This window comes from Streptomyces zhaozhouensis, from assembly GCF_900230195.1.
GTDB classification, from domain to species: Bacteria; Actinomycetota; Actinomycetes; order Streptomycetales; family Streptomycetaceae; genus Streptomyces; species Streptomyces zhaozhouensis.
This window is the reverse complement of the sequence record NZ_OCNE01000014.1, coordinates 115,344-173,014: the sequence shown is the minus strand read 5'-3', so window position 1 is coordinate 173,014 and position 57,671 is coordinate 115,344. Positions and strand designations below refer to the sequence as shown.

At 74.9% G+C, this 57,671-nt stretch carries 40 protein-coding genes (2 of these 40 cut by a window edge); 21 read left to right on the top strand and 19 right to left on the bottom strand.

Translation table 11 applies throughout. From position 1 onward, the window contains the following. From CRP51_RS19655 to CRP51_RS19645, 3 genes are all read right to left on the bottom strand, one after another. Positions 1–3,294: the beginning of a non-ribosomal peptide synthetase gene (locus tag CRP51_RS19655; RefSeq protein WP_097232583.1), read on the bottom strand. Its footprint begins 6,393 nt before the window's first position; 3,294 of the gene's 9,687 nt are visible here — the first part of the coding sequence; it begins with the start codon at positions 3,292–3,294; its stop codon lies beyond the left edge, outside the window. 139 nt (positions 3,295–3,433) lie between these two features. Further along, positions 3,434–4,450 (bottom strand): TauD/TfdA family dioxygenase, encoded by a 1,017-nt coding sequence (locus CRP51_RS19650; protein ID WP_097232582.1) that lies wholly within the window; start codon positions 4,448–4,450, stop codon positions 3,434–3,436. After that, positions 4,450–11,793: a non-ribosomal peptide synthetase gene (locus CRP51_RS19645; protein ID WP_097232581.1), complete on the bottom strand. Its 7,344-nt coding sequence runs from the start codon at positions 11,791–11,793 to the stop codon at positions 4,450–4,452. Before CRP51_RS19645 ends, CRP51_RS19650 begins: the two co-directional genes overlap by 1 nt. Positions 11,794–12,000: 207 nt before the next feature. On the opposite strand from CRP51_RS19645, the gene CRP51_RS19640 reads away from it, so the two are divergent. From CRP51_RS19640 to CRP51_RS19615, 6 genes are all read left to right on the top strand, one after another. After that, on the top strand, positions 12,001–13,245 hold the full coding sequence (locus tag CRP51_RS19640) for an MFS transporter (protein WP_097232580.1): 1,245 nt from the start codon (positions 12,001–12,003) through the stop codon (positions 13,243–13,245). A 275-nt stretch (positions 13,246–13,520) separates the two neighbouring features. Continuing rightward, a complete protein-coding gene (locus tag CRP51_RS19635; protein WP_139646722.1) occupies positions 13,521–13,739 on the top strand; it encodes an MbtH family protein in 219 nt (72 codons plus the stop codon). 56 nt (positions 13,740–13,795) lie between these two features. After that, positions 13,796–14,833, top strand: a complete 1,038-nt coding sequence (gene sbnA / locus CRP51_RS19630) for a 2,3-diaminopropionate biosynthesis protein SbnA (RefSeq protein ID WP_097232578.1) — start codon at positions 13,796–13,798, stop codon at positions 14,831–14,833. After that, the gene (gene sbnB / locus CRP51_RS19625; RefSeq protein WP_097232577.1) at positions 14,827–15,855 is read left to right on the top strand and encodes a 2,3-diaminopropionate biosynthesis protein SbnB; all 1,029 of its coding nucleotides are present in this window, start codon (positions 14,827–14,829) and stop codon (positions 15,853–15,855) included. Before sbnA ends, sbnB begins: the two co-directional genes overlap by 7 nt. A 312-nt stretch (positions 15,856–16,167) precedes the next feature. Next, on the top strand, positions 16,168–16,797 hold the full coding sequence (locus tag CRP51_RS19620) for a helix-turn-helix transcriptional regulator (RefSeq protein WP_097232576.1): 630 nt from the start codon (positions 16,168–16,170) through the stop codon (positions 16,795–16,797). Beyond that, the gene (locus CRP51_RS19615) at positions 16,794–17,384 is read left to right on the top strand and encodes a helix-turn-helix transcriptional regulator (RefSeq protein ID WP_097232575.1); all 591 of its coding nucleotides are present in this window, start codon (positions 16,794–16,796) and stop codon (positions 17,382–17,384) included. The genes CRP51_RS19620 and CRP51_RS19615 overlap by 4 nt, the downstream gene beginning before the upstream one ends. A 21-nt stretch (positions 17,385–17,405) precedes the next feature. Here the strand turns inward: CRP51_RS19615 and CRP51_RS19610 are convergent, their stop codons facing one another. After that, a complete protein-coding gene (locus CRP51_RS19610; RefSeq protein WP_342749075.1) occupies positions 17,406–18,584 on the bottom strand; it encodes an acyltransferase family protein in 1,179 nt (392 codons plus the stop codon). A gap of 327 nt (positions 18,585–18,911) precedes the next feature. Here CRP51_RS19610 and CRP51_RS19605 point away from each other — a divergent pair, with 327 nt between their 5' ends. Together CRP51_RS19605 and CRP51_RS19600 are read left to right on the top strand one after the other, a co-directional pair. Beyond that, complete coding sequence (locus CRP51_RS19605; RefSeq protein WP_170970611.1) at positions 18,912–20,495, top strand: alpha/beta hydrolase; 1,584 nt, start codon at positions 18,912–18,914, stop codon at positions 20,493–20,495. A 79-nt stretch (positions 20,496–20,574) separates the two neighbouring features. Further along, positions 20,575–23,082, top strand: a complete 2,508-nt coding sequence (locus CRP51_RS19600) for an excinuclease ABC subunit UvrA (protein WP_097232573.1) — start codon at positions 20,575–20,577, stop codon at positions 23,080–23,082. Between the two features lie 7 nt (positions 23,083–23,089). On the opposite strand, the gene CRP51_RS30015 is transcribed toward CRP51_RS19600, so the two are convergent. The 5 genes from CRP51_RS30015 to CRP51_RS19575 all read right to left on the bottom strand — a co-directional run bounded on the left by CRP51_RS30015 (position 23,090) and on the right by CRP51_RS19575 (position 30,238). Continuing rightward, entirely contained in the window at positions 23,090–25,987 is a 2,898-nt protein-coding gene (locus tag CRP51_RS30015) for a SpoIIE family protein phosphatase (RefSeq protein ID WP_097232572.1), read from the bottom strand. Between the two features lie 348 nt (positions 25,988–26,335). Beyond that, a complete protein-coding gene (locus CRP51_RS19590) occupies positions 26,336–26,827 on the bottom strand; it encodes a glutathione peroxidase (protein WP_170970610.1) in 492 nt (163 codons plus the stop codon). 268 nt (positions 26,828–27,095) lie between these two features. After that, positions 27,096–27,986, bottom strand: coding sequence for a carbohydrate ABC transporter permease (locus CRP51_RS19585; protein ID WP_097232571.1), 891 nt, complete (start codon positions 27,984–27,986; stop codon positions 27,096–27,098). Beyond that, complete coding sequence (locus CRP51_RS19580; protein WP_097232570.1) at positions 27,983–28,873, bottom strand: carbohydrate ABC transporter permease; 891 nt, start codon at positions 28,871–28,873, stop codon at positions 27,983–27,985. Before CRP51_RS19580 ends, CRP51_RS19585 begins: the two co-directional genes overlap by 4 nt. 72 nt (positions 28,874–28,945) lie before the next feature. Next, positions 28,946–30,238 (bottom strand): ABC transporter substrate-binding protein, encoded by a 1,293-nt coding sequence (locus CRP51_RS19575; RefSeq protein ID WP_097232569.1) that lies wholly within the window; start codon positions 30,236–30,238, stop codon positions 28,946–28,948. Positions 30,239–31,049: 811 nt separating this feature from the next. Between CRP51_RS19575 and CRP51_RS19570 the strand changes: the two genes are divergently transcribed. Together CRP51_RS19570 and CRP51_RS19565 are read left to right on the top strand one after the other, a co-directional pair. Next, complete coding sequence (locus CRP51_RS19570; RefSeq protein WP_097232568.1) at positions 31,050–32,087, top strand: LacI family DNA-binding transcriptional regulator; 1,038 nt, start codon at positions 31,050–31,052, stop codon at positions 32,085–32,087. A 378-nt stretch (positions 32,088–32,465) separates the two neighbouring features. Then, positions 32,466–34,049: an alanine/glycine:cation symporter family protein gene (locus CRP51_RS19565; RefSeq protein ID WP_097232567.1), complete on the top strand. Its 1,584-nt coding sequence runs from the start codon at positions 32,466–32,468 to the stop codon at positions 34,047–34,049. Between the two features lie 180 nt (positions 34,050–34,229). On the opposite strand, the gene CRP51_RS19560 is transcribed toward CRP51_RS19565, so the two are convergent. Both CRP51_RS19560 and CRP51_RS19555 read right to left on the bottom strand, forming a co-directional pair. Then, positions 34,230–34,784, bottom strand: a complete 555-nt coding sequence (locus tag CRP51_RS19560) for a P-loop nucleotide/nucleoside kinase family protein (protein WP_097232566.1) — start codon at positions 34,782–34,784, stop codon at positions 34,230–34,232. Between the two features lie 112 nt (positions 34,785–34,896). Continuing rightward, positions 34,897–36,465 (bottom strand): family 43 glycosylhydrolase, encoded by a 1,569-nt coding sequence (locus CRP51_RS19555; RefSeq protein WP_097232565.1) that lies wholly within the window; start codon positions 36,463–36,465, stop codon positions 34,897–34,899. 282 nt (positions 36,466–36,747) lie between these two features. Here CRP51_RS19555 and CRP51_RS19550 point away from each other — a divergent pair, with 282 nt between their 5' ends. Both CRP51_RS19550 and CRP51_RS19545 read left to right on the top strand, forming a co-directional pair. After that, positions 36,748–37,830: an enoyl-CoA hydratase/isomerase family protein gene (locus tag CRP51_RS19550; protein ID WP_170970609.1), complete on the top strand. Its 1,083-nt coding sequence runs from the start codon at positions 36,748–36,750 to the stop codon at positions 37,828–37,830. A gap of 188 nt (positions 37,831–38,018) precedes the next feature. Further along, positions 38,019–38,639, top strand: a complete 621-nt coding sequence (locus tag CRP51_RS19545; protein ID WP_097232564.1) for an L-threonylcarbamoyladenylate synthase — start codon at positions 38,019–38,021, stop codon at positions 38,637–38,639. Between the two features lie 10 nt (positions 38,640–38,649). Here CRP51_RS19545 and CRP51_RS19540 read toward each other — a convergent pair whose 3' ends face one another. Then, positions 38,650–39,405: a GNAT family N-acetyltransferase gene (locus CRP51_RS19540; protein ID WP_097232563.1), complete on the bottom strand. Its 756-nt coding sequence runs from the start codon at positions 39,403–39,405 to the stop codon at positions 38,650–38,652. A gap of 190 nt (positions 39,406–39,595) precedes the next feature. On the opposite strand from CRP51_RS19540, the gene CRP51_RS19535 reads away from it, so the two are divergent. Further along, positions 39,596–40,114 (top strand): cupin domain-containing protein, encoded by a 519-nt coding sequence (locus CRP51_RS19535; RefSeq protein WP_097232562.1) that lies wholly within the window; start codon positions 39,596–39,598, stop codon positions 40,112–40,114. 170 nt (positions 40,115–40,284) lie between these two features. Continuing rightward, positions 40,285–41,469, top strand: a complete 1,185-nt coding sequence (locus CRP51_RS19530; protein WP_097232593.1) for an acyl-CoA dehydrogenase family protein — start codon at positions 40,285–40,287, stop codon at positions 41,467–41,469. Positions 41,470–41,473: 4 nt separating this feature from the next. Here the strand turns inward: CRP51_RS19530 and CRP51_RS19525 are convergent, their stop codons facing one another. Beyond that, on the bottom strand, positions 41,474–41,863 hold the full coding sequence (locus tag CRP51_RS19525; protein ID WP_097232561.1) for a hypothetical protein: 390 nt from the start codon (positions 41,861–41,863) through the stop codon (positions 41,474–41,476). A gap of 233 nt (positions 41,864–42,096) precedes the next feature. Here CRP51_RS19525 and CRP51_RS19520 point away from each other — a divergent pair, with 233 nt between their 5' ends. The 5 genes from CRP51_RS19520 (at position 42,097) to fxsA (ending at position 47,953) form a co-directional block, all read left to right on the top strand. Further along, entirely contained in the window at positions 42,097–42,549 is a 453-nt protein-coding gene (locus CRP51_RS19520) for an Lrp/AsnC family transcriptional regulator (RefSeq protein WP_281259684.1), read from the top strand. Positions 42,550–42,595: 46 nt separating this feature from the next. Beyond that, positions 42,596–44,236 (top strand): amidohydrolase, encoded by a 1,641-nt coding sequence (locus CRP51_RS19515; protein ID WP_097232560.1) that lies wholly within the window; start codon positions 42,596–42,598, stop codon positions 44,234–44,236. 613 nt (positions 44,237–44,849) lie between these two features. After that, the gene (lnt, locus tag CRP51_RS19510) at positions 44,850–46,604 is read left to right on the top strand and encodes an apolipoprotein N-acyltransferase (protein ID WP_439333195.1); all 1,755 of its coding nucleotides are present in this window, start codon (positions 44,850–44,852) and stop codon (positions 46,602–46,604) included. Positions 46,605–46,608: 4 nt separating this feature from the next. Beyond that, positions 46,609–47,397, top strand: coding sequence for a polyprenol monophosphomannose synthase (locus CRP51_RS19505; protein WP_097232558.1), 789 nt, complete (start codon positions 46,609–46,611; stop codon positions 47,395–47,397). Beyond that, a complete protein-coding gene (fxsA, locus tag CRP51_RS19500) occupies positions 47,378–47,953 on the top strand; it encodes an FxsA family membrane protein (protein WP_097232557.1) in 576 nt (191 codons plus the stop codon). The genes CRP51_RS19505 and fxsA overlap by 20 nt, the downstream gene beginning before the upstream one ends. A 109-nt stretch (positions 47,954–48,062) precedes the next feature. On the opposite strand, the gene CRP51_RS19495 is transcribed toward fxsA, so the two are convergent. Further along, positions 48,063–48,437: an RNA polymerase-binding protein RbpA gene (locus tag CRP51_RS19495; RefSeq protein WP_097232556.1), complete on the bottom strand. Its 375-nt coding sequence runs from the start codon at positions 48,435–48,437 to the stop codon at positions 48,063–48,065. 169 nt (positions 48,438–48,606) lie between these two features. Next, positions 48,607–49,308, bottom strand: coding sequence for a membrane protein YczE (gene yczE / locus CRP51_RS19490; RefSeq protein ID WP_170970608.1), 702 nt, complete (start codon positions 49,306–49,308; stop codon positions 48,607–48,609). Between the two features lie 101 nt (positions 49,309–49,409). Between yczE and yczR the strand changes: the two genes are divergently transcribed. Further along, entirely contained in the window at positions 49,410–50,915 is a 1,506-nt protein-coding gene (yczR, locus tag CRP51_RS19485) for a MocR-like transcription factor YczR (protein WP_097232555.1), read from the top strand. Between the two features lie 10 nt (positions 50,916–50,925). On the opposite strand, the gene CRP51_RS19480 is transcribed toward yczR, so the two are convergent. The 3 genes from CRP51_RS19480 to CRP51_RS19470 form a co-directional block, all read right to left on the bottom strand. Then, on the bottom strand, positions 50,926–51,297 hold the full coding sequence (locus CRP51_RS19480) for a VOC family protein (protein ID WP_097232554.1): 372 nt from the start codon (positions 51,295–51,297) through the stop codon (positions 50,926–50,928). 238 nt (positions 51,298–51,535) lie between these two features. Continuing rightward, positions 51,536–53,179: a bifunctional 3'-5' exonuclease/DNA polymerase gene (locus CRP51_RS19475; RefSeq protein WP_245880682.1), complete on the bottom strand. Its 1,644-nt coding sequence runs from the start codon at positions 53,177–53,179 to the stop codon at positions 51,536–51,538. A 67-nt stretch (positions 53,180–53,246) separates the two neighbouring features. Next, a complete protein-coding gene (locus tag CRP51_RS19470; RefSeq protein ID WP_097232552.1) occupies positions 53,247–54,095 on the bottom strand; it encodes a DeoR/GlpR family DNA-binding transcription regulator in 849 nt (282 codons plus the stop codon). A 203-nt stretch (positions 54,096–54,298) separates the two neighbouring features. On the opposite strand from CRP51_RS19470, the gene CRP51_RS19465 reads away from it, so the two are divergent. Continuing rightward, positions 54,299–56,578: a hypothetical protein gene (locus CRP51_RS19465; protein WP_245880681.1), complete on the top strand. Its 2,280-nt coding sequence runs from the start codon at positions 54,299–54,301 to the stop codon at positions 56,576–56,578. 147 nt (positions 56,579–56,725) lie between these two features. On the opposite strand, the gene CRP51_RS19460 is transcribed toward CRP51_RS19465, so the two are convergent. Further along, positions 56,726–57,671, bottom strand: the 3' end of a protein-coding gene (locus CRP51_RS19460) for a right-handed parallel beta-helix repeat-containing protein (RefSeq protein WP_097232550.1). 1,478 nt of this gene lie beyond the right edge of the window; 946 of the gene's 2,424 nt are visible here — the last part of the coding sequence; the start codon falls outside the window, past its right edge; it ends in the stop codon at positions 56,726–56,728.

Sequence of the window (57,671 nt, the reverse complement as noted above, 5' to 3'; positions counted from 1 at the left end):
GGTCAGCCGCAGCGCCACCGGCACCAGGTAGTCGGTGGCGCCCGGCGTCAGCCGGTCGAGGAACCACAGCCGCCGCTGCGCGAACGACAGCGGCAGCGGCCGGTCGTAGGAGGTCGGCGGGATCGGCTCCGGCGCCGCCCGGTCCGCGCGCGCGAGGGTCGCGGCCAGCTCCGCGACGGTGCGCGCGGTGAACACCTCGGCCAGCGGCAGCTCCACGGACAGCAGCGCGCGCAGCCGGAACGCGACGCGCATCGCGGTCAGCGAGTTGCCGCCCAGCGCGAAGAAGTCGTCGTGCGCCCCGATTCGCCCGGCGTCCACGTCCAGCAGCCGCGACCAGACCGAGGCCACCAGCCGCTCCGTGCGGGTGCGGGGCGCCACCCGGTCGGCGGGGGCCGGCTCGGCGGCGGGCGCCGGCAGCGCGCGGCGGTCCACCTTGCCGCTGGCCGTGTAGGGGATCGCGGCCAGCACCACCAGCCGCGCCGGCACCAGGTGCGCCGGCAGCACGGCGGCCAACTCCTCCCGCAGCGCGCCCGGTTCCGGCCGCTGTCCGACCGCCGGCGTCACATAGCCGACCAGCGTCGCGTCCTCGCCCGCGCCGTGCACCAGCACGGCGGCCTCCGCGACCGTCGCCGAGGCGGCCAGCGCGGCCGCCACCTCGGCCGGCTCGACCCGGTGACCGAGCACCTTCACCTGGTCGTCGACCCGGCCGACGAACTCCAGCGCGCCGTCGGCCCGGTGCCGCACCAGGTCCCCGCTGCGGTAGCAGCGCGCGCCCGGCGCGCCGGCGTACGGGTCGGGCACGAAGCGCTCCGCGGTGAGGTCGCCGCGCCCGTGGTAGCCGCGCGCGACCTGCGCGCCGCCGATGTACAGCTCGCCGACCGCGCCCGGCAGCACCGGCAGCAGCTCCTCGTCCAGCACGTACATCCGGGTGTTGTCGCCCGGCCGCCCCAGCGGCAGCGCGCCCGGCTCCAACTCCCCGGCGCGGCCCACCAGTACGGAGCAGCCGACGGTGGTCTCGGTCGGCCCGTACTCGTTGCAGACCAGCGTCTTCGGCGCGTGCCGGCGCCAGGGCTCGAACGCGACGCCGGTCAGCGTCTCACCGCCGGCCACCAGGCGCGGCGTAGCGGAACGCAGCGCCTCGGGCGGCAACTCGCGCCCCAACGCGGCCAGTTGCGTCGGGGTGACCTTCACCAGATCGAACCGGCCGCCGCGCAGCGCCGCCGCGAGACCGGTGAACGCCGGCGCCTCGGTCTCCGGGGTGAGGGTGACGGGCGCGCCGGTCAGCAGCGCCGGGAGGAGGGAGGTGACGGGCAGGTCGAAGGCGAGCGAGGAGTACAGCACGGTGCCGGCCCCGGCCGGCTGGTACGTGCGGGCTGCCCAGAGGGCGTAGTTGACCAGATTGCGGTGGGTCACCGCGACGCCCTTGGGGCGGCCGGTCGAGCCCGAGGTGAAGACGGTGTAGGCCAGGTTCTCCGGGTGGACCAGGACCGTCGGCGGGCCGGCGGCGCCGACCGCCACCTCGCCCGGCGTGACCACGGTGCCGGACCAGCCGGTCAGCCCGGCCGCCGTCCCGTCGGTGGCGACCAGCGTGGCGACACCGGCCCGGCGCAGCAACTCCGCGCGGCGCGGCGCCGGATGGGCCGGGTCCAGCGGCAGGTAGGCGCCGCCGGCGCGCCACACGCCGAGCAGCGCGGCGACCAGCTCCGGGCCGCGCGGCAGCGCGAGGCCCACCAGCGTCTCGGGCCCCACGCCGCGCGCGGCGAGCGCCCCGGCCCAGGCGTCGGCGCGTTCCGCCAGCTCCCGGTAGCTCAGCTCGCCGAACTCCCCGCGCAGCGCCGTCGCCCCGGGCGTCGCCGCGACCCGCGCGGCGAACAGCTCGTGCGCGCAGGCGTCCGGCACGGGCGCGTCCGTCGCGTTGTACTCCTCGACCAGCGTCCGGCGGTCCTCGGCGGAGATCAGCTCCGCCCGGGTGAACGGCTCCTCGGGCGCCGCCAGCAGCGCCGGCAGCAGCGTCGAGAAGCCGTCGGCCAGCCGCCGCGCGGTGGCCGGCTCGAAGAGCGCGGTGGCGTACTGGAGCCGGGCCGCGAGCCCGCCGCCGGGCACCGCGTTGACGTCGAGCACCAGGTCGAACGGGGTGCCCACCAGCGGCGTCGGCACCAGCTCGGTCGCCAGACCGGGCAGCGAGGGCGGCGCGGAGACCGCGTTCCGCAGCGAGAACGAGACCTGGAACAGCGGGTTGCGCGACAGGTCCCGCGCGGGCGCCAGCTCGTCGACGATCCGCTCGAACGGCGTGTCCGCGTGCCCGAACGCCTCCAGCGCCTCGTGCCGGGTCCGCCGCAGCAGCTCGGTGAACGAGGGCCGTCCCGACAGGTCGCCGCGGATCACCAGCGTGTTGACGAAGAGCCCGATCATCTCCCGCGCCCCCGGCGCGCCACGGTCGGCGACCGGCGTGCCGACGGCGAGGTCGCGCTGCCCGGTGTAGCGGGACAGCAGCGCCTGGAACGCGGCGAGCAGCACCATGAAGCGGGTCGCCCGGTGGCGGCGCGCGAACGCGTCGACCTTCGCGACCAGCGCGGGCGGCAGCGCGAACCGCACCACGTCGCCCTCGCCCGTCCACACCGAGGGGCGCGGCCGGTCGGTGGGCAGCTCCAGGGGCGGCAGGCCGGCGAGCCGGTCCCGCCAGTGCGCGAGCCCGCGCGCCAGCCGCCCGGCGGCCAGCCGCTCCCGCTGTGCGGCGGCGAAGTCCAGGTAGCTCCCCGCGGGGGGCCCCGGCGGAACGGCGGGCGCGCCGCCGGTCAGCGCCGTGTAGCCGGCGGCCAGTTCGGCGGTGAACAGGTCCCAGGACCAGCCGTCGAACGCGATGTGGTGCGCCAGCACCAGCAGCACGTGGTGGTCCTCGCCCAGCCGCGCCAGGGTCACCCGCAGCGGCGCCTCGTTCCGCAGGTCGAACGGGCGGCGCGCGGCGGCGGCCAGCAGCTCGGCGAGGGCGGCCTCGCCCCGCCCGCCGCCCGCGAGATCCACCCGCTCCAGCGGGAGCGGCCCCGGCGGCTCGACCCACTGCACCGGGCGCTCCCCGCGTACGGCGTAGCGGGTGCGCAGCACGTCGTGCCGCGTCACCACCGCCTCCAGCGCCCCGCGCAGCGCCGCCGTGTCCAGCGGGCCGCGCAGCCGCAGCGCCATCGGCAGCACGTACTCGGGCGACCCCGGCCGCAGCCGGTCGAGGAACCACAGCCGCGCCTGCGCGAACGAGGTCGCCACGGCGGCACCGGTCCGCGCGTCGCCTTCGACGTCCATAGCCCACCTCCTGGGGGTCACGCGTGAGGAGTCTGTCGCGGGCCGCGCGCCCCTCACCAGGGAAGGAAGGGCAACGGTCGCCCGTCAGCGCGGCTGCTTCTTTGTCTCTGCGGGGCGCCGCGCGCCGCCGAGGGGGAACTCAGGGGGTGAGGTCGGCCAGCACCTGGCCGTCGCCCGCCCGGCGCGCGCGGGAGGCGCGCAGGTCCCGGGCGACGAAGGCGCGTTGCAGCCACCGGTCCAGCCCGTCGTAGCGCGGCACGAACGCGGTCCTGCCGTGGACCGTCAGCCGGTTGTCGACGATCGCCAGGTCGCCGGGGACCAGCAGATGGGTGTCGGCGTGCGCGGCGAACAGCTCCTGGAGCGCCCGCATCGCCTCGGTGCCCCGGGGCGTCACCGCCGAGGTGGCGGCGAAGTCCACCAGCAGGTCCGGGTCGTCCCACGCGCCGCTGAGCACCGCGTGCCGCAGCGACCTGCCCCGCCCGGCGCCGAACGAGGGCGGCGGCGCCGTCACGAAGTCCGCGCGGAACAGCGCCTCGCGGTGCCGCTCGTCGAGCAGCCCCCGCACCTGCCGGATGGAGGCGGTCCGCAGCCCCGCCACCCGCTCGTGGTCGGCCCGCAGACAGAACAGCAGCACGTAGTCGGGGCGGTGCGGATCGAACGCGTTCTCGTTGTGGAAGGTCAGCAGCACCGAGCCCTCGTTGCCCTGGAACTCCTCGCTGCCCGGCACCGGCACCACGTCGTGCACCAGCGCGCCCGACTTCTCCGAGCGGTAGGCGATCTGGTCGCCCAACGCGTGGGCGACCAGGGCCAGCACCGAAGCCGGCAGGGTCGCGCGCCGCTGCACGGAGCCGCTGACCGAGGGGGTCGCCGGCACACCCGCCTCGTGCACCGGCAGCCCGCGCAGCAGCAGCGCGCCCCCCGGGCCCGGGTCGCGGCGGAAGTCGGCCAGCGCGCGGCGCAGCGCCGTCGGCAGCTCGTGCCACAGCCGCCGGGCCGCGGCCGACCACCCGGGGGCGTCGACCTCGCCGTCGGCCACCGGCAGCAGGGCCCGCGCCACCGTGTCCACGGCGGCCGCCGTCGCGTCGTCCAGGGCGAGCACCCCGGGGGATCTCCCGGTCTCCCGGGGGGATCCGGTGTCGAGCAGGGATGAGGACATCAGTGCGCTTCCTTCGGTTCGTTCGACGGGGAGCCGGATCGGCCCTCGTGGGCGAGCAGCCCGGTCAACGTCCGGGCCACCTCGGCGACATGGGGCGCCCGCAGCACCCCCAGATGGGTCCCGGCCACCCGGTGGACCGTCAGCCCGCCGGTGGCCAGCTCGGACCAGCGGCCGGTGTAGTCGTCGAAGCTCTGCCCGAACGCCACCTCGTGGTCGCCGGCGGCCAGTTCGTCGCCCGCGATCAGGTGCAGCGGGCCGGGGCAGGGGCGGTGGCGGTAGTCGAGCCGGGTCTGGAGCAGCTCCCGCCACACCCGCACCCGCGACGGCCAGAACGGGTCGCCCGGCACCGGCGGGTCCACGGTGCCGTCGTCGACGATGACCTCCAGCACCTCGGCGGCCCGCCGCCGCAGCGCGGGGACCCGTTCCTCCCCGGCCTCGGCCAGCTCGGCCAGCAGCGCCTCGGCCTCGCGGAAGCGGGCCATGAACTCCCGCATGTTCTCCCGCTCGTAGCTGTCCAGCGCCGGATCGAGCAGCACGAACGTGACGTCCTCGCCCGCCTCCCGCAGCCGCCGCACCATCTCGCTGGTGATCTGGCTGCCGCCGCACCAACCCAGCAGCCGGTAGGGGCCGTTCGGCGCGATCCTGCGCAACTGCGCCAGGTTGAGCTCGGCGATGGCCCCGACGCTCTCGGGTGCCGGGCACTCCCGGGTCAGCCCCGGCCACTCGAACGCGGCCACCGGCTGCTCCTCGTCCAGGTGCGCCGCCAGCTGGGCGAACCAGTGGGCGCTGCCCGGATGCACACAGAACAGCGGCGGCCGGCTCCCCTCCCGGCGCAGCCACACCACGGCGTCCGCCGCGTGCCCGGCCGAGCCGACCCCGTCCCCGCCGGCGCCGGTCACCGCGCGCGCCAACTCGGCGACGGTGCGGTGCTCGTAGAAGCTGCGGAACGTCAACGACAGCCCGTGCTCCTCGCGGAGCGCGACGATCACCCGCATCACCGTCATCGAGTTGCCGCCGAGCGCGGCGAACTCGTCGTCCACGCCGACCCGCGGCACCCCGAGCACCCGCGCCCAGGCGCGCGCCAGCACGTTCTCCACCGCCGTGCGCGGCGCCCGGTAGGCGGTCGTCACCGTCGCGCCGGTCGGCTCCGGCAGCGCCCTGGTGTCGATCTTGCCGCTGGGCGTCATCGGCAGCGCGTCGAGCACCATGTGCCCGGCCGGGATCAGGGGGGCGGGCAGCTCGGTGGCCAGCCGGGCGTCCAGCTCCACCGGGTCGAGGACGACACCGTCGGCCGGTACCAGATAGGAGACCAGTTCCCGTTCGCCGCTGGGCATGGTCACCAGTCGGACCACGGCGTCCCGCAGCTCCGCGTGCCGGTGCAGCGCCGCCTCCACCTCGCCGATCTCCACCCGGTGGCCGCGCACCTTCACCTGGTCGTCGACCCGGCCGGCGAACTCCAGCACCCCGTCCTCGCGGTGGCGCGCCAGGTCGCCGCTGCGGTAGAGGCGCTGGCCCGGCCGCGTCGCGTACGGGTCGGGCACGTAGCGCTCGGCCGTCAGCTCCGGACGCCCCACGTAGCCGCGCGTCAGCTGGGCGCCGCCCAGGTACAACTCCCCGACCACGCCCACCGGCACGGGCGCCAGGTCGGCGTCCAGGACCCGCATCACGGTGTTGCTGACGGGGCGTCCGATCGGCAGCACACCGGACTCCAACTCCCCGGCGGCCGCCTCGACATGGGAGCAGCCGACGGTCGTCTCGGTCGGACCGTACTCGTTGTCCACCACCGTCTCGGGCGAGTGCCGGGCCCACCGCGAGACCATGTCGCGCACCAACTCGTCGCCACCGGCGATCAGTCGGCCGGTGGCGCGCCGCACCCCCTCGGGGCTGAGCGACCTGTTGAGCAGCGCCAGGTGCGCAGGGCTCAGCTTGAGCAGCCCGAACCCGCCCTTCTCCAGCGCCTGGACCAGCGCGTCGACGCCCGGCGTCCCGTCGTCCTCGGTGAGGGTGACCGGCTGGCCGGACAGCAGCGCGGGGAAGAGCGAGGTGACCGGGAGGTCGAAGGCCATCGAGGAGTACAGCGGCGACCCGGTGCCGCGCAGCGGACGGTAGGCGTCCAGGCACCAGCAGATGTAGTTGACCAGGTTCCGGTGCTCGACCATCACGCCCTTGGGGGTGCCGGTGGAGCCCGAGGTGTAGACGAGATAGGCCAGGGCCTCCGGTGAGGCGGTGGCGCCCAGGTTCGCCCCCGACTCGCCGTCGGCCTCCACGGACAGCGGGCGTGCCGGGGAGCCGGCCAGCCGGTCGGTCAACCCCGGTTCGGTCAGCACCAGTCGGGCGTCCGCCTCGCGCAGCAGCGTCGCGAGCCTGGCGGCCGGATGGGCCGGGTCGAGCGGCAGGTACGCGGCTCCCGCCTTGAGCACCGCCAGCAGCGCCACCACCAGGTCCGGGCCGCGCCGCAGCAGGACCCCGACGCGCGACTCGACGCCGACGCCCCGCGCGCGCAGCCGCCGCGCCAGCCGGTTGGCGCGCGCGTTCAGCTCCGCGTAGGAGACGGTCGAGCCGTCGGCGGCCCGCAGCGCCACCGCGTCCGGGGTGCGCGCGACCTGCCGTTCGAACAGCTCGTGGACGCACAGCTCCGGGTAGTCCACGGACCGGCCCCACGCGTGGCCGGCGAGCCGCCGCTCCTCCTCCGGGTCCAGCAGGCTGCCGCGCGCGTCGCCCGCCGGGTCGGCGGCCATCGCCTCCAGCACCCGCCGGTAGAGGGCCAGCAGCCGCCGCCCGTGCGCGCGGCCGAGCCGCTCGGGCCGGGCCGACACGTACAGCCGGCCGGGGAACGTCCACACGTCGAGCCCGAACTCGTTGGGGCTGACGTCCACCACGCCGGCCGACTCGATCCGCCGGTCGTCCAGCACGTGGAAGTCGAGATAGGTGAAGGCGACGTCCACCAGCGGCGTCCCCGCGCCCCAGGCGCGCTGCATCTCCGGCAGCGGGAACCTGCGGTGCGGCCAGAGCGCCGCCTCCTCGGCCAGCACCCGCCGCACCAGCGTCCGCCAGTCCGCGCCCGTCAACTCCACCGCGAACGGCAAGGTGTTGAGGTGCATCCCCCGGACCAGCTCGCCGCCCTCGGTCTCCAGCCGGCCGTTGCAGACCAGTCCGGTGCGCGGCGCCCGGGTGCCGCCGACGACGGAGAGCACCTTCAGATGCGCGGTCAGCAGCACGCTCTTCAGCGAGGCGCTGGCCGCCGAGGCCAGCCGCCGCAGCCCCGGTTCCAGGTCGGCGAAGTCGACGCTGAGCTGGTAGGGCTCCTCGCCGGCCGCCGGGTCGGCCGCCCAGGAGGGCGGCAGCTCCACCCGGTCGAAGCGCTCCAGCCGGTCCCGCCAGAACTCCCGGTCCTCCGCCGAGGCCAGCGAACGCCGCTCCCGCGCCACGTAGTCGGCGAACCGCACGGTGTGCGCCGGCCGCTCCCCGGGCGCCCGCCCCTCGCGCAACGCGCGGTAGTCGGTGAGCAGTTCGTCGATCAGGGAGTGGTGGCTCCAGCCGTCGAGCACCGCGTGGCACTCGACGAACGCGAACGTCCACCGGTCCTCGCCCGTGCGCAGCGCGTGGAAGCGGACCATCGGCGCCCGGGTCACGTCGAACGGGTCGTTCCTGGTGTCGGCGACGAACCGCCGCAGCTCCTTTCGGACCTCCTCCTCGGAGAGCCCGCGCAGATCGGTGTGGCCGACCTCCACGGCGCCCTCGGCACCGACCAGTTGCACCGGCTCCCGGAAGGTGGTCAGGTCGAATCGGGTGCGCAGGATCTCGTGCCGCTCGGCCAGCAGCGCCGCCGCCGCGCGCAGCGCCGCCAGGTCGAACGGGGCGTCGTCGGCCATCGGGAAGAGCGTCACGTTGTGGTAGGGGCTGTCCTCGCCGTCCGCGAGCATCTGGTAGACCATCGCCGCCTGCACCATGGACAGCGGGTAGGCGTCCACCACGCCGGGCGGCAGCGCGGCCCGCTCCTCGGGGGCGAGCAGCGCGAACGGCGCGACCCTGCGCTCCTCCTCGCTGTCGCCCGCGGCCGGCGCCGCGCCCCGGCGGGCCGCCGTGATCCCGCCGACCGTCTGGTGCGACAGCAGCTCCTGGACGGTGAGTTCGACGCCGGCGCGCCGCAGCGCGCCGACCACGCGGATGGCGCGGATCGAGTCGCCGCCGAGGGCGAAGAAGTTGTCGTGCACCCCCACCTCGGGAAGGTCCAGCGCCTCGGCGAAGCCGCGCGCCATCGCCTCCTCCACGGCGTCGCGCGGCGCCGTCCGCCCGCCCGCCGGCAGGGCGCGGTGGTCCTCGGGGGACGGCAGCGCGGCCCGGTCGGTCTTGCCGTTGCCGGTCAGCGGGATCCCGGCCACCGGGACGAAGACGGCAGGTACCAGATAGGCCGGCAGCCACCGCCCGAGGTGGGCGCGCAACTCCGCGACGTCCGGCACCCGTTCGGTGGTCGGTACCACGTAGGCGACCAGTCGTGCCTCCCGTTCGCCCGCGGGCGTGTGGGCGAGCACCACGGCGCGCTCCAGCTCCGGATGGGAGGCCAGGGCGGCCTCGATCTCGCCGGGCTCCACCCGGTGGCCGCGGATCTTGACCTGCTCGTCGACGCGCCCCAGGTACTCCAGCTCGCCGTCCGCCCGGAACCTGGCCAGGTCGCCGGTCCGGTACATCCGCGCGCCTGGCGCGGTGGCGCGGGGGTCGGGCGGGAAGCGGTCGGCGGTCAGCGCCGGCCGGTGGAGATAGCCCCTGGCCAGCCCGGGGCCCGAGACATACAGCTCGCCGGGGACGCCGATCGGCACCTCGCGCAGCGCCTCGTCCAGCAGCCGCACCCGCAGGTCGGCCAGCGGCCGGCCGATCGGGCTGTGCCGGCGGCCGGTCCGCGCGGCCTCGACGGCCTCGGCCGGCAGCAGCGGCCGGCGGGTGACATGCACGGTGGTCTCGGTGATCCCGTACATGTTGACCAGTTCGGGGCCCGGGACGCCGGCCCGTTGCCACCAGTCGTACCAGGGCGCCAGCTCCGCCATGTCCAGTGCCTCACCACCGAAGACCACCGTCCGCAGGGCGAGCCGGTCGGGGGAGACCGTGCCGTCGACGGCCGCCTCGGTCAGCCAACGGAACGCGGAGGGCGTCTGGTTGAGCACCGTGACCCGCTCCTCGGCCAGCAGCCGCAGCAGGTCGCGCGGCGAGCGGGAGACGTCGAACGGCACCACGACGACCCGGCCGCCGGTCAGCAGCGGGCCCCACAGTTCCCAGACGGAGAAGTCGAACGCGTAGGAGTGGAAGAGCGTCCAGACGTCGTCCGCGCCGAAGCCGAAGTCCTCCTGGCAGGAGAGCAGCAGGCGCAGCACGTTGGCGTGGGTGACGGCGACCCCCTTGGGCCGCCCGGTGGAGCCCGAGGTGTAGATGACATAGGCGACCTCGTCGGGACCCGGCGGCGGGGGAGGGGCCGCCGACGGGGCCCACCCGTCGTCCGAGTCGTCCTCCTCGTCCATCAGCAGCGGCTCGCGCCCGTCCGCCGGCAGCACGCCCAGAAGGCGACGTTCCGTCACCACGGCCGCCAGCCCGGCGTCCTGGTGGACGAAGGCGAGCCGCCCGGCCGGCAGACCGGGGTCCAGGGGCACATAGCCGGCCCCGGACTTGAGCACCCCCAGCAGCGCCACCACCAGGTGCGCGCCGCGCGGCAGGCAGACCCCCACCAGGTCGCCCCCGCCGACGCCCCCGGCGCGCAGCCGGCCGGCCAACGCGTCCGACCTGGCGTCCAGTTCGGCGTAGCTCAGCGACTCGCCCGCGCAGCGCACCGCGACCGCGTCCGGCGCCATCGCGGCGCGGGCCCGGAAGACCTCGGGCAGGGAACGCTCCGCCGGGAAGCTCGCCCCGGCGCCGCTCCACTCCCGCAGCAGCCGCCGTTCCTCCTCGCCGAGCATCGGCAGGGCGTCCACCGGCGCCAGCGGGTCGTCGGCGACCCCGGACAGCAGCCGCCGGTAGTGGCCGACCAGCCGGCGCACCGTCGGGGCGTCGAAGAGCGCGGTGGCGTACTCCAGTTGACCGACGAGCGAGCCGTCGGGGCGTGCGGCGAGCGCGAGGCCCAGATCGAACTTGGCGGTGCGCGAGGCCACCGGCAGCTGTGTCCCGCCCAGCCGGGGCAGCGGTGTCTCGCCGGCCGCCGCGTACTGGAAGACGACCTGGAAGAGCGGGTTGCGCGAGGGGTCGCGCTCCGGGGCGAGCGTCTCCACCAGCCGCTCGAACGGCGTCTCCTGGTGGGTGAACGCGCCCAGCGCCGTCTCCCGCACCCGTTCCAGCAGGTCGGGAAAGGTCGTCGCCCCCGCCAGGTCGGTGCGCAGCACCACCGTGTTGGTGAACAGTCCGGGCATCGTCTGGGTCTCCGCCCGCTCCCGGCCGGCGACCGGGCTGCCCACCACGACGTCGCGCTGGCCGCAGTGCCGGGACAGCAGCAGCTTGAAGACGGCGAGCAGCACCATGAACGGGGTCGCGCCGCGCTCCCCGCCGGCCTCGGCCAGCCGCGTCGCCACCGTCGCCGGCACCTCGAAGACCTCGGTGGCCCCCGCGCCGTCCCGCAGCGGGGCCCGGGGCCGGTCCAGCGGCAGGGCCAACGGCGTCAGCCCGACCAGCTTCGCGCCCCAGTAGTCCAGTTGCCGATCCAGCACCGGGCCCTCAAGCCGCCCGCGCTGCCACAGCGCGAAGTCCGCGTACTGCACCGGCGGCGGCTCCAAAGGCGAAGGCTCCCCTGCGGCGAACGCGCCGTAGAGCGCGTCGAGTTCGCCGAGCAGCAGCCCCTCGGACCAGCCGTCGGAGGCGATGTGGTGGCACGTCAGCAACAGCGTCCAGGCGTCGGGTTCCCGGACCAGCAGCGCGCGCACCGGCCACTCGGCCGCCAGGTCGAAGGGCCGGTCGCCGTCCTCGGCCACCAGCGCGTCCACCCGGGCGCGCGCCTCGTCGGCCGGCAGCCTCCCGACGTCCACCCGGGTCAGCGGCAGCGGGCCCGGCGCGTCGACCCACTGCACGGGCTCGCCGTCGACTTCCCGGTACCGGGTGCGCAACACCTCGTGCCGGGCGGGCAGTTCGTCCAGCGCCCGACGCAGCGCCGCCTCGTCCAGCGTCCCGGGCAGCCGCAGCCGCAGCGGCATCAGATACTGGGTGTCGCCCGGCGTCAGCCGGTCCAGCACCCACAGCCGGCGCTGCGCGAACGACAGCGGCGGCGGCCCGGTCCTCGCCACCGCGCTGATACCGGTCTCCGGCGCGGCCGGCCGCAGACCGCGCAGCCGCTGGCGCAGCAACTCCGCGCGAGGGGTCGAGCTGGTGCCCATCGTTCGCCTTCCTTCGCGTCTCCCCGGACCGACCCCCGGCTCGGAGGGTCCCGACGGCCCGCCCGGGGCCGACCACGGGCCACGGTGCCGGGCGGGGTGGGGGAGCGGGCAGGGCCGGCGCGGCGCCGTCGCGCGCAGCCAGGTCGGCGGGCGTCACCGCCGGTTCTTCTCTACGGCCGGGCCGGGGCGCTGCCGACGATCGGGGCCATGCCCCGAGACGTGCTCCCGTTGCGGCGCAACCGCGACTTCCTGCTGCTGTGGTCCGGTTCCGCCGTGTCGATGCTCGGCTCGAACGCCTCAGGTGTCGCCTACCCGCTGCTGGTGCTGGCGCTGACCGGGGCGCCGGGCGACGCCGGCCTCGCCGGCTTCGTCGCGCTGCTGCCGCAACTGCTCTTCCAGGTGCCGGCCGGCGTCGTGGTGGACCGCGTCGACCGAAGGCGGCTGATGATCGCGTGCGACCTGCTGTGCGTGGCGGCCATCGGCAGCCTCGCCGCCGCGCTGCTCGCCGGCCGGCTGACACTGCCCCACATCCTGGTCGTCGGCTTCGTCGAGGGTGTGCTCGCCGTCACCTACCGGCTGGCGGCGGCCTCCGCCGTGCCGCACCTGGTGCATCCCTCGCAGGTGACGTTCGCCCTCTCCCGCAACGAGGCGCGCGCCAGGGGGGCGGCGATGCTGGGACAGCCGCTGGGCGGCACGCTCTTCGGCCTGGGGCGCGCGGTGCCGTTCCTCTTCGACCTGGGGACCTATCTGGTGTCGCTGGTCGCGCTGCTGCTGATCAAGGGCGACTTCCAGCGCGCCCGCGCGCCGCGCGCGGCCCGGTCGGCGCCGGGCCGCCGGGAGTTCGTCGAGGGCGCGGTGTGGCTGTGGGGGCAGCCGTTCCTGCGGGCCACCACGCTGCTGGTCGCCGGCAGCAACTTCCTCTTCCGCGCGCTGTTCCTGGTGGTCATCGTGCTCGCCGCCGACCGCGGCGCGGGGCCGGCGACCGTGGGCGTGATGCTGGGCGTCGCCGCCGTCGGCGGGCTGGCCGGCTCGCTGGCGGCGCCGGCCGTGGTGGCGCGGATCTCGCTGAAGGCGGTGGTGGTCGGCGCCAACTGGGCCTGGGCGGTGCTCGTCCCGCTGCTGCTCGTCGCGGGCGACCCGCTGGCGCTGGGCGCGGTCTACGCGCTGATGTGCTTCGTCGGCCCGCTGTGGAACGTCGCCACCTCCGCCTACCAACTCGCCGTCACGCCCGACCGGTTGCGCGGCCGGGTGCTGGGCGCCGCCGGCATGGTCGCCTTCGGCGCCGTGCCGCTGGGCTCCGTCGTGGGCGGCTACCTGCTGAGCTGGGTCGGCGCCGAGGCCACCATCGGGCTGCTCAGCGGCTGGATGCTGCTGTGCGCGCTCTTCGCCACGCTCAGCCCCTCGGTGCGCGCGGCGCCGGCAGACGCCGACGCCGGCGCGGCGGTGCGGTGACGGCGCCCTCGCCCCGGTGGGTGGCGCCCGCGCCCTTCTCCGTGCCGCTTCTGTGCCGGTGGGCGGACTTTTCGGGGGCGCGGGGAACCGCGCGAATGCCGGGTGGCGGGGGTGGGGCGACGGCGGTGCCGAGGTGGCGAGGTGGGTGGTCGCCCCCGCCCCCACCCCCGGCGGACGCCGAGACCGCTGCCCGTTTGTCTCTATGGCCGCGCCCGCCCGGCGGGCACGCTCAGCGGGTGAGCGAGAAAGCCGACCGCGACATGGGAGGACGGACGATGGGCGACGGCGAAGACGAGCACCGTTACCTCGTGGTGCGCAACGACGAGGAGCAGTACTCCCTCTGGCGCGCCGACCGGGAGCTGCCACTGGGCTGGTACGCGGAGGGGACCGAGGGCACCAGGGAGCAGTGCCTCGCGCACGTCGGGGAGATCTGGACGGACATGCGCCCGGCGTCGCTGCGCCGCCGGATGGCCGAGACCGAGTCGGCCGGCTGACCGCCGGCGTTCGGGCGATCCGGGAGACCGGGGAAGGGGAGAGGGGACGTCAGGCGATGAACCGCGCCACGTTCGATGCCACGCCACCGCCGGGCGGCTACGCCTCGGGGGTGCTGTCCACCGTGGGCGGCACCCCGCTGGTGGAGCTGACGAAGCTGCTGCCGGGCAGCGGGTTCCGCACGTTCGCCAAGTTGGAGGCGGCCAACCCCGGCGGCAGCATCAAGGACCGCTCGGCCGGCGCGATGGTCGCCGAGGCGGTCCGCACCGGCGCCGTCGTGCCGGGGCGCACGGTGGTGGTGGAGTCCAGCTCGGGCAACCTGGGCATCGGTCTCGCCCAGGCGTGCCGCTATCTCGGCCTCCGCTTCGTCTGCGTCGTCGACCCGAGGACCAATCCGCAGAACGTCGCGATCATGCGGGCGCTCGGCGCCGAGGTGCGCACCGTGGAGAGCGTCGACCCGGCCACCGGCGAGTACCTGCCGGCGCGCAAGCGGTACGTGCGCGACCTGGTCGACTCCCTGCCCGACGCCTACTGCCCCGACCAGTACGCCAACCCGCGCAACGCCTGGGCGCACCGCACCACCATGCGGGAGATCGTCGAGGCGCTCGAAGGGCGGCTCGACTACCTGCTGGTGACGGTCAGTTCGGCGGGGACGCTGCGGGGCTGCGCCGAGTACGCCAGGGAGGCGGGGCTGCCGGTGCGGATCGTGGCGGTGGACGCGGAGGCCAGCGCGATCTTCCGGCCGCCCGTCGGCCGCCGGCTGATCCCCGGGCACGGCGCCGCCGAGGCGCCCCGGCTCTATCGGCCGGGGCTCGCCGACGAGGTGGTCCACGTCAGCGACCTGGACTGCCTGGTCGGCTGCCGGCGGCTGGTCGGCCGCGAGGCGATCCTGGCCGGCGGCTCTTCCGGCGCGGTGGTCAGCGCCCTCACCCGGCTGAGCGCCCGTATCCCCGAGGGGGCGCGCTGCGCGCTGGTCTTCCCGGACAGCGGCGAGCGCTATCTCGACACCATCTACGACGACGCCTGGGTCACCGCCCACTTCGGCGACGTCGGCCAACTCTGGAAGGAAGACACCGTGGAGGTGGCCTCGTGCTGATCATCGGACACCGGGACGTCGAGCGGGTGCTCGACGGTGCCGAGGACGCCGTCCTCGCGGCGGTGCGCCACGCCTACCTGCGCCACGAGGCCGGGGACAGCGCGCTTCCGCACTCGGTCTTTCTCCGTTTCCCCGACAATCCGCACGACCGGATCATCGGACTTCCCGGCTATCTCGGTGGCGGCGAGGGGCGTCGCCCGGTCGCCGGACTGAAGTGGATCGCCTCCTTCCCGGGCAACGTCCCCGAGGGGCTGCCCCGCGCCTCGGCGACGATGATCCTCAACTCCCTGCTCACCGGCCGCCCGCTGGCCGTGCTGGAGAGCGCCACCATCTCGGCGCGCCGCACGGCGGCGAGCGCCGCCCTGGCCGCCGCCGCGCTGCCGGGCACGCCCCAGGACACCGGCGTGAGCCTGATCGGCTGCGGTGTGATCAACGCGGAGACGCTCCACTTTCTGCGGGTCACCCTGCCGAAGCTCGCCGAGGTGACCGTCTTCGACCTGGACCGCGAGCGGGCCGAGGCGTTCGCGGCGCGGTGCGCGCGGCGTTACGGCCCGGCGCTGACCGTGCGGGTCGCCGACCGCGTCGAGTCGGCGCTGGGCGCGCACCGGCTGGTCAGCGTCGCCACCACGGCCGCCGTGCCGCACCTCGACCTGGCGCCGTGCCGGCCGGGCACGCTGGTGCTGCACCTGTCGCTGCGCGACGTGCGGGTGCCGGCGGTGCTCGCCGCCGACAACGTGGTCGACGACCCCGACCATGTCTGCCGCGCCGCCACCTCCCTGCACCTGGCGGAACAGCGCGTCGGCCACCGGGAGTTCATCCGCGCCACCGTCGGCGCGCTGCTGCGCGCACCCGACCCGGCGCCGCGCGCGGCCGAACGGCTCACCGTCTTCTCGCCGTTCGGCCTCGGCGTGCTCGACCTGGCCGTCGCCGACCTGGTGCTGACCGGCGCCCAGCGCGCCGGACTCGGTGTCTCCGTCCCCGACTTCCTGCCCGACCCCGAGGCGGAGGAGGAGCCCTACTAGGTCGCCTCGGCCTAGCGGCCCCCCTCCGGAGCCGGCCGTCCCCACCCCCGGGGGACGGCCGGCTCCCACGCGTGCGCCGGGGCCGCCCCGGCACCGCGCCGTTCCGTCGCGCGGCCCTTCCTCCGCGACGCCGTTCCGCCACGCGGCCCCTCCTCCGCGACGCCGTTCCCCCGTTCCGCCACGCCGCCCCTCCTCCGTCCCGCCGCGACGAAATTGGGGGGCGATACCCCATGCGCGCGGCCGCCCGTTCGCCGACGCTGAACGCAGTGGCTCCCGGGGTCTCCCGGGGCCGAGACCATCAGGAGGAACCCCATGGGTGACCCGGTGCGCGTCAGCGTCGTCGCGACGGATCCCGTCCTTGAGGCCGGAACCCGCAGCGCCCTGGCTGCCAGCCCCGAGGTGTCCCTGTCCCCGTGCACCGCCCCCGAGGTCGCCGGGGACGCCCGGGTCGCGGTCGTGGTCGCCGACCAGGTGGCGCCCTCCGTGCTCGACCTGGTCCGGGAGATCAGGGACACCCCGCCGCGCCCCGAGGTCGTTCTCGTGGTCGCCGACCTGACCCCCGCCGAAGCCCTGCACGCGGTCGCCTCCGGCGTGCGCGGCGTGCTGCGCCGGCGCGAGGCCAGCGGCGCACGCCTGGCGCACACCGTGCTCGCCGTCGCCGGCGGCGACTGCACCGTCCCCATCGACCTGCTCGGCGAACTCCTGGGCACCGGCTGCGAACCCCCCGCCGCCGCCACCGCCTGGTCGGCGAACGGGCTGAGCGAACGCGAACGGGCCGTGCTGCGCCTGGTCGCGGACGGCATGGAGACCGGCGAGATCGCCAGGGAGCTGTGCTACTCCACCCGCACCGTGACCACCGTCGTGCACGACATCACCCACCGCTTCCGGCTGCGCAACCGCGCCCACGCCGTCGCCTACGCCCTCCGGGCCGGCCTGCTGTGAGCGCCCCGCCCCCGCCCCCGCCCGCCGCCGTCACCCTGCTCGCCGCGCCCGGCCGGCTGCGGACCACCGTCGCCACCGCGCTGCGCCACGCGGGCGTCGCACTCGCCCCGCGCGGCGCCCTCGCGGTCGCCGCCGGCGACAGCGTCCAGGACGCGCTGCGCGCGGGCCGCGCCGGACCCGCCGGGCCGCATCTGGTGATCGCCAACACCGTGCGGCCCGAGGGCACGCGCACCGCACTGCGCGCCGGCGTGCTCGTCATCCTCTCCCGCGACGAGGCCACTCCCGCGCGGCTGCGCGCGGCCGTGTGCTCCGCCCACCACGGCGAGGGCCGGATGTCGCACGACACCCTGGTCCGGGTGCTGGCCGGCGCCGGACGCGACCTGCCGCCGCCGGACTCCCCGCTGACCGCTCGGCAGACCGCCGTCCTGGCCCTGGTCGCCGAGGGCCAGGGCAACGCCGCCATCGCCCGCGCCCTGTGCTGCTCCGAGCACACGGTCAAGAACGTCCTCTACGACCTGATGGCCCGTCTCCAGGTCCGCAACCGCTCGCACGCCGTCGCCCGCGCCGTCCGCTCCGGCCTCATCTGAACGGGGCGGCGCCCCCGGCGCTCACCCCCGGCTGGTCTCCCGCTCCCGGGACGCGTTCCGGGCCCGCCCGGCCGGCTCGGTCCCGGCCTCGGGCCGCGGCCCCGGCGCGGGGGCGGTCTCGTCCGGCCGCTCGGAGCGGAAGGCCCAGCGGAGGTCCGGCTCGGTCACCGGGCGCAGCAGGCGGCGGACCGGCGGGGAGCACATCAGCGTGACGGCCAGCGCGGTGACCAGCGACAGCAGGACCGTGCCGGCCGGGTCGTGCGGCCAGGCGTAGGTCTCGAAGAAGCCGCCGTACTCGGCGCCGGTCAGCAGGAAGCCGTGCAGCAGATAGCCGCAGATCGTGCCGGCGCCCAGCACCGTGAACCAGGTGCGCCGCGCCGGCACCCACGCCAGGAACGCCGCCGTCAGCAGCATCGCGCAGCCGAAGAGGGCCAGGGACATGACCGGACCGTTCCACCAGGGCTCGCCCAACTCCTGGGCGCTGGCGCGGCGGTAGAACCAGTCGGTCTCCACGCGGGGCGCCGCCCAGTACGCGGTCAGCGCGGCGGCGGCCACCACCGGCACGGAAAGCAGCCGCACCTCGCGCCGCCGCACCCACTCCAGGTGCTCGCGCCGCAGGCACAGGCCCAGCACGAAGCACGGCAGGAACTGGAGCGTGCGCTGCAGGTCGAGGTCCTGCCCGATCGCCGGCGAGGTGGTGGCCAGCGCGGCCACCAGCAGCGCCAGCGGCAGCGGGTGCCGCAGCCGCCGCCACAGCGGGGCCGTCAGCCGCCAGACGAAGAGCGCCGCCAGGAACCAGGTCAGGTACCACGGGTCCAGCAGGCTGATCGGATGGTTCGGGTCCTCGCCGAAGCGGCGCTCGAAGAGCGAGTACGCCGTCTCGAAGACGACATAGGGCACCACCACGCCCGACACCAGCCGCCGCAGCTGGCGCGGGCTGCCGGTGAAACTCCGCGACAGGTAGCCGCAGATGAGGATGAACGCCGGCATGTGGAAGGTGTAGACGAAGAGGTACAGGGCCCGGAGCGTCTGGCTCTCCTCCAGCGGCTCCCAGGCGTGGCCGACCGCCACCAGGACGATCAGCAGGTACTTGGCGTTGTCGAGGAAGGCGTCCCGGCCGTCGGCCGGTGCGCGACCCTCGCGGGTCTGAGCGGGCGGACGCGGAGCGTGGGGGACGCCGGTCTGCGGTTCCTGCGGCACGGCTTCTCTTTCTCGTGAGGGAGCGGGGCGACTCACGAGACCCGGTGCGCTGCGCGCGGCGGAACGGCGGGGAACACGCCAGGTGGGGCTGACGTACCGACCAGCCCCTGCCAGGAGGCCGGACTGGGCCTCTGCCTGTCACCGTAACAGGAACGTTATCTACCCGGGCAAGCCCCCCGTCTCCCCTTCTCTGCCCGAAAGCGCACGGTATGCGGGGCTATATCCGTGCTCTTGACCCGGCCCCAGGGGCACGGTGTGAGTTGGGTCCACCCCCGGGGCGCCGCCCCCACCGCGCATCCTCCGACGCCTTGACCGGAAGGGAACGTCATGCTGACCCGGACCCGGAACCGCCCCTCGCGCCGCGCGCGGGCCGGCCTCGCCGCCACGGCGCTGCTGCTGCCGCTCGCCGCGTGCTCCTCGCAGGCCGGACAGGACGGGGAGGCGGACGACGGGGCGCGGCCGCCGGGACTGGAGGAGTTCCACGCGCAGGAGCTGGCGTGGGAGTCGTGCGCCGGGTACGCCAACACCGCCGACGAGTCGACCGTCTACGAGCTGGTCGAGGGGCTGGAGTGCGCCCTGCTGAGGGTGCCCCTCGACCACGAGGACCCCGGCGGTGAGACCCTGCGGCTGGCGGTCAACCGGGTGCCGGCCCGGGGCGAGGCGATCGGCTCCCTGGTGACCAACCCCGGCGGCCCCGGCGGCTCCGGCCTCTTCGGCGCCGCCACCACGAGCCTCGCGCTCGCCGAGACCCCGGTCACCGAACGCTTCGACGTGGTGGGCTTCGACCCGCGCGGGGTGGGCTCCTCGCAGCCCGCCGTCGACTGCTATTCCGACGCGGAGGCCGACACCGGCGACGTGCCGCTGAGCAGCCAGGGCAACACCGTCCAGTGGACCGAGGAGGACACCCGCGACCTGATGGAGCGCTGCGCCGAGGGCTCCGGCGGCATCGAGGTGCTCACCCGCGTCGGCAGCCGCGAGGTCGCGCGCGACATGGACATCCTGCGCGCCGTGCTCGGCGACGAGAAGCTGAACTTCCTCGGCCAGAGCTACGGCACGCGGCTCGGCGCCGTCTACGCGGAGCAGTTCCCGCGCCACGTGCGGGCCATGGTCCTGGACGGCGCGATCGACCCCGTCCAGGGCACGTTCGAACGCCGGATCGGCGCCTACGCCGGCTTCCAGGCCGCCTTCGAACGGATGGCGGCGGACTGCGCCGAACGCGGCGGCTGCCCGCTGGGCGACGTCCCCGGGCGGGCGACCGAGGTGTTCCAGGAGATCGTGCGCCCGCTCTTCGACGCGCCCGTGCCCGCGCTCGACCAGCGGCTCACCTTCGACGGCGCGGTCGGCGGGGTGATCGCCGGCCTCTACAGCGAGGAGTCCTGGCCGCTGATCACCGACGGCATCGCCGAACTCCGCGAGGGCAGGGGCGACATCCTGCTCCAGCTCTCCCGCGACTTCGCGGGCCGCGACGACCAGGGCGCCTGGCCCAACCTGTCCGAGGCCAACTACGCCGTCAACTGCGCGGACGAGGAACGGCTGACCCCCGAGCAGGGCGCCGCGCTCCGCACCGCCGCCCTGGAGTCCGCGCCGTTCACCGACCCCGGCGTCGACGTCACCGACGGCGTCCGCGACTCCTGCGAGCACTGGCCGGTCGAGCCCGGCCTCGGCTTCCCCTACGCGCAGGACATCGAGGGCCTGCCCGAGACCCTGGTCGTCTCGATCACCGGCGACCCCACCACCCCGCACCAGGGCGGCGTCAACCTCGCCGAGAGCCTCGGCGGCTCGCTGCTCACCGTCGAGGGCGAGGGCCACACCGTCGTCGGCTCCGGCGCCAACGCCTGCGTCAACGAGGCCGTCGCCGCCTACCTGGTCGACCTGACCGCCCCCGGGGAGGGCGCCACCTGCACCCGGTAAAGCGGGCCACGGCCCGCGCGGCGAGGACGTAGGCTCTCCGGGCCGTGTCGTCAACCGACCGTGAGGGAGCAGAGGTTCCATGACAACGTCCCGTCCGGAGGCCCCACCCGGGCCCGGCACCACCGGAGCCATCGAGGTCCAGGGAGCGCGCACGCACAACCTGCGTGACGTCTCCCTGCGGATCCCCCGGGACCGGGTCGTGGTCTTCACCGGCGTCAGCGGCAGCGGGAAGACCTCGCTCGCCCTCGACACCGTGCACAGCGAGGCCCAGCTCCGCTACCTGGAGGGCCTCTCGCCGTTCGTCCGCCAGTACATCAACCAGCGCAGCCGCCCCCAGGTCGACCGCATCACAGGCCTCGGCGCCACCCTCGCCGTCGACCAGCGCCGCACCAACCACAACCCGCGCTCCACGGTCGCCACCATCACCGGCATCGACGCCCATCTCGGGCTGCTCTACTCCCGGCTGCCCGGCCTGGCCGACGACGGGAGCGCCCCGGGGGCGACGCTCTCCACCGCCCACTTCGACCTGTTCAGCCCCGAGGGCGGCTGCGCGGAGTGCCACGGCGTCGGCGGCGCCTGGCGGGCCGCCGCCGACCTGATCATCGTCGACCCCGACCTGCCGCTCTTCCGGGGCGCCTCGCCCTGGTTCGCCAAGTGGCGTTCCGGCGAACACCACTTCGTGCAGGCCCTCGCCCACACACGCGGCATCGACATCGAGCGGCCCTGGCGCGACCTCCCCGCCGACTTCCGCGAGGCGGTGCTCCACGGCACCGGCGACGAGGTGGTCGACGCGACGTACGAGATCTCCTCCCGCCAGAACACCGGCACGTACACCTTCAGCGACAGCAGTCCGATGCGCGGCGCGCTCGCCGAGGTCGAACGCGTCGCCGCCAGGGCCTCCACGCCGAGCGCCAGGGAACGCTACCTGGCGTACATGCGCAAGGAGCCCTGTGCCCGCTGCGACGGCACCGGTTACGGGGAGGCCGCGCGGGGCGTGCTGCTCGGCGGCGTCACCTACGAGCGACTCGTCGCCCGCGAGGTGGACCGCGTCCACGCCTGGACCGACGCCGTGCCGGGGCCCCTCAACCGCGCCCAGCGCGAGGTGGCGGAGCCGCTGCTCGCCCAACTGCGGGGACGGCTGCGGGTGCTGCGGCGGCTCGGCGTCGGACACATCCAGCTCTCCCGACCGGCCGCCTCGCTCTCCGGCGGCGAGCTGCAACGCACCCGGCTGGCCGCCCAGCTCAACACGGACCTGACCGGCATCACCTTCGTCCTCGACGAGCCGGGCACCGGGCTCCACCCGGCCGACAAGGCCCATCTGCTGGACATCGTCGGCGAACTGCGCGACGCGGGGAACAGCGTCCTCCTCGTCGAGCACGACCCCGAGCTGATCGCCCGCGCCGACTGGGTCCTCGACATGGGCCCCGGCGCCGGCCGCGCCGGCGGGCGGCTGCTGGCCGCCGGCCCGCCCGCCGAGATCGCCCGCCATCCCGAGTCGGTCACCGGACGGTACCTCGCCGGCCGCGGCGCCCGGGTGGCGCGCGCCCCGCGCCCCGTCGCAGCCGGCACCGAGTGGCTGACGCTGCGCGGCGTGAAGGTCAACAACGTGACGGCCGACGAACTTCGCGTCCCGCTCGGCAGGTTGACATGCCTGACCGGTGTCAGCGGCAGCGGCAAGAGCAGCGTGCTGCGCGACGCGCTCGGCGCCGGCGTCACCGCGGCCCTCGCGGGGGAGGCCGCCGGCACCGTCGCCCGGGTCGAGGGCCTCGCCCCCCTCGACTGGCTCGCCGTCGTCGACCAGGAACCCATCGGCCGCACCCCGCGCTCCAACCCGGCCACCTACTCCAAGGCGTTCGACGCGATCCGCCGGCTCTTCGCCGGCACCGAACGCGCCCGCGCGCTCGGCCTGAGCGCCTCCGCGTTCTCCTTCAACGCCGCCGGCGGGCGGTGCGAGGCGTGCACCGGCTACGGCCGCAAGCTGGTCGACATGCACTTCCTGCCGGACGTGTGGGTGGTCTGCGACGCGTGCGGGGGCCGCAGGTTCACCCCCGAGGTGCTGTCCGTCCGGCACCGGGGGCTGAGCGTCGACCAGGTGCTCGCCCTGACCGTCGCCGAGGCCGTCGAGCACTTCACCGAGCCGGCGCCGCTGGCCACCGCGCTGCGCTCGCTGGACCGCGTCGGCCTCGGCTACCTTCCGCTCGGGCAGAGCGCCACCGACCTGTCGGGCGGGGAGGCGCAGCGGCTCAAGCTCGCGGGCGCCATCCAGCGCGGCACCCGGGGACGCGGCGCCGGGCTGGTCCTGATGGACGAGCCGGTCTCCGGGCTGCACCCGGCCGACATCCAGCGCATGGTCGACGCCCTGGAGACGCTGCTGGAGGCGGGCAACACCGTCGTCATCGCCGAGCACGACCTCCATCTCGCCGCCCGCTGCGACTGGTTGGTGGACCTCGGCCCCGGCGCCGGCGCCCTCGGGGGCCGGATCACGGCCCAGGGCACCCCCGAGGAGGTGGCGGCCGGCACCGGCGCCACCGCCGGCTATCTGCGCCGGGTCGCCGCCGGCACGCCCCTGCTGGCGCCCGCCGACTGACCCCCGCTCAGCCGGGGCCCGCGCCGCCCTCGAACGCCCCGGCCTCCCCGGGACCCTCGAGGGCGAGCGCGATCCAGATGCACTTGCCGTCCTCGGTGAAGAACGAGCCCCACGCCTCCGCCGTCTGCGCGACCAGCAGCAGCCCCCGGCCCTCCTCCGCCAGCAGGTTCAACGGCCGCAGCCGGGGCGCCGACTGACTGCGGTCGTACACCTCCACGACCAGCCGGTCCGTCAGGCGCAGCAGCCGCAGGCGGATGGGGCCCGAGGCGTGCCGCACCGTGTTGCTCACCAGCTCGCTCACCGACAACTCGGCGACGAACGCCAGGCTCTCCAGGCCCAGTTCGGCCAGCCGCCCCGTCAGCCAACGCCGCGCCAGCCCCGCCGAGGCCGGGGCGCACGGCAGCTCGGTCGTCGCCTGCCGTCCCGGCGGCAGCCGGTCGAGCCGGGCCAGCAGCAGCGCGGCGCCGCTCTCCGGCGGCTCGTCCAGCGTCTCCCAGACCCGTGCGCAGCCCTCCTCCAGCAGCGGCAGCGCCCGCTCCGCCGGCGCCCCCGCCGCCGCCTCCAGCGCGCCGGCCGGCACCGGCGCCGGCCGTTCGCCCGCCCCGTCCTCGGTGAGGGACGCGGTGGAGACGCACAGCAGCGAGCCGGGGGCCACCTCGGTCCGGTAGGTCGTGTACGGGATGGCCGAGGCCCCCAGCGGCACCCCGACCGGGACCCGGCACACCTCCGTGCGGCCGTCCGGCGACGTCAGCAGCGGAACGGGGTGGCCGGCGCTGAGTGCGTCCATCCGCCCGCTGGTCGCGTCGTAGAGGGCGAGGAGAAGCGTGGGGCAGGGCGCCTCCGGGTCGCGCGCCAGCCTGTTCACCACCTCGCACTCGCTGACCTGCGCCGCCAGCTCGTCCAACGGCTGGTCCAGCCGCGCCAGTTCGGAGACCGTGGTGCGCAACTGCCCCATCGCGACGGCCGCCTCCAGCCCGTCGCGGCCGATGCTCGCGCTGATCAGCAGCGTTCGCGCGCTCGGCAGCGGCAGTGCCGCGCTCCAGGAGCCGAACCTGTCGGCCTGGCGCAGCGGGTGTCGCCGCGCCGCCGCCGTCACCCCGACCGGCGTCGGCAGTTCCCACGGGCGCAGCGCCTCCCGCAGCGCCTGCGCCCTGGAGTGCTCCCGGTCGAACAGCCGCCCGCGTTCCAACGACTGGGCCAGCAGCCCGCCGAGCGTCGCCAGCAGACTGCTCTCCTCGGTGCCCAGGTCGTGCGGCTGGTTCCATGACAGGACGCAGTGCCCCACCTTCTCGTTGGCGACGGCCAGCGGCAACGAGAACCACGCCTGCCGCCCGCCCGCCCGCACCACGTCCGCGATCTCCGGGCGCCGCCTGGCCAGCTCCTCGGGGGAGCCGAAGAAGGTGGGCGCCTCCGAGGCGGGGAACCGCCGGCCCAGATGCGCCACCCGGCTCTCCTCCAACTCCCGCAGCCGCTCCGGGGCGTACCCGACGGAGCCGATCAGCTCGGTCGCGTCGGCCTGGTACTGGTAGACGAGCAGCCCGTCCGCGCCGACCATCGGCAGCACGTGCTCCGCGACGGCCGCCGCCGCGTCCCTGGCCCGCACCGCGCGGGCCATCGCCTCCCGGAAGCGGTCCACCTGCTGGGCGCGCAGCACCGCCGCCCGCTCCGCGTCGTGCTGGGCGCTGATGTCCATCAACTGGACCGCGATGTGCTCCCCGATGCGCCCCGAGCGGGCTCGCCAGGCACGCGGCGCCGGCGCCTCGGCCGCCGGGGCGGTGAACTCGTGGGTGACCAGCCTCCCGGCCGACGCGAACGCGGCGTCCAGGACGGCCCGCGCGTTCTCCTCGCCCGCACGACCGCCGAGGAACCAACCCGCCACGTCCTCGGGACGGTCGGGGGCGTACGTCGCGGCCATCGCGTTCGCCGCCCGGTTGGACCAGATCACCTCGCGGTCGGCCAGAAAGGTGTAGAGCGGGTCGGGATGGTTCTCCAGCAGCGTCGGCAGCCACTGGAGCACCGAGTGCGAGGAGGTGATGTCCCAGGAGTGCCCCTCCAACCGGGTCGGCACGCCCCGCGCGTCGAACCGGAACTGGCCGCGCAACGACAGCCAGTTGCTGTGCCCCGAGGTGTCCCGCACGCGGAACTCCACGGCCAGCACCCGCCGTTCGGCGATGGCCCGCCGCACGTCGGCCTCCACCGCGGGCCGGTCGTCCGGGTGGACCCTGGCCATCAGGGTCCCGGCCCTGTGGTCCCAGCGCTCCGGGTCGAGACCGGCGAGCAGCAGCAGCGGCGCCGCCTCCGGTCCGTGCTCCATCAACCCCGTCGCCAGGTCCCAGGACCACATCGCCACCGGAACGCTCCGCGTGCGCGACGCGGCCGTCGGCGTCGGCCGCCGCCACGGCGTCGGCTCCCCGGGGCGCTGGTGGGCGACCGACCCCAGGCGTTCGCCGGCCACCTCGGCCAGCCGCCGCAGAAACGCGCGCCGCGCCTCCGGCGGGTCGGCCGTCAGCACGGACAGCACACCCACCGGCCCGTCGTCGCCCCACACCGGCAGCGCCAGCACCCCGACGCGCTCCACCGCGCCCCAGGCCGAGCCCTCCGGCTCGCCGCCGGGCGGCCACGCGGCCGCCCAGCGGGGCGCGCCGTCGCGCAACGCGGCGGCGGGCGCGGTGGGGGAGTCCTCCGGCAGCCGGTCCCAGCGGCCGGCGACCGTGACCGGCAGTCCGACCACGGTCGCCAGCCGCAGGGGAACGCCCTCGCCCTGGCGGAGGTGGGCGAAGCCCCCGAGGCCGCCGGTGCCGGCGACGGCGTGCTGCACCGCCAGCCGCAACAGCTCCACCTCGGCGGTGACCTCGGCGCCGGCCAGCGTCCCGAGGCGAATCAGATCCGCAGCATCATCAAACAAGCGAAGCTCCGCGACGCGCTGGTGGGGTGACACACCGTCATAACACGGCGGCGTGCCCACACCCCCCGGGAACGCGGACCGTCCCCCGCCCATCCCCCCCAACGGGCGACCGCGCCGATGCCGGGCGAGGGGCGCGGGCGACTACTGACCCGGGGGGCCGGGTGGGTGGCCGTCCCCGCCCCGGTGGTGGTTCGCTCGCGCCGTTCCCCGCGCCCCCGCACCGCCGGTGGGCGGCGTGGGGCGCGGGGGAACCGCGCGGCGCGTGCGCGGCGGGCCGCCGGCGACAACCGCGCCGCACCGGCACGGCGGGTGGTCCTCCGCGCCCCGTCGCACCGGCGACTCGGCGACTCAGCGGGGCAGCCGCGCCTCGATCGCCGCCACCAGCTCGCTGTCCTCCGGCTCGGTACGCGGCCGGAAGCGGGCGAAGGGCTCGCCCTCCGGCGAGATCAGGAACTTCTCGAAGTTCCACTGCACGTCACCGGCCTCGCCCGAGGCGTCCGCGACCCCCGCCAGCTCCTCGTACAGCGGATGCCGCCCCGGGCCGTTGACCTCGATCCGTTCGAACATGGGGAACGTCACCCCGTACGTCGTGGAGCAGAAGGTGCGGATCTCCTCCGAGGAGCCCGGCTCCTGGCCCGCGAACTGGTTGCACGGGAAGCCGAGGACCCGGAACCCGCGCTCCGCGTACCGCTCGTGGAGCCGTTCCAGCCCGGCGTACTGCGGCGTGAGACCGCAGCGCGACGCCACGTTGACCACCAGCAGCAGGTCGCCGCGGAAGGCGTCCAGCGAGGTGTCCTCGCCGTCGAGGGTCCGCAGTCGGGTGTCGTACAGATGCGTCACGGTCACTCCCAGTCGTGGGTCGGTCGTTCGGCGCGCGGATGCGCCTTCTCGCAACGTCCGGGGGCGCCCGGGTGTTTCAGCGCCCCCGCCCCGGCGCGTCGCGGAAGCTCACCCGCGAGGCGGACCGTGGCGGCAACCCGTCGCCCGGCGACCCGGACGCCCCCGGCGGCGACCTGGGGACCCTACGACGACGAGGGGCCGGACGGCACGCGACGCGCGCCGTCCGGCCCCTCCGCCGGCCGCCGTTCCCGGTCAGCCCCTCGACGCGTCAGCCCTTCAACGAGCCGGCCATCAGCCCGCCGAGGAACCAGCGCCCCAGCACGATGTAGACGATCAACGTCGGGAACGACGCGATCAGCGCGCCCGCCATGCTCGCCGAGTAGTCCTGGAGCTGACCGCTGGCCAGGAAGTTCAGCGAGATGGTGACGGGGCCGTTGCGCGCGTTCGAGAAGAACAGCGCGAACAGGTAGTCGTTCCACGCCGACGTGAACTGCCAGATCAACGTGACGACGAACGCCGGCACCGACAGGGGAAGCACCACCGACCGGAACGTCCGCAGCATCCCCGCGCCGTCGACGCGCGCCGCCTCGATCATCTCCTGCGGCACGCCCGCGTAGTAGTTGCGGAAGATCAACGTGGTGATCGGCAGACCGAAGACCACGTGCAGCACGATCAGGCTCGGCACGCCGCTCTGCACGCCCAGGTCCTGCATCAGCTCGATCAGCGGGATCATCACCGCCTGGTAGGGGATGAACATCCCGAACAGGATCAGCGTGAACACCAGGTTGGCGCCGGGGAAGCGCCACCGGGAGAGCACGAACCCGTTCATCGCGCCCAGGCAGGCGCTGATCAGCGACGCGGGGATCACCAGCGCGAACGTCCGCCCCAGCGCGGGCGACAACTGCTCCCACGCCGTCCGCCACCCGTCCAGGTGCAGCTCGGTCGGCGGCAGCCACGCGCGGTCCGGGCTGGCGTCGCCCGGTCCCTTGAAGCTGGTCACCAGCAGCACGTAGACCGGCATCATCACGATGACCAGGAAGAACAACAACAGGCCGTAGCGCAGCACCTGGATGCCACGGCTCCGCCGGGCGCGCGCCGACTTCGACGGGGAGGCCGGCGCCGGAGCCACGGGCTGCGGCGCGGTCGAGACCGTGCTCATCGGTTGCGCTCCTGTCGGTAGGTGTAGACGAGATACGGCACGATGAGCACCGCGACGATCAGCAGCAGCACCGTGCCGATGGCCGCCGAGAGCGCGTAGTCGCCCCGTGTGAACTCGATCCACATCTGGGTCGCCGGCACCTGCGTCGTGTAGTTCGTCTGGCCGGCGATCGCCATCACCAGGTCGAACACCTTCAGCGACATGTGCCCCACGATGATGATCGCGGACAGCGCGACCGGGCTCAGCTGCGGGAAGATCACGTGCCGGTACAGCTGCCACTCGGTGACGCCGTCCACGCGGGCCGCCTCGCGCAACTCCTCGGGCACGCCGCGGAACCCGGCCAGGAACAGCGCCATCACATACCCCGACAGCTGCCAGATCGCCGGCAGTGTCAGCGCGAGGATGCCCCAGTTCTCGTCGCTCCACCAGGAGTTCTGGAGGAACCCGAGCCCGGTCGACTCCAACAGCCGGTTGATGCCGGAGGCCCGTTCGCCCTCCGCGCTGTTGAGCAGCCAGCGCCACACCACACCCGAGGCGATGAACGAGACCGCCATCGGGAAGAGGTAGATGGTCCGGAACACGCCCTCACCGCGGGCGCCCCGCTCCAGCAGCCAGGCCCACAGGAAACCGAAGAACAGCGCGCCGACCAGGAACGCCAGCGTGTACATGAGCAGGTTGCCCAGCGCGTGCTGGAAGTCCTCGTCGGAGAAGAGGGCCTTGTAGTTGTCGAGGCCCACATAGCCGTCGGCGGGGGCGCGGGAGTGGCGGTCGGTCAGCGAGGTGTTGACGTTGACGGCTATCAGGCCGTAGACGAACACCCCGACCAGCACGACCGACGGCGCGATGAGCAGCAACGGCGGTCCGTAATTCTGGAGCCGTCGGCGCATGCTTCACCTCCAAGGGATCAGAAGGAGTCAAGGGGGCCGGTCCGGAACGGACCGGCCCCCGGTGCCTGTCGGTCAGTCGGCGAGCTGGGCCTCGGCCGTCGCGGCCAGGTCCTCCTGGAGCGAGGCCACGTCACCACCGCTGCCGAACTGGCTGATGGACGAGGTGATGTCGGTCAGCCAGCTGACCGAGGCGGCCGAACCGTGCGCCAGCGAGGAGACGATCGGGTCCTGCGCGAACGACTCGATGGCGGTCTGCTGGTACTCGCCGAACTCGGAGGTGTCCGCCTCCAGGTTGGCCGGGATGGAGCCCTTGGCCGCGTTGAACGCCTGCTGGCCCTCGGCGCTGGCGACGGTGTCCAGCCAGGCGCGCGAGGCGTCCGGGTTCGGGGCGCCGACGGGCAGCGTGAACGAGTCGGCCAGGAAGTCGAAGACGCCGTCGGTGCCGGGCACCGGGAAGGTGGTGTAGTCCTCGCCGAAGACCTTGTCCTGCGAGGCGAAGGCCGCCTCCGCCCAGTCGCCCATCACGTTGAAAGCGGCGGTGCCGTCGATGACCTGCTGGGTCGCGTCCGGCCAGTCCAGGGACTGGCGGTCGGAGTTGGTGAAGCCGAGCAGCGTCTCGTAGTGCTCCAGCGCGCCGGTCACCTCCGCGCCCGCCCAGTCGGTGGTGCCGTCCCACAGGCCGTTGTACGCCTCGACGCCGAGGTCGGCGAGGAGCACGGTCTCCAGCAGGTGGACCTGGGTCCAGTCCATGCCGATCGACAGCGGGGTGATGCCCGCCTCCTCGATCTTCTCCAGGTCCGCGATCCAGGCGTCCAGGTCCGCGTACTCGGCGTTGGGGTCGACCCCGGCCTCCTCCAGCGCCGCGGGGTTGGCCCACACCACGTTGGCGCGGTGGATGTTGGAGGGCACCGAGTAGTACTCGCCCTCCTGCTCGATCTGCTCCAGCAGGCTCTCGGGGAAGAGCTGGTCCCAGCCCTCCTCGGCGTAGGCGTCGGTGAGCGGCTCGATGTCGCCCTGCTCGATGTAGTCGGTCAGCTCGGCACCGGCGTGCGCCTGGAAGGTGCCGGGCGGGTCGTTGGTCTGGAGCCGGGAGGCGAGCACGTTCTTCGCGTCGCTGCCGGCGCCGCCGGCGACCGCGCCGTTGACGAACTTCAGGTCGGAGTGCTGCTCCTCGAAGACGCCGACGAGCGCGTCCAGGCCCTCCTTCTCACTGCCCTGGGCCCACCAGGTGAAGACCTCCACCTCGCCCTCGCCGGTGCCGGAGCCGCCGTCGGAACCGCAGGCGGTCGCGCCGAACGCGGTGACCAGTGCCACCGTCGCCGCGCCTATGCACCGGCTTCTGGTCGTCCTGCCTCGGATCTTCATCGTTCCTCCGGTTCTCCATGGCGTGCCCACGGGCTCCACGGCCCGAGGTGGTGGCGGTCTCGGCACCGTGGGACGGACGGGAACCGAGGCCGTGCGGCCGGCCCCCGGGCCGGGGCTCGGGCGACCGTGTGTGACAACGGCTGGCTCACGAGGGTCAACGCGGGCACGGGCGCGACGCGTCGACCACGCGTGCGCCCGGCAGCGGCGAGCGACCGTGAACACCGCCTTGATCAGCGGCGGCGGGACGCGATGGGGGCGTCGTCCGGTACGCTCCGAGCGCCCTTCCCGCCCCGTCCAGTCGGTCCTGAACGGCCGTTGACATCGATGTCACGACGCAAGAGTCTGACGACCCCGCCACGGGCTGTCAAGGTCGATTCTGTTACGGCTTGTTGATCGATGGTGTTATGAGGTCGGTCGAAACAAGCACATGTGAGAGTGGGTGGTGACCGTTTCGGTGGCAACTCGCGCCCGGTTCACGGCCGATCGCCGAGGTCGTCCGCGCGTCGGGCGCCGGGGATGACTCACGATGTCGTGACGGGGTGAAGGGGCGGGGCGTTCCCCACGCGGGGTGCGCGCGGGTGCGAACGGCGGAGCGTTTCCGGACATTTCGCATCGCTCGTCCGGGATCTCGGACGGGCGGGGCAAGCGGTTGCCGACCCCGTGGGCGGGTCGCGGAGGTGTCTCACGTTGTCAGTCGTGGTCATCGCTGCGAGAGCTCTTGACTTAAGCGGTTAATTCTGCCGTCTCATCGCGGTGACCTGCGTGAAAAGCACTGTGGTCAGGCCCACAAGCCGGTGCTACTCTTCCCGCCATGACCTCGATGGACAGTCCGCCTCAGCCCGGCGCGGTCGATGTCGTGGCCCGGCCCACGCTGGATGATGTGGCGCGGCTGGCCGAGGTGAGCCGCAAGACGGTCTCGCGCGTCATGTCGGGCGGGCAGAACGTCGCGCCCGCCACCAGGGACCGGGTGCTGCGGGCGGCCCGCGCGCTGCGGTTCCGTCCCAACGCGGTCGCCCGCGACCTCCGTACGGGCGGCACCTCCCGCACGGTCGCCTTCGTCATCGGCGACCTCACCAACCCGTTCTACGCCTCCGTCGCCTCGGGGGTGGAGCGCGCGCTGGCGCGCCAGGACCTCACGATGCTGCTGGCGGCCACCGAGGACCTGGTGGAGCGCGAGTCCCAGGCGGTCACGGCGATGCTCGAACGCCGGGTCCGCGCCCTGCTGTTGGTGCCCATCGCCGACGACCACTCCTATCTGGACGGGGAGCGGGAGCTGGGCACCCCGATCGTCGCGGTGGACCGCCCGCTGTCGCACGCGGTCAGCGACCTGGTGACGCTGGACAACCGGGGCGGTGCCGCCCAGGCGGTGCGCGCGCTGGTGGACGCGGGCCACCGGCGGGTCGCGTTCGTCGGCTCCTCCTCGCGGCTGCGGCCGCACGCGGAGCGGCGCAGCGGCTACGAGGACGTGCTGCGGGCGGCCGGGATCCCGGCCGACCCGGAGCTGATCCGGCAGGACGCCGCGGACGTGGAGGGCGCCGAGGCGGCGACCCGCCAACTGCTGGCGCTGCCGGACCCGCCGACCGCCGTCTTCACCGCGAACAACCGGGCCACCGCCGGCGCGGCCCGCGCCCTGCGGGCCCATCCCTCCCGGGTGGTGCTCTTCGGCTTCGACGACTTCGAGCTGGCGGAGGCGATGGACGTCAGCGTCGTCGCCTACGACCCGACGCGGATGGGGGAGGCCGCGGCGGAGTTGGCCCTGGAGCGCCTGGGGCGGCCCTCCCGCACCACGGAGCAGGTCACGCTTCCGACCTATCTGCGGACGCGCGGCGACATCACGCCCGCGGGCTGAGCCGCCCGTCCCAAGGGCGGACGCGCGGCCGGGGCGTGGCGGTCCCGCGCCCGGTCCGGCCGCCGGTATTCCGGGCGCATTCCGGGCGCCGCATTCCGTGCCGGGCGAAGTGGGGAAGCGCTCGCCGAATGCCCGTTTCCCGCTCCGTTTGTCACCGTGCGGGCACGACCAAGCGTGCCCCGGGGGGGCCGGATTTCCCTCCGCGGTGCCGGCCGCGCGGGGGTGCGGTGTCTTTTCGTCGGGTCTTTTCGTTCGCCAGAAAGATTGTCGGCCTTCTTGGGTTAGCTTTCCGAAGCCTGGGCAGGTGCGGGCAACTGGGAGACGGCGTCGCCGGCTTCCCCCCTCTCGATCGTTACGAAAAAGCTGCCAGAGGTGCACATGGCCAACGAAAGTTCCTGGACCGAGACGGTTGACGAGAAAGTCAACGACGTCTTCGAGCCGGTATCCGAGGTTCTGGGCGATATCGTCTTCTACGAGGTTCCGGTCTTCGGGGCCGACTTCCCGATCATCGTCGCCTGGCTCGTCGTCGCCGGGCTGATTTTCAGCGTCTACTTCGGGTTTGCCCAGGTACGCCACATCGGCAAGTCGCTGAGGCTGGTCCGAGGCAAGTACGACCAGCCGGACGCCCCCGGGGAGGTCAACCACTTCCAGGCGCTGACCTCAGCGGTCTCCGGGACGGTGGGTCTGGGCAACATCGCCGGCGTCGCGATAGCGGTCTCCATCGGTGGTCCAGGCGCGACGTTCTGGATGATCGTCTGCGGTCTGCTCGGCATGGCGAGCAAGTTCGTGGAGTGCACGCTCGGCGTGAAGTACCGGGAGTTCAACGAGGACGGCACCGTCAACGGCGGGCCGATGCTCTACCTGCGCAAGGGCCTCGCCGAGCGCGGGATGGCCGGCGTGGGCAAGGTGCTGGCGTGGTGCTCCGCGGCGATGCTGCTCTTCTTCACGCTCTTCGGCGGCAACCTCTTCCAGGTCAACCAGTCGCTGGAGCAGCTGGTCTCGGTCACGGGCAAGGACGACAGCTTCTTCGACACCAGCGGCGGCGCCATCTTCTTCGGTCTGCTGGGCGCGGCGCTGGTGGCGCTGGTCCTCATCGGCGGGATGCGCTCCATCGGGGCTGTCACCAGCCGCCTCGTGCCAAGCATGGCCATCCTCTACGTGCTGGCCTGTCTCGCGGTCATCGGCTTCAACATCGGCCAGGTGCCCGACGCGTTCGGCGCGATCTTCTCCGGTGCCTTCAACCCGGAGGGCGTCGCGGGCGGCCTGCTGGGCGCGTTGATCATCGGCTTCCAGCGCGCGGCCTTCTCCAACGAGGCGGGGGTCGGCTCCGCGCCGATCGCCCACTCCGCGGTGCGCACCAAGCGGCCGGCCACCGAGGGCCTGGTGGCGATGATCGAGCCGTTCGTCGACACCGTGATCATCTGCACCATGACCGCCCTGACCATCATCATCGCGGACGGCGGCATGTACAACGACGCGCGTGACGCGGTGGCCAGCGGCGAGGGCGACGGCGTCTCGGGCACCTCGGTGGGCATCTCCATCACCTCCGACGCCTTCGAGACGGCGCTGCCCTGGTTCCCGCAGGTGCTCACCGTCGCGGTGATCCTCTTCGCCTTCTCCACGGTGATCACCTGGGGCTACTACGGCCTGAAGAGCTGGGGCCACATCTTCGGTCACAGCAAGACCTCCGAGCTGATCTACAAGGTCATCTTCTGCTCCATGATCGTGACGGGCGCGCTGCTCTCCCTGGGCGTGCTGGTGGACCTGGCCGACGCGGTCCTCTTCGCCGCGGCGCTCTTCAACATCATCGGGCTCTACCTGCTGGCCCCGGTGGTCAAGCGGGAGCTGGAGAAGGTGCTGGAGTACATCAGGCGCCGGGACGCCGGCGAGAGCGACGCGGAGATCGAGGCGGACGAGGCCCGGCAGGCCGAGGAGCACGCGGGCGGGACCGGGGCCCGGTAACCCGCGCCCCCCGTGCTCGGGTCCGGGGCGGCGGCTCCCCACGCCGCCCCGGACCGGACGGGCACGGCCCGGCGGGGGTCGTTCAACTGGTCAGGTGACCAACTGGGGCGCGTTACCAACCGGGTCAGCTGGACAAGTGGTCAGGTGGTCGGTATGGCCGGCGGACAAGTGGTCAGTTGGTCAGCTGGATAGGTGGTCACCTGGCCGGCTTCCGGCCGGGCGGTCACGCCCCGGCGCTCCTCCGGTGACCCAGCGGGCCAGTTCTGCGGCGACCTCGGTCGGGGAGCGGCCGGTGGTGGTGAACTCCCGGTCGACGAGGCGCCGCAGCTCCCGCGCGTCCGCCAACGCCCCCTCGATCCGCCCCTGTTGCCAGCCGCGCACGGACAGGCGGTCGGCACGGTCGGCGTCCGCGCAGTCCAACCGCGCCCACTCGGCGGGCGGCAGGCCCTCCACGCCCGCCGTCGCCTCCGCCCACTCGGCGGGGGTCAGCGGGCAGGTCACCAGCACGGGCCTCCCGGCGCGCAGCAGCAGGGAGACGACCCGCGCCCAGAGCCCGTTGTAGGAGGGCCACAGCGCGCTCGCCGCCGGGGAGGCGATCACCGTGCCGAGCAGCCGGCCGCCGGGTTCGAGCAACTCGTCGAAGTCGACGGCGGCGAACGGTTCGGCTGCCAGGAGCGGCAGCACCGTGGACTTCCCAGAACCGGGGGCGCCGCCGACCAGATGAAGCCCCGCCATCGCGCGCCCTCTCCCTCGCCGGGCCGTGCCGGAACCCGGCACGAACGGTCCCCGATCATGCCAGGCCGGGCCAGGACCGGGGCGGCGCGGGCCCGCGGGCGCCGCGGTCCGCTCAGTCGCCGGGGTCCGCCGCCGGGCCGATCGCCACGTTGTCGAAGGTGGCGAGCGCCGTGCCCTCGCCGGACGAACCGCCCGCGACCGTCAGGCCGTTGGCGCCGGAGGAGTGGGTGTCGTCGGTGGCGGTGAGCAGCGGCTCGGCGGCCTCGTCGAGATGGACCGCGATCCGGTCGCCGACCGCGGTGACCCGCACCCGGTGGGTCTCACCCGGCGCGAACTCCACCGGTACGGCCGCCAGTTCGGTCGTCTCGCCGCCGACCAGGCCGAGCGTCAGCCGGTCGGCGGCGAGCGTCACCCGGTAGCCCTCGTACGCGCCGCTCGCCGCGTCCAGCCCGGTGGCGCGGAAGATCAGTCCGCCCTCGGCCCCCTCGTCGGCCAGCGTGACGTCGGCCGCGTATTCCAGGTCCCCGAAGTCGGTGTCCTGGGTGGTCACCCCGCCGGGCGCGGCGCCGGTGTAGCCGCCGTCCGCCGCGGACCACGCCCCCTCGCCCCAGGCGCGCCAGCCGTACGCGTTGCCGTCGTCGAAGTTGTCGGCCACCCGCATCTCGACGGGGCGGATCGTGCCGTCGGCCTCGAAGCGCATCCGGTCGTAGGCGAGCACCCGGTGGTTGCCGTCGGTCTCGCTGAGCGGCCTGCGGTGGTAGAAGATGTACCAGATGTCCGTGCCCGGCACGTTGATCACCGAGTTGTGGCCCGAGCCGCGCGCCACGGCGGGATCCTGTTCGAGCACCCGGGCGATCCGCTCGAAGGGGCCGGTGGGGGAGTCGGACATGGCGTACGACACCGAGTAGTCGGGACCGGTCCAGCCGCCCTCCGACCACATCAGGTAGTAGGTCCCGTCCCGCTTGAACATGAACGAGCCCTCGACATAGTTCTCCGGGGTGATCTCCCGGAAGGTCGTCCCGTCGTCGAAGGCGCCCAGACTGGTCATGTCCGCGTTGAGCTTGACCACGTTGGCGTGGCCCCAGCCGCCGTAGTACAGGTAGGCCTGCCCGTCGTCGTCCAGGAACACGTCCTGGTCGATGGGCTGGGCGCCGTTGTGGAACGCGTCGATCAGCGGATGGCCCAGCGCGTCCCGGTAGGGACCCTCGGGCCGGTCGGCGACGGCCACCCCGATGCCCCCGGTCTCCTCGTCGCTCTGGATGTCGTTGGCGCCGAAGTACAGGTAGTACCGCCCGTCCCGTTCGATCGGCGCCGGGGCCCACAGGGCCCGCTCGGCCCAGGAGACGTCGGCGATGTCCAGCACCCTCTCGTGATGTGTCCAGTTGACCAGGTCGGTGGAGGAGAAGGCGTCCAGGAACGTCTGCTCCTCGTAGCCGCGCGACGTGGTCGGGAAGACCCAGTAACGCCCGTCGTAGTAGACCGTGTCGGGGTCGGCATACCACCCGTCGACGAACGGGTTGCCCGCTTCCGCGGTGGTCAGGTCGGGCCCGGAGGGCCCGGCGGCCGGCGTCCCGGGTGGCGACTGGTCCGGTGCGGCGTGCGAACCGGCGGCGGACGCCGTGGGCAGGGCGAGAAGCGTGGCGACGGAGAGAACGGCCGCGAGCGTGCGGGGACCTGGCATGGGGAAGGACCCTTCCTCGGGACGGTGGGGGACGGGCGCGGGGGCGGGTCCGCTCGTGGAGGAGGGACCGACACGGTGGGCGAGGGGCCGGCGTGGTGGTGGGGGGCGAACCGGAGCGGCGTCGCAGAGTGTTGGCGCGCGGGCGATCTCCGTCAAGCCCTCGCGTCCGGTTCCGGACCGCCCGGCCGTAGTCTCTTCGGGGTGACCGCCCGGTGGGACGTCCCCGCCGGGACCGGAACCGGAACCGGGACCTGGACCGGAAGCGGCAGGAAGGACGCGCGCGTGACGCGAGGCGAAGCGACCCCCGACGAGCCCGAGGTGCTGTTGACCAGGCGGGGCCGGCTCGGACTTGTCACCCTCAACCGCCCCCGCGCGCTCAACGCGCTCAACCACGCCATGGTGCGCGGTCTCGCCGCCGCCCTTGAGGCGTGGGCGGACGATCCCGAGGTGGCGACGGTGGCGATCACCGGCGCCGGCGAACGCGGCCTCTGCGCCGGCGGTGACATCCGCGCCATCCACCGCGACGCCACCTCGGGCGCCGTCGACGCGGGGGCGGCCTCCGCCGCGTTCTGGCGCGACGAGTACCGGCTCAACGCGCTGGTCGCCCGCTTCCCCAAGCCCTATGTGGCGCTGATGGACGGCATCGTGATGGGCGGTGGCGTCGGCGTCTCGGCCCATGGCGACGTGCGGGTGGTCACCGAACGCTCCCGGGTCGCCATGCCGGAGACCGGCATCGGCTTCACCCCCGACGTCGGCGGCACCTGGCTGCTGGCCCACGCGCCGGGTGAGCTCGGCACCCATCTCGCCCTGACCGGCGGGGAGATGACCGCCGGCGACGCGTTGCACTGCGGGTTCGCCGACCACCACGTGCCGGCCTCGGCGCTCTCCGCGCTGCTCGCCGACCTCGCCACCACCCCGGCCGGGTCCGCGGTCGCCGCCCACGCGACGCCCGCCGCGCCCGCGGCGTTGCCCGAGGCCCGCGCCTGGATCGACGCCTGCTACGCGACCGACGACGTGGCCGAGATCGTCGCCCGCCTCAGGGCCCGCCCCGAGGAGGCGGCCCACCGGGCCGCCGCCACCCTGGAGACCCGCTCGCCGACCTCGCTGAAGGTCACCCTGGGCGCCGTCCGCCGCGTGCGCCGGCTCGGCCTGAGCCTGGAGCAGGCCCTGGAGGCCGAGTACCACGTCTCCCGCGCCCTGCTGGCCAGCCCCGACCTGGCCGAGGGCGTGCGCGCCCAGGTCGTCGACAAGGACCGCTCCCCCCGCTGGCGCCCGGCCACCCTCGGTGAGGTCACCGCATCCGACGTCGCGCGCTATCTGACCATTCCCGAGGACGCCCCGGGACTGGGCTTGACCAGTGGTTGACCACCCGGCCGTCCCAGCTCCGGACTTGACCAGTGGCTGATCACCGGGCGCGACCACTGACCTGACCACCGGGACTGGTCATCTCACCGGACGGCGTCTGCCTGACCACTGGTCATCGCGTCACCCCCGCCCGTCGGCGCGGGGCGGGGGGCGGGAGGTCCGCGCGGCCAGGGCCTAGGCTCGGGCGCATGGCGAGATACCTTGACGTCCACCCGGAGAACCCGCAGCGCCGCGTGATCGCCCAGGCGGTCCGGATCCTGAGCGAGGGCGGGCTGATCGTCTATCCGACAGACTCCTGCTTCGCGCTCGGCTGCCTGCCGGGCAACGCGGAGGGGCTTGACCGCATCCGCACGATCCGGCAGCTGGACAGCCGCCACCACTTCACCCTGGTCTGCCGCGACCTCACCCAGCTCGGCCAGTTCGTCCGGCTCGACAACACCGCCTTCCGCTCCATCAGGGCGGCCACGCCCGGCAGTTACACGTTCATCCTGCCGGCCTCGAAGGAGGCCCCCCGACGGGTGCTGCACCCCAAGCGCCGCACCGTCGGCGTGCGCGTCCCCGAACACCCCGTGGTGCGGGCGCTCCTGGCCGAGCTGGACGAACCGCTGCTCTCCAGCACGCTGTTGCTGCCCGACCAGGAGGAGCCGCTGACCCAGGGGTGGGAGATCAAGGAACGCCTTGACCACGTGGTGGACGCCGTCCTGGACTCCGGCGACTGCGGCACCGAGCCCACCACGGTCGTCGACTTCTCCGAAGGCGAGGCCGAGATCGTCCGCCGAGGCGCCGGCGACCCGAGCCGCTTCGAGTAACGCCGCCGGTTCAGCCGCGGCCGGCCCCGGTCCCGGGGGCGTCCGCCAGCAGAAGGCTGACCTGGGTGCCCAGCTCGCGGAAGCCCAGCGCCGCGGCGACGCTCCGGGACGCCGGGACCCGGGCACGCCACTGCGGGACGAGTCCCGCCGCGAGGGCGTGCGCGACGGCCGCCGAGGCCGTCGTCCTGGCCAGGCCCCGGCCCCGCCACCGCGCGCCGGTCAGCACGCAGACGTGTGCCACGCCGCCCGGCCACCGTTCGTACCCGGCGGCGGCGACCACCCGGCCGCCGTCCCGCACCGCGAACGCCGGAGAGGTGATCCCGTCGAGGCTCGCCTCGCCCACCTCCTCGCGGCTTGCCAGCTCCGCCAGCCGCGCCAGGTCGGCGTGGCGGGCCGGCAGCCGTTCGACCGGCACCCGCGCCGGGGCCGCCCGGGGCCGGAACCCCTCCGCCGAGACATACGCCAGCGCAGCGGGGCCCAGCACCTCCGCCACCGGCAGCGCCCCGCGCACCGCGTCCGGTGCCGGCCGGGCGCCGACCGGCAACGTGTCCAGCGCCGCGCGCACGGCGGCGGCGCTCGGGCGGGACGGCGCCGTCGCGATCCCCGCGCCCTCCAGCGTCACCACGCCGACCCAGCCGGGCGGGCACAGGCCGGAGTCCGGCGCGACCACGACGTTCACCTCGCCCGTGGCGGGGAACGACACCGGCACGCCGGCCCACCCCTCCCACCGGGCGCGGACATCCGTGATCAACCCGTGCGTCGCCATGCGCCCCACTCTGGCACCGCGTCCCGCCGCCCGGCCAGGTGATTCCGCGCGCCCGCCGGCTCCTTCCGCACGGGCGGAAGTCGGTCTTTGGGGCGGCCCCGGGCGGGGCATGATCGCCGTCTTTGGGGCGGCCCCGGGCGGGGCATGATCGCCGTGGCAGGCGGGGCAGGACCGGGAAAGCGGAGGACTCATGGACGTACGGGCTCGTCGGGGGCGCTGGGCGGCGGTGCCGGTGGTGTTGGCGGCGGTGTGGGGACTGGCGGCCGTCCCCTCGTCGGCGGCGGAGACGGCGGCCGGCACGTCGGCGACGGCCGGCGACCCGCCCCGCGTCGCGGCGGCCGGCGGCGAGCCGATCGTGGAGCCGTTGACGGAGGGCTTCGCCCCCGAGGGGGTGGCGATCGACGCGGAGGGCCCGACGGACGTCGTGCAGAAGGTGATCACCATCCCGCCCGGCGGCACCACCGGCTGGCACACCCACCAGGGGCCGCTGCTGGGCGTGATCGAGTCCGGCACGCTCACCAGGACCCTGGACGACTGCTCCGTCGAGGTCTCGGGACCCGGTGACGCCCTGGTCGAGCCGCACGGCGCCGACCACGCCCACGTCGGCCGCAACCTCGGCGACGAGCCCGTGGTGCTCTACGCGACCTATGTGCTCCCGCACGGCGCGCCGCTCTCCGAACCCGCCGAGGACCCGGGCTGCCCTGAGTAGCGCGGAACGCCGCGACGACCCACGCCGGCGCGGGCCCGCTCGACCGGAGGGCCTTAACGCTGGTTCACTGCTCTGCACCGACGAAACGCCACCCGTACGCCCCGGCGAACCCCGGGCGCGCGGGTCGGCGGGCCACCCACACCCGCCACCCAGGAGGAACCATGGTGACCATGCCGTCCGAGACGCCGACCCGCCCCGCGACCGCCGGGGACGAGGCCGACGAACTCCTCGCCCTCACCCGCCGGGTGGCGGCCCGCGAGGTCAGGCCGCCGGCCGCCGAGGAGGAGGAGGCCGGCGTCTTCCCGCGCGAGACGTTCGCCCTGCTGTCGAGGACCGGCCTGCTGGGCCTTCCCTACCCGACGGAGTACGGCGGGGGCGGTCAGCCCTACGAGACCTATCTGCGGGTGCTGGAGGAGCTGGCGGCCGCCCGGCTGACCGTGGGACTCGGGGTGAGCGTGCACACCCTCGCCTGCCACGCGCTGGCCGGCTTCGGGGACGCGGCGCAGCGCGCCCGCTGGCTGCCGGCGATGCTCGGCGACGCGCTGCTGGGCGGCTACTGCCTCTCCGAGCCCACCGCCGGTTCCGACGCCGCCAGCCTGCGCACCCGCGCGGTCCGCGACGGCGACGCGTGGGTGATCACCGGCACCAAGGCGTGGATCACGCACGGCGGGATCGCCGACTTCTACACCGTGCTGGCCCGCACGGGCGAGGAGGGGCCGGGCGGCATCAGCGCCTTCCTGGTGCCGGGCGACGCGCGGGGGCTGACGGCGGCGAAGCCGGAACGGAAGATGGGCATGGGCGGATCGCCCACCGCGCAGCTGCACTTCGACGGGGTGCGGGTCGAGGACGCCCGCCGGCTGGGGGAGTTGGGGCGCGGTCTGCCGATCGCGCTGGCCGCCCTCGACGCGGGACGGCTGGGCATCGCGGCCTGCGCGGTCGGGTTGGCCAGGGCGGCGCTGGAGGAGGCGACGGCGTTCGTCGTCAGGCGGCAGCAGTTCGGCCGCCCGGTCAGCGACTTCCAGGGCACCCGCTTCCTGCTGGCCGACCTGGCCACCGGGATCGAGGCCGGCCGCGCGCTGCTGCTGTCGGCGGCGCGGCTGAAGGACGCGGGCCGCCCGTTCACCGCCGAGGCCGCCATGGCCAAGCTGTTCTGCACGGACCACGCGATGCGGGTGACCGTCGACGCGGTCCAGCTGATGGGCGGCTACGGCTACAGCGCCGACTACCCGGCCGAGCGCTACCTGCGCGAGGCGAAGGTGCTCCAGATCGTGGAGGGCACCAACCAGATCCAACGACTGGTCGTCGCGCGGCAGTTGCTCGACGGGGCGCGCGTCGGGGAGTGCGCCGGGGACTGAGCGGTCAGGCCGCCTGCCGCAGCGCCGGCGCGGGCCCCGAGGCGTGGGAGAACGGCTGGAGCCGCCAGTCGAGCCCCTCCGGCAGCGTCGCCAACGCCAGCGAGTCGCCCCGCGCCGGCCGCGTCCAGGTCAGCGTCCAGCCGGTCGCGGCGGGCTCCCGGCCGGAGCCGGGGCAGACGGTCAGCCCGAAGGGCTGCCACGGGGTGGCGACCAGCGCGTGGGAGGGCAGCGGCGCGTCCGCCGCCTCCAGGGCGATCGAGCGGGAGCAGTCGGGGCAGACCGCCCGTGCCGCGTCGGCGTCGGCCGGGTCCTGCTCCGGCTCGGCCGCCTCGAACGCCTCGACGAGTCGGCGCTCGTCCGCGCCGGTACGCCGGGGTGGTTGAACAGTGGGCATTTATCCCCCTTGGATGGCACATCCGGTGGCCACTGCAAGAGTTGCCCGTGACGATCGGCGGATAATCACCCGTCAGGCCGCCCCCCTCGACGAGGGAAGGTGGTCTTCGTCACATTTCGGCGACGAACGGTTGTTCCCCGCCGGGGCGGCGTGCCCGCCGGCCCGCCCGCCCCGGCGCGAACGCCCGGAAAGCGTCCAGCGCCCCGCCCGCCGTGCGGGTAGGTTACGGACTCGTGAGTGACCTATCGGAGGACCTGGACCGGCGCATCGTCGAACTGCTCGTCAGGGACGGACGGATGAGCTACACCGACCTGGGCAGGGCCACCGGCCTGTCCACCTCCGCCGTCCACCAGCGCGTCCGCCGGCTCGAACAGCGCGGGGTCATCCGCGGCTACACCGCCCTCGTCGACCCCGAGACCCTCGGGCTGGGGACGACCGCGTTCATCTCCGTGAAGCCGTTCGACCCCAGCGCCCCCGACGACACCGCCGACCGGCTCGCCGAGGTCCCCGAGATCGAGGCGTGCCACAGCGTGGCCGGCGACGAGAGCTACATCCTCAAGGTCAGGGTCGGCGCCCCCGCCGAGCTGGAGCACCTGCTGGCCCGCATCCGCTCCCTCGCCGGCGTCTCCACCCGCACCACCGTGGTCCTCTCCACTCCCTACGAGGCCCGCCCGCCCCGGATCTGACCCCCGCCGCGCCCGGTACCCCGCGGCGGGCGCGAGACTAGCGGGCATGACCCGACGCACCACCTCCGCCACGGCACCCTCCACGCTGCTGCGGCGGGGCGAGATCCACAGCCCGGCCGACCCCTTCGCCACCGCCATGCTGGTGACCGGCGACCGCGTCGCCTGGCTCGGCTCCGAGGCCGCCGCCGACGCCCTGGCCGACACCGCCGACCACGTCGTCGACCTCGACGGCGCCCTGGTCGCCCCCGCGTTCACCGACGCGCACGTCCACACCACCGCCGCCGGCCTGGCCCTCACCGGCCTCGACCTCACCGAGGCCGCCTCCCTCGACGCCGCGCTGGCCGCCGTCCGCGCCTACGCCGCGACCCGCCCCGCCGGCGAGGTGCTTCTCGGCCACGGCTGGGACTCCGCGCGCTGGCCGGAACGCCGCGCCCCCCACCGGGCCGAACTGGACGAGGCGGCCGGCGGGCGACCCCTCTACCTCTCCCGGGTCGACGTCCACTCGGCGCTCGCCACCACCGCCCTGCTCGACCTCGTCCCCGGCGTGACCGCCCGCGACGGCTACGCCGCCGACCGCCCGCTGACCGGCGACGCCCACCACGCGGTGCGCGCGCACGCGTTCGGCGCCCTCACCGGCGCGCGCCGGACCGAGGCCCAACGCGCCACCCGCGCCCGGGCGGCGAGCCTGGGTATCGGCGCGCTCCACGAGTGCGGCGGCCCGGAGATCTCCAGCGAGGAGGACCTGGTCGCCCTCCTCCGGCTCGCCGAGGACGAGCCGGGGCCGCGCGTACTCGGCTACTGGGCCGAGCTGGTCACCGACCCGAAGGACGCCCTGCGCGTCGCCGAGCTGGGCGCCGTCGGCGCCGCCGGGGACCTCTTCGTCGACGGCTCCCTCGGCTCCGGCACCGCCCATCTGTGCGCGCCCTACGCGGACGGCGGGACCGGCACCGGCCTGGCACACCTCACCGAGGAGCAGATCGCCACCCACGTCGCCCTGTGCACCGAGGCCGGGCTCCAGGCCGGCTTCCACGCCATCGGCGACGCGGCCGTCACCGCCGTCGTGCGCGGGGTGCGCGCCGCCGCGGACCGGGTCGGCGCCGCACGGGTGCGGGCGCTGCGCCACCGCGTCGAACACGCCGAGCTCCTCACCGGCGAACTGGTCGCCGCGCTGGCCGAACTCGGCCTGGTCGCCTCCGTCCAGCCCGCCTTCGACGCCGCCTGGGGCGGGCCCGACGGCATGTACGCCGACCGCCTCGGTGCCGAACGGGCCGCCGCGCTCAACCCGTTCGCCGCGCTGGCCCGCGCCGGGGTGCCGCTGGCGTTCGGCTCGGACGCGCCCGTCACCCCGCTCGACCCCTGGGGCGCGGTGCGCGCCGCCGCCTACCACCGCACGCCCGCCCACCGGATCTCGGTGCGCGCCGCGTTCACCGCGCACACCAGGGGCGGCTGGCGCGCCGTCGGCCGCGACGACGCCGGCGTCCTGGTGCCGGGCGCGCCCGCCGACTACGCGCTCTGGGACACCGGCGCGCTCCTCGTCCAGGCGCCGGACGACCGGGTGGCCCGCTGGTCCACCGACCCGCGCTCCGGCACCCCCGGGCTGCCCGACCTCACCCCGGGTACCCCGGCGCCCCGCTGCCTGCGTACCGTGGTCGGGGGCCGGACCGTGTACGACCGGCTGAACGAGTGATCCCGGTCCAGGCCGATACCGCCGAAGGACGGGTAGCGCCGCGCCGGGAACGCCGCCCGTGCTCGGCACTGACCTGCCGTTTTGAGGAAAACGCCCTGGTGAGACGGATGTTGACAGCCAGCGGGCCTCCGGGGGTAGGTTCGGCCGGGTCCACCACAGGACGTCCGGCCGGCGCACCTTCACGCAGTCGTCGAACGCTGCTGGGCCAGAGGGCGGGCGCCGACCCGGCGCCCTGCCACCGGGAGCCAGGTCCAGTGTCCGCGGCACGGGGACGGGAGGCACCGCCTGGTCGGCTGGTGCGACCCGGGCGGGGCCCGGACGCTCAGTAGACAACGGCTTTCGGTCGACCCGCAGCCAGCGGGTCCCGGGTCGGACCGAAGGGCGCCGGGCTCCGGCCCGCAGACGTCCCCGACGGCTTCGGGGAGCCGACCACCGGCCTCGTCGTCCCGGGCGGGTTGTCGTGCTCGCCCGCCTGGTGGGTTCCCGCGCGGTCCCCCGCGGTTCCCGCGGCCCTCCCGGGCGGCGGGGGTGGGCTGCCGGTGACGGCGCTTCGCGTCGTTCGCGGTACGGTCGTTTCTCACCGCCCCGCTCTTGAGGAGAGGCCACGACCGTGGTGCTATCCGGCCCAGAGACGACCACCAGGGACGAGTCGGACGACCGGCGCGCCCGGCCCAAGGCCCCGCGCGGGCCGGCCGACGGCGCCCCGGCGCGCCGTCCCCGCTGGCCTCGTCGGCTGCTCGCCGCCCTGCGGCACGACTGGCTGGCCACCGTGCTCGCGGCGCTCGCCGGCCTCGCGCTGGTGCCGGCCTTCCCGCCCTACGACGTGTGGCCGCTGTCGCTGGTGGCCGTCGCCGCGCTCTCCCTGCTGACCAGGGGGCGCAGCGCCCGCAGGGGCGGCTGGCTCGGCTTCGCGATGGGTCTGCCGTTCTTCTTCGGGCTGCTCAGCTGGCTGCGGGTGGTCGGCTGGGACGCGACGTTCGGGCTCTCCGTGATCCAGGCGCTGTTCTTCGTCCCGCTCGGCGCCGGGCTGGCCGCCACGGCGCGGATGCGCGCCTGGTGGCTGTGGGCCGCCTGCCTGTGGGTGGCGGAGGAGTGGGCCAGGGGCCGGGTGCCGTTCGGCGGCTTCCCGTGGGGGCGGCTGGCGTTCGCCAACACCGACACCCCCTACACCCCGCTGGCCGCGCTCGGCGGCGCGCCGCTGGTCACGTTCGCCGTCGCGTTCACCGGCACGCTGCTGGCCTGGGCGGGCGTCCGCCTGTGGCATCTGCGGCGCGCCGGTCTGCTCACCCCGCGCGAGGCGCTGCCCGCGCTCGGCGGCGCCGGACTCGCCGTGGCCGTGGGCGCCAGCGGCTACGCCGTGCCGGTGCCCACGGCGGCGGACGACACCGCGCGGGTCGCCGTCGTGCAGGGCAACGTCCAGCAGCCGGGCATGGACTTCCTGGGCCGTCCGATGATGATCCTCAACAACCACGTCGAGGCGACCCGGCAGCTCGCCGACGACGTCGCCGCAGGCCGCGTCGAGCAGCCCGACCTGGTGCTGTGGCCGGAGAACGCCTCCGACCTCGACCCCTACCGGCGCCCCGAGGCCTACGCGGCCATCGACGGCGCGGTCCGCGCCATCGGGGTGCCGGTCCTGGTGGGCGCCCTGGTCGACCACCCGACCGAGGAGGGCTACGTCGAGAACCAGGGCATCGTCTGGGACCCCGAGAACGGGCCCGGCGACTCGTACACCAAGCAGCACCCCGTGCCGTTCGGCGAGTACGTGCCCTTCCGCGACCAGCTGTCCACGGTGATATCCCGGCTGGACCGGGTGCCGCGCGACTTCTGGCCCGGGGACCACTCCGGTGTGCTGGACGTGGGCCCCGCCCGTCTCGGCGACGTGATCTGCTTCGAGGTCGCCTACGACGGCATCGTGACGGACACCGTCAACGACGGCGCCCGCGCCCTGGTCGTGCAGACCAACAACGCCACGTACGGCAACACCGGCCAGCCCGAGCAGCAGTTGGCCATGTCGCGGCTGCGCGCCGTCGAGCACGGCAGGGCCGTGGTGACCGTGGCGACCAGCGGGATCAGCGCGGTGGTCAGGCCCGACGGCTCCCTGGAGCAGCGCACCGAGGAGTTCACCCAGGACGTGCTGACCACCGAGCTGCCGCTGCGCGACGGCCGCACGGTCGCCGACCGGGTGGGCGCGGCCCCCGAGTGGTCGCTGGCCCTGGGCGGCCTGCTGGCCTGGGCCTGGACCGGCCTCGGTCCCCGCCTGGCACGCCGCCGGAACGGCGCGAGCGGCGCGGCCGGCCCGGCCGACGCGCACGACGCCGGCGAGAGAGACACGGCCGCCGAGGGCGGTGGCGCAGAGCGGAAGGAGTGAGCGGGTGAGGGAGGACGCGCGGGGCCTTCCGCCGCTGGGCCGGGTCCTGGTGGTCATCCCGACGTACAACGAGGCGGACAACCTCCCGCCCCTGGTCAGACGGCTGCGCGCGCTGATGCCGGCGTGCGACGTGCTGGTCGCCGACGACGACAGCCCCGACGGCACCGGCAAGCTCGCCGACGAGCTGTCCGCCGCCGACCCCGGGGTCCACGTGCTGCACCGGCCGGGCAAGGAGGGACTGGGCGCCGCCTACCTGGCCGGTTTCCGCTGGGGCGTGGAACGCGGCTACGGCGTGCTGGTGGAGATGGACGGCGACGGCTCGCACCAGCCGGAGGAGCTGCCCCGGCTGCTGACCGCTCTCGCCTCGGCCGACGTGGTGCTCGGCTCCCGCTGGGTGCCGGGCGGCCGGATCGTCAACTGGCCGCGCTACCGCCAGTTGCTCTCCCGGGGCGGCAGCGCCTATTCACGGCGGGTGCTCGGCCTGCCGATCAGGGACGTGACCGGCGGCTACCGCGCCTTCCGGGCGGGGGTGCTGGACGAGGCGCTGCTGCACGACGTGGCCTCGCAGGGCTACTGCTTCCAGGTGGACCTCGCCCACCGGGCGATCCGGGCGGGGCACCGGGTGGTCGAGGTGCCGATCACGTTCGTCGAGCGGGCCCACGGCAACAGCAAGATGAGCCGGGACATCGTGGTCGAGGCGCTGTGGCGGGTGACCGCGTGGGGGATCGCCGCCCGACTCGGTGGATCGCCCCGACGCCAGGCACACTTGCACCATGACATCCGGGAGTCCTGACCCGTACAGAGGCCGACGCACGGGCGCGACGCGCGCCGTCGGCCGCCGCCGTGGCCCGCTGGCCCTGCTGCCGCTGGCGGTGGCCGCCTGGGCGCTGTTGGAGATCTGGCTGCTGATGCTGCTCGGCCAGGCCGCCGGTGGCCTGACCGTCTTCCTGGTGCTGGTCGCCGGGGTACTGGCGGGCGCGCTGGTCATCCGGCACGCCGGCCGGCGCGCCTGGCAGCGGCTGGCGGCCCAGGCCAGGGGGACGGCCGAGCCCGGCACCCGTTCGCCCGCCGGCGGCGGGGTGCTCACCATGCTGGGCGGCCTGCTGCTGATGCTCCCCGGGCTGCTGTCCGACGTGGTCGCGCTGCTGTGCCTCTTCCCGCCGACCGCCAAGCTGATCCGCGGCTCCGCCGCGCGCGCCGTCGAGCGGCACACCTGGCCGGTGGGGCCCGCCTTCCGCGCGGCCGGCGAGGCCGGCCGGCGGATGCGCCACCCGGACGGCCGTGTCGTCCAGGGCGAGGTCGTCCGCGACGACGACGAGCCGGACGAGGACCGCGACCGCCGTCCCTGACCGCCCGGATCCCCGGCGGGGGGAAACGGCACGAAGGCCCGGGTCACCGACGTGACCCGGGCCTTCCGTGTCTCTGTGGGGGGCTCCCCGCGCGCGGGGGCCCGGCCGCCTAGGCGGACTTGCGGCTGTCGCGCGGGTGGACCGCGATGTTCATCGCGCCGGAACGCAGCACCGCCAGCCGCTCGGCCAGCACCTCTTCCAACTCCTCGCGGGTGCGCCGCTCCATCAGCATGTCCCAGTGCGTCCGCGCGGGCTTCCCCTTCTTCTCCTCGGGGCCCTCGCCGTCCACCAGCAGGGCCTGGGAGCCGCAGACCTTGCACTCCCACTCCGGAGGAATCTCGGCCTCCACCGAGAACGGCATCTCGAAGCGATGGCCGTTCTGGCATTGGTACTCCACCGCCTGACGCGGCGCGAGGTCGATACCGCGATCGGTCTCGTAGCTGGTCACCACGAGCCGCGTGCCACGCAGAGCTCGCTCACTCATGAATCGTGCCTCCCGGGCTGGTCGCCCACAGGACAGGTGTCGCTGTCATCATCAATCAGGTCAACGTCCGGTCGGCGGCGAAGATTCCCGTCGTAGGTCATACGTCGCCCGTCGTACCGACCCTTCTTGTACCCACCGTCGCCCGGTTTGTCACATCTGAGAGGGGATGTCACCCGGCGTCCGCAGAGGATGGCTCGTTGTCACGGTCCACCCGGCGGGACCAAAGGCGTACAGTACCCCGCTTGCCCCGGTCTTCGAAATCCATTGTCCCGCCCGTGTCGCCCCCGGCGGCGGGCCGCGCCAGGACCCGCAGAAAGAACTGGGCGAGCGGCCCGATCGCCAGCGCGTAGACCACGGTCCCCGCACCGGCCGTGCCGCCGAGGGCGATGCCGACCGCCAGGACCGCGATCTCGATGCTCGTCCGCACCAGCCGGACCGAGCGCCCGGTGACCCTGCTCAACGCCGTCATCAGGCCATCCCTGGGGCCGGCGCCGAACCGGGCCGAGAGGTAGAGGCCGGTCGCCAGGCCGTTGAGCGCCACCGCGCCCAGCATCAGCGGTATCTGCCCGGCCAGCGGGGTCACCGGCGGGACGAGGGCGGCCGTGGCGTCCAGGGAGAGGCCGACCAGCAGCACGTTGGAGACCGTGCCGAGCCCGGGGCGCTCGCGCAGCGGCCACCAGAGCAACAGCAGCAGCAGACCTGTGATGTTGACCACCAGGCCGAGGGAGAGGCCGGTCCTCTCGCCCACCCCCTGGTGGAACACGTCCCACGGGACGAGTCCCAGACCGGCCCGCAGCAGCAGTGCGGCGCTGGCGCCGTAGAGCAGCAGGCCGAGGTAGAGCTGGACCAGGCGGCGTGACAACCGGCTCATCGGGCAGGTCCTTCTGGTTGAATTGGACTGACTGAGAGCTAGCCTCTGGCCTGATCTTGGGTCGGTGGTACGTCCAATCCGAGTAAGGTGGACCGATTTTCATGGCTGAGTGGACCTCGACGGTCGGAACCGGCCAACTCGCGCGGCTGCTCCACTCCCAGGACGGCTACGGCCGGACCTCCGGCGGCTCCCGGAAGACCCCCGCCTATCGCGCCCTCGCCGACGGCGTGCGGCTGCTGGTGCTGGAGGGCCGCGTCCCGGTCGGCGCGCGGCTGCCGGCCGAGCGCGAGCTGGCCGGCGCCCTCGCCGTCAGCAGGACCACCGTGGCCGCCGCCTTCGAGGCGCTGCGCGGCGAGGGCTTCCTGGAGTCCCGGCGTGGCGCGGGCAGTTGGACGGCCGTCCCCGCCGGCCGCCCGCTGCCGGCGCGCGGCCTGGAGCCGCTGCCGCCCGAGGCCGTCGGCTCGATGATCGACCTCGGCTGCGCCGCGCTCCCCGCGCCCGAGCCCTGGCTGACCCGCGCCTGCCAGGCCGCGCTCGCCGAACTCCCGCCCGCCGCCGCCACCCACGGCGACTTCCCGGCGGGCCTGCCCGCCCTGCGCCGGGCCCTCGCAGACCGCTACACCGAGCGCGGCGTGCCCACCATGCCGGAGCAGATCATGGTCACCACCGGCGCCATGGGCGCGATGGCCGCGCTGTGCCGGATGTTCGCCGCGGGGGAGCGGGTCGCCGTCGAGCACCCCTCCTACGCCAACGTCCTCCAGCTGATGCGTGACGCGGGCGCGCGGCTGATCCCCGTGCCGATGACGGGAGCCGCGCCCCACTGGGACCTCGCCGCCTGGCGGCGCACCCTCACCGAGGCGGCGCCGCGCATGGCCTACGTGGTCGCCGACTTCCACAACCCGACCGGCGCCCTCGCCGACGAGGAACGCCGCCGCGAGCTGGTGTCCGCCGCCAGGTCCGCCGGCACCACGCTGGTCGTCGACGAGACGATGGTCGACCTCGCGCTGGACGAGGAGCCGGCCCGCCGGATGCCGCGCCCGATGAGCGCCTTCGACCACGGCGGCGCCGGCGTCATCACCGTCGGCTCGGCCAGCAAGTCGATCTGGGCCGGGTTGCGCATCGGCTGGGTCCGCGCCGCCCCCGAGGTGATCAGGGGCCTGATCTCCCGCCGCGCCTACGCCGACCTCGGCAGCCCCGTCCTCGAACAGCTCGCCGTCACCTGGCTGCTGACCTCGGGCGGCTGGCACGACGCGGTCGCCCAGCGCCGCGACGAGATCGGGGCCAGCCGCGCCGACCTGGTGCGGGCGCTGCGCCGGCGGCTGCCGGACTGGGAGTTCGCCGTGCCGCCCGGCGGGCTGACCCTGTGGGTGCGCACCGGCGGCCTCTCCGGCTCCCGGATCGCCGAGGCCGGCGAACGGTGCGGCGTGCGGCTGCCGTCGGGGCCGCGCTTCGGCGTCGACGGCGCCTTCGAGGGCTATGTCCGGCTGCCGTTCACCGTGCGGGGCCCCGTCGCCGACGAGGCCGCCGCCCGGCTGGCGCGGGCCGCCGAGGCCGTCGCCCGCCACGGCGTCCCCGACCAGCAGCTGCCCGCCGGCTACACCAGCTGACCGCCGCGCCTCACGGCTCGACCGGCCCCTGGAGGAACTGGAGGTAGTTGCCCACCGGGTCGGTGATCGTGGAGAAGTACCAGCCGTCGCCCGCCTCCTCCACCGGCCGCACCCAGGTCACGCCGAGCGCGTTCAGATGGCGCTCGGCGGCGCGGATGTCCCGCACCGTGATGTTCACCAGCATCCGGCCCGGCTCGGCCGCCCGCTCGGCGACGTCGTCCCGCTGGTCGAAGCCGATGACGGCGCCGGGGCCGACCGTCAGCAGATGCTCCTCCCAACGGGCGCCCAGCGGCTCCAACGCCGCCCGGTACCAGGCGACGAGCTTCTCGACGTCCGTGCCGCAGACCAGGATGCCCAGGCCGTTGACGTTCTCGTGTGGCATGTCCTTCTCGCCCTTCCTCGGTGTCCGGCGCCCGTCCCCTGTGGACGACCACCGGAAGGGCAGACCGGGCCGGCCGCGGAAACTCATCGGTGCGGCGGGGCCCCGCCCGGGTGGGGTCCCGGCCCGGGGGGCGCACGCTGGGCCCGGCGGGAGGAAGCAGGGCCCGGCTCGCCTCGGGGGGCGAGCCAGACCCGGTGGGGAGCCGCCGGGGGCGCCGGGAACGGCCGGCCGCCCCCGCCTACTTCGCGTCGGCGTAGCACGTGACCGTCGCCGTCGTGAACGGGAACGCCACCGGCACCTCCCCGAAGGCCAGCCGCCCCGCCGAGGCGGCCGCCTCGGCCACGGCCGCCACCACGCGCTCCGCCTCCTCCGCGGGGCAGTGCACCACCACCTCGTCGTGCTGGAAGAAGACCAGCTCCGCCGCGCACCCCCGCAGCTCCCTGCGCAGCGCGGCCAACAGCAGCAGCGCCCAGTCGGCCGCCGACCCCTGGACCACGAAGTTCCGCGTGAAGCGGCCCCTGGCCCGCGCCGAGGCCCCCACCCCCGGGGCGTCCTCGTCCCCCGCCGGGGAGGTGCGCCCCAGCCAGGTGCGGACCGGCTCGCCGCGCTCCCCGGCGCGGGCCGCCTCGTCGACGCAGGCCACCGCGGCCGGGAACCGCCGCCGCAGATCGGCCAGATGACGCAGTCCGTCGCCCGAGGTCTGGCCGTAGATCGCGCCCAGCAGCGCCAGCTTGGCCGCCGCACGGTCCCAGCCCCCCGCCTGCCCGGCCAGCCGGCCGTACAGGTCCTCCGGGCCGGCCGCCACCGCCATCAGGCCGCGGTCGCGGGAGATCGCCGCCAGCACCCGGGGCTCCAACTGGGCGGCGTCCGCCACCACCAGCCGCCACCCCGGGTCGGCCACCACCGCGCGGCGCACCACCTTCGGGATCTGCAACGCGCCGCCGCCGTGCGTCGTCCACCGGCCCGACATCGTGCCGCCCACCACGTACTCCGTGCGGAACCTCCCGTCCCGCACCCACTCCCGCAGCCAGGACCAGCCGTGCGCCGTCCAGATCCGGTACAGCCGCTTGTACTCCAGCAGCGGCGCCACCGCCGGATGGTCCACCTCCCGCAGCTCCCACGCGCGGGTGCTGCCGATCCGGATCCCGGCCCTGGCGAACGCCCGTATCACCTCCGCCGGCAGATCGGGCCGCACCCGGGCGCCGCCGCCGAACGCCGAGGAGACCTCCTCGGCCAGCTCCGCGAGCCGCCGGGGCTCCGACCCGCCGGGGTAGCGCTCGCCCAACAGCTCGTCCAGCAGCCGCCGATGGATGTCGGCCCGCCACGGCAGGCCCGCCGCCCGGAGCTCGGCCGCGACCAGCGTCCCCGCCGACTCCGCCGCCAGCAGCAGCCGCATCCGCTCCGGATGCCGCGCCAGGCCGGTCCGCTCGCGCTGCCCGGCGTACACCGCCAGCAGCGCCTCCATCGGGTCCGCTTCCCCCGGCAGCGGGGCCGGCGCCGCCTCGAAGAGCGACGGCTGCTCGTTCGGCGCGCCCGGCGGTGGATCGGCCGGCTCCGGGAGCCTCCGCAGCCGCGCCCACGCCGCCGCCAGGGAACGGGGCCGCCCCCACGCCCCCTCGTGCCCCAGCAGCAGCGCCTCCGCCGCCTCCACGTCATGGCACCGCTCCACCCGCACCCCGGCGGCCAGCAGCTCCGGGTAGACCGCGGCCGTCGCCCGCCACACCCAGCGCGTCACCCACGGCCGTCCGCGCACCGCCGCCACCGCGTCCCGCTCCGCCCGCACCGCGCCGGCCGGACGGCCCCCGGCGTCCAGCGGGCAGACCCGCGCCGAGCCGTCCGGATACTCAGCCAACGCGCAGTGCGCCACCCGCTCCTCGCTCACGCGGGCGATTCTGGCAGCGGCCACTGACAATCCGGCCGAAGCCGGGAGCCGGGGCGGCGACCCGCCTCTAGGCCGGGCGCTGGTCCGGCGTCTCGCCGCCCGCGATCAGCAGCTCGGCCAGGTGCGCCCCGACCTCCTCGCGGTCGGAGTCCGGCAGCCCGCCGTCCGTCACCCAGGTGTCCACGTCATCCAGCGAGGCGAACGAACTCAGCCCCGTCGTCCCCCACTTGGTGTGGTCGGCGACCACCACCACCCGCCGCGCCGAACGGATGAAGTGCCGGTTGGTCTCCGCCTCCGCCAGGTTCGGCGTGGAGAGGCCCGCCTCGACCGAGATCCCGTGCACCCCGAGGAAGAGCACGTCGAAGTGGAGCGAGGCGATCGCCGCGTCCGCCACCGGACCCACCAGCGAGTCCGACGGCGTGCGCACCCCGCCGGTGAGCACCACCCGCGCCGCGTCGCCCCCGTCCTGCCCGGCGCCCGCGTCGCCCGCCTGCCGCGCGTGGTGGAACACGTCGGCGACCCGCACGGAGTTGGTCACCACCGTCAACTCCGGCACCTCAAGCAGCTCGTGCGCCACGGCGAAGGTCGTGGTGCCACCGGACAGCGCCACCGCGCTCCCCGGGGTGGCCAGGCTCGCCGCCGACCGGGCGATCGCGCTCTTGGCCGACAGCTCCAGCGCCGACTTCGCCTCGAATCCGGGCTCGTGCGTGCGGCGTTCGGGAACCGGCACGGCCCCGCCGTGCACCTTCTCCAACGCCCCCTGCCTGGCCAGCACGTCGAGGTCCCGACGGACCGTCATGTCCGAAACCTGCAACATGCGTGTCAGCTCGCTCACCCGGATGCCGCCCCTGCGGCGCACCTCGTCCAGGATGAGCGCCCGCCGCTGGCCCGCCAGCAGGTTCTGGTTGTCGCTCACAGGACCTTCCACCTCCTCGGTGCGCCACATCCTGCCATGGTGACATCAACCCCTCGGAGGCGGTTCACCACGGCCTCGCGGGAGAGAGATCCAGACAGGCAGGCACGCGGGGTGCGTGCCGGGCAGGGGAGACGATGACGGATCGGCAGTCGGTGGGGGAGGGCGCGTCCGGGGCGCGAGGGCTCGGAGGGCCGGAGCCCGCCATGGAGTTACTGGTCCACGGCGTCGGCGGAGCCACCCCGCAGCAGATGCTGGAGGACGCCCGCACCACCCGGATCACGGGCGACGCGACCGCCAGCGTCCACCGCAGAACGGACGACCTGGACGACCGGCCCTGGGACGACGCGCGCCCCGTCCGCGAGGCCTACTCCTGGTCCAACCTCACCTCGGGGAACGGCACTCGGGCGCTGTGGCTGCTGCTCCTGCCGTTCATGATCGTCAACGTGGCGCACTGGATGCGCCCCTCGGGCCGCACGGGGGAGCGCACCAACCGCCACTACGACCTGCTGGTGCGGCTGACCGCGCTGTCCCTCACCGTGCTCCTGACCGCCGGCGCGTGCGCCGTCTCCCTGGACCTGGTCGCCTGGCAGTGCGCCGGGGCGGAGCCCTGTGCGCGGAGCGCCGCCTGGATCGAGCCCTGGGCGACCGACCCCTGGTGGGGGCAGCCCGGCCGCCGGCTGCTGCTCGGCAGCCTGCTGCCCGTGGCGCTGCTGGTCCTGCTGTGGTGGCTCTCCCACCGCACCTGGAGCGCCTACGAGTCGGCGTCCCCGCCGGTCAGGCCGCGCACCGACGGCGACGACGCGGCGCTGAGCCTCCCCGGATTCTGGTACGGCCGGGTGCTGGTCGCGCGGCTGCGCGCCGGCCACACCGCCGCCGGACTGCTCACCGTCGCGACCGCCCTGGTCTACGCCACGGGGGTCCACGACCGGGGCACGGACGGCGATCCCGTGGTGGCGGGCGTCGGGCTGCTGCTGACCGCGTGCACCGTCGCCGGCTGGCTGGTGCTGCTGGTCCAGCAGCTCCGCCACGGCCGCAGCGAGAGCGAACGCGACGAGCGCCCCGAGCCGCCGGCCGCCCGCGCCCTGCCCTGGGGCGCGATGGCGCTGCTGGTGCTCGTGCTGGCGCACACCGCCTGGAGCCGGCCCGCGTGGTCCAGCTCCGGCCGGCTGCCGCTGGGCAGCGAGGTGTTCCCCGCGCTGGTCGTCGCCCAGGGCCTGCTGGTGGTCGCCCTCGCCTGGGTGGCGTTCCGGCTGCACCGGCAGGCGCGCGACGGGGAACGCGGCGCGCTGCTCGGGCTCGGCGGCGCGGCCGTCGCGCTGCTCGCCTGCGCGCTGGGCGGCGTCTTCACCGGAGGGGTGGCGCAGCGGATCGCCGACTGGCTCGACCCCTCCGCCGCGCCGGGAGCGCCCGAGGCGCGCATCGCGGGACCGCCGGTGATGCTCAGCTGGGAGGCGGCGGCGATCCCGCCGCTGCTGCTGGTGGTGCTCGTCCTCGCGCTGGTCGCCGTGGGCCGCGTGGTCCACCGGCGCAACGAGCTGGCCCCCACGGTCAGGGACCGCTACCCCGACGAGTCCTGCGCGCCGGACGCGGACCGGAACCGCCGCATCGCCTCGGCCACCGCCCGCGCCGAACTCACCGAGTCGGCAGGCCCGTTGGTCGGCTGGATCGCCGGGACGAGCCTGCTGCTCGGCCTCGGCGCGGTGGCCGGCACGCTCACCCGCGAGACCCCGTCCGAGGCGGCCGACGGCGGCCCGGCCGCCCTGGAGGCCGTCGCCGACGCCTGCCAGACGCTGGGCTCGTGGCTGATGGGATTCGGCGTGATACTGCTGCTGGCGCTCGGCCGCCGCGCCTACCGGGACGCGGGGGCGCGGCGCACCGTCGGCATCCTGTGGGACGTCGGAACGTTCTGGCCGCGGGCCGCACACCCGTTCGCGCCGCCGTGCTATGCCGAGCGCGCGGTGCCCGACCTGTCGTGGCGGATGGGCACCTGGATCGACGCGACCGGCGGGCGGCTGGTCATCTCCGGCCACTCCCAGGGCAGCGTGCTGGCCGCGGCGGCGGTCTGGCAGCTGGACACCGCCACCCGCAGCCGGATCGCGCTGCTGACCCATGGTTCGCCGCTGGAACGGCTCTACGGGCGGTGGTTCCCCGCGTACTTCGGCCCGGGGGCGTTGCGCGCGCTCCACCGGGACCTGCCGTGCTGGCGGAACCTGTGGCGCGAGACCGACCCCATCGGGGGGCGGGTGCGGGTCGCCGAGGGCGAGGAACGGCCGGTCGACCGGCCCGCGTTGGCGGACCCGCTGCACTACGGCCGCAATCTGCGCTCCCCGCTGCCGGAGCCGATCCTCGGCCACGGCGACTACGCGGCGGACCCCGCGTTCGCGGAGGAGCGCGCCGCGCTGATGCGGCGGCTGCCGCTGGGCAGCGCGCCGCTGCCGACGCAGTCCGCGGGCCCCCTGGAGTCGACGCCGACCGAGGGGTGAACGACGACGGCGGTGCCTGGCCGGCCAGGGTGGGCGGTCGCCCTCGCCCCGGTGGGTGGTTGCTCGCGACGGGGTCGGACGACGACGGTGCCGCACCCGGTCGGGTGAGGGGCCGTCCGAGGCCCGGTGGGCCTGGGTGGGAGCCCGTCAGGGCAGGGGCGGGAGGTCCTGCGGGTGGAGGACGGTCAGTTCCTCCGTGCTGGGGTCGGGCAGCCGCGCCACGCGGCCCGCGTGGCGTTCCACCATCGCCTCGAACGTCTGCCGCGCCGTGCGTCCGTTGCCGAAGCTCGGCCCCCGGTCCATCGCCGTGAAGTGCTTCAGCAGCGCGTCCTCCGTGCCCTCGCCGAGGTCGTACTCGTGCTCGCCGGACTGCTGGCGGACGATGTTCAGCAGCTCCTCCGGCGCGTAGTCGCCGAACGCGATCGTGCGCGAGAAGCGGGAGGCGACACCCGGGTTGGTGGCCAGGAAGCGGGCCATCTCCTCGGTGTAGCCGGCGACGATCACCACCACGGCCTCGCGGTGGTCCTCCATCAGCTTCACCAGGGTGTCGATGGCCTCCCTGCCGAAGTCCCGGCCGCCGTCCTCGGGGGAGAGCGCGTACGCCTCGTCGATGAACAGCACCCCGCCGCGCGCCCGTTCGAAGACCTCCTGGGTGCGGATCGCGGTGGAGCCGATGTGCTCGCCCACCAGGTCGACCCGGGAGACCTCCACCAGGTGCCCGCGCTCCAGCACCCCGAGCGAGGCGAGGATCTCGCCGTAGAGGCGGGCCACGGTCGTCTTGCCGGTGCCGGGGGAGCCGGTGAAGACCAGGTGCCGGCGCACGGAGGCGGCCTTGAGGCCGGCGGCCACCCGGCGGCGGCCCACCTCGATCATGTCGATCAGCGCCCGCACCTCGCGCTTGACGCTGTGCAGGCCGACGAGATCGTCCAGTTCGGCCAACACCGTCTCGGAGGGCCGGTGTTCGGCCGGCTCCTCGCCGGCGGCCCCGGCGGCCGGCGCCGCCGCCGGCCTGGCGGCCGGCTTCGCGGCCGGCTCGGCTGGCGGCGGGACGGGCGCGGCGCTCTCCGTCGCCCTGACGGGCGCCGGCTTCGCG

Excerpts from the sequence above, each read along its gene's own strand:
- CRP51_RS19495 (WP_097232556.1), bottom strand. The coding sequence starts at position 48,437 with ATGAGTGAGCGAGCTCTGCGTGGCACGCGGCTCGTGGTGACCAGCTAC.
- yczR (WP_097232555.1), top strand. The coding sequence starts at position 49,410 with ATGGCTGAGTGGACCTCGACGGTCGGAACCGGCCAACTCGCGCGGCTG.
- CRP51_RS19555 (WP_097232565.1), bottom strand. The coding sequence starts at position 36,465 with ATGCCAGGTCCCCGCACGCTCGCGGCCGTTCTCTCCGTCGCCACGCTT.
- CRP51_RS19650 (WP_097232582.1), bottom strand. The coding sequence starts at position 4,450 with ATGTCCTCATCCCTGCTCGACACCGGATCCCCCCGGGAGACCGGGAGA.
- yczE (WP_170970608.1), bottom strand. The coding sequence starts at position 49,308 with ATGAGCCGGTTGTCACGCCGCCTGGTCCAGCTCTACCTCGGCCTGCTG.
- CRP51_RS19525 (WP_097232561.1), bottom strand. The coding sequence starts at position 41,863 with ATGCCCACTGTTCAACCACCCCGGCGTACCGGCGCGGACGAGCGCCGA.
- CRP51_RS19575 (WP_097232569.1), bottom strand. The coding sequence starts at position 30,238 with ATGAAGATCCGAGGCAGGACGACCAGAAGCCGGTGCATAGGCGCGGCG.
- CRP51_RS19465 (WP_245880681.1), top strand. The coding sequence starts at position 54,299 with ATGGAGTTACTGGTCCACGGCGTCGGCGGAGCCACCCCGCAGCAGATG.
- CRP51_RS19605 (WP_170970611.1), top strand. The coding sequence starts at position 18,912 with ATGCTGACCCGGACCCGGAACCGCCCCTCGCGCCGCGCGCGGGCCGGC.
- CRP51_RS19600 (WP_097232573.1), top strand. The coding sequence starts at position 20,575 with ATGACAACGTCCCGTCCGGAGGCCCCACCCGGGCCCGGCACCACCGGA.
- CRP51_RS19545 (WP_097232564.1), top strand. The coding sequence starts at position 38,019 with ATGGCGAGATACCTTGACGTCCACCCGGAGAACCCGCAGCGCCGCGTG.
- CRP51_RS19645 (WP_097232581.1), bottom strand. The coding sequence starts at position 11,793 with ATGGGCACCAGCTCGACCCCTCGCGCGGAGTTGCTGCGCCAGCGGCTG.
- CRP51_RS19580 (WP_097232570.1), bottom strand. The coding sequence starts at position 28,873 with ATGCGCCGACGGCTCCAGAATTACGGACCGCCGTTGCTGCTCATCGCG.
- CRP51_RS19535 (WP_097232562.1), top strand. The coding sequence starts at position 39,596 with ATGGACGTACGGGCTCGTCGGGGGCGCTGGGCGGCGGTGCCGGTGGTG.
- CRP51_RS19515 (WP_097232560.1), top strand. The coding sequence starts at position 42,596 with ATGACCCGACGCACCACCTCCGCCACGGCACCCTCCACGCTGCTGCGG.
- CRP51_RS19560 (WP_097232566.1), bottom strand. The coding sequence starts at position 34,784 with ATGGCGGGGCTTCATCTGGTCGGCGGCGCCCCCGGTTCTGGGAAGTCC.
- sbnA (WP_097232578.1), top strand. The coding sequence starts at position 13,796 with ATGAACCGCGCCACGTTCGATGCCACGCCACCGCCGGGCGGCTACGCC.
- CRP51_RS19585 (WP_097232571.1), bottom strand. The coding sequence starts at position 27,986 with ATGAGCACGGTCTCGACCGCGCCGCAGCCCGTGGCTCCGGCGCCGGCC.
- CRP51_RS19640 (WP_097232580.1), top strand. The coding sequence starts at position 12,001 with ATGCCCCGAGACGTGCTCCCGTTGCGGCGCAACCGCGACTTCCTGCTG.
- CRP51_RS19635 (WP_139646722.1), top strand. The coding sequence starts at position 13,521 with ATGGGCGACGGCGAAGACGAGCACCGTTACCTCGTGGTGCGCAACGAC.
- CRP51_RS19480 (WP_097232554.1), bottom strand. The coding sequence starts at position 51,297 with ATGCCACACGAGAACGTCAACGGCCTGGGCATCCTGGTCTGCGGCACG.
- fxsA (WP_097232557.1), top strand. The coding sequence starts at position 47,378 with ATGACATCCGGGAGTCCTGACCCGTACAGAGGCCGACGCACGGGCGCG.
- CRP51_RS19540 (WP_097232563.1), bottom strand. The coding sequence starts at position 39,405 with ATGGCGACGCACGGGTTGATCACGGATGTCCGCGCCCGGTGGGAGGGG.
- CRP51_RS19620 (WP_097232576.1), top strand. The coding sequence starts at position 16,168 with ATGGGTGACCCGGTGCGCGTCAGCGTCGTCGCGACGGATCCCGTCCTT.
- CRP51_RS19565 (WP_097232567.1), top strand. The coding sequence starts at position 32,466 with ATGGCCAACGAAAGTTCCTGGACCGAGACGGTTGACGAGAAAGTCAAC.
- CRP51_RS19530 (WP_097232593.1), top strand. The coding sequence starts at position 40,285 with ATGCCGTCCGAGACGCCGACCCGCCCCGCGACCGCCGGGGACGAGGCC.
- CRP51_RS19570 (WP_097232568.1), top strand. The coding sequence starts at position 31,050 with ATGACCTCGATGGACAGTCCGCCTCAGCCCGGCGCGGTCGATGTCGTG.